36 protein-coding genes (1 of these 36 running past the window's edge) are annotated in these 52,492 nt (G+C 68.8%); 25 read left to right on the top strand and 11 right to left on the bottom strand.

From position 1 onward, the window contains the following. Nucleotides 1–101: 101 nt before the first annotated feature. Complete coding sequence (locus tag LLH23_11090; GenBank protein MCE5239026.1) at nt 102–1,088, bottom strand: hypothetical protein; 987 nt, start codon at nt 1,086–1,088, stop codon at nt 102–104. 1,071 nt (nt 1,089–2,159) lie between these two features. On the opposite strand from LLH23_11090, the gene LLH23_11085 reads away from it, so the two are divergent. The 9 genes from LLH23_11085 to LLH23_11045 all read left to right on the top strand — a co-directional run bounded on the left by LLH23_11085 (nt 2,160) and on the right by LLH23_11045 (nt 16,044). After that, nucleotides 2,160–2,891 (top strand): GntR family transcriptional regulator, encoded by a 732-nt coding sequence (locus LLH23_11085; protein MCE5239025.1) that lies wholly within the window; start codon nt 2,160–2,162, stop codon nt 2,889–2,891. After that, nucleotides 2,885–4,009: an SGNH/GDSL hydrolase family protein gene (locus LLH23_11080; protein MCE5239024.1), complete on the top strand. Its 1,125-nt coding sequence runs from the start codon at nt 2,885–2,887 to the stop codon at nt 4,007–4,009. Before LLH23_11085 ends, LLH23_11080 begins: the two co-directional genes overlap by 7 nt. Before the next feature lie 132 nt (nt 4,010–4,141). Next, on the top strand, nt 4,142–5,275 hold the full coding sequence (locus tag LLH23_11075) for a hypothetical protein (protein MCE5239023.1): 1,134 nt from the start codon (nt 4,142–4,144) through the stop codon (nt 5,273–5,275). Between the two features lie 175 nt (nt 5,276–5,450). Continuing rightward, nucleotides 5,451–6,704 carry a DegT/DnrJ/EryC1/StrS family aminotransferase gene (locus LLH23_11070; protein ID MCE5239022.1) on the top strand — a complete coding sequence of 418 codons (1,254 nt, stop codon included), beginning with the start codon at nt 5,451–5,453 and terminating at the stop codon, nt 6,702–6,704. A 35-nt stretch (nt 6,705–6,739) separates the two neighbouring features. Then, nucleotides 6,740–9,430: a right-handed parallel beta-helix repeat-containing protein gene (locus LLH23_11065; protein ID MCE5239021.1), complete on the top strand. Its 2,691-nt coding sequence runs from the start codon at nt 6,740–6,742 to the stop codon at nt 9,428–9,430. Nucleotides 9,431–9,467: 37 nt separating this feature from the next. Then, a complete protein-coding gene (locus LLH23_11060) occupies nt 9,468–11,606 on the top strand; it encodes a hypothetical protein (protein MCE5239020.1) in 2,139 nt (712 codons plus the stop codon). Nucleotides 11,607–11,703: 97 nt separating this feature from the next. Next, nucleotides 11,704–13,077, top strand: coding sequence for a TIR domain-containing protein (locus tag LLH23_11055; GenBank protein ID MCE5239019.1), 1,374 nt, complete (start codon nt 11,704–11,706; stop codon nt 13,075–13,077). Between the two features lie 30 nt (nt 13,078–13,107). Continuing rightward, a complete protein-coding gene (locus LLH23_11050; protein ID MCE5239018.1) occupies nt 13,108–15,258 on the top strand; it encodes a hypothetical protein in 2,151 nt (716 codons plus the stop codon). Nucleotides 15,259–15,291: 33 nt separating this feature from the next. Next, the gene (locus LLH23_11045) at nt 15,292–16,044 is read left to right on the top strand and encodes an SIMPL domain-containing protein (GenBank protein MCE5239017.1); all 753 of its coding nucleotides are present in this window, start codon (nt 15,292–15,294) and stop codon (nt 16,042–16,044) included. An 11-nt stretch (nt 16,045–16,055) separates the two neighbouring features. On the opposite strand, the gene LLH23_11040 is transcribed toward LLH23_11045, so the two are convergent. Further along, nucleotides 16,056–17,732, bottom strand: coding sequence for a CocE/NonD family hydrolase (locus LLH23_11040; protein MCE5239016.1), 1,677 nt, complete (start codon nt 17,730–17,732; stop codon nt 16,056–16,058). Nucleotides 17,733–17,856: 124 nt separating this feature from the next. Beyond that, on the bottom strand, nt 17,857–18,603 hold the full coding sequence (locus LLH23_11035) for a DUF1638 domain-containing protein (GenBank protein MCE5239015.1): 747 nt from the start codon (nt 18,601–18,603) through the stop codon (nt 17,857–17,859). A 135-nt stretch (nt 18,604–18,738) separates the two neighbouring features. Between LLH23_11035 and LLH23_11030 the strand changes: the two genes are divergently transcribed. After that, the gene (locus LLH23_11030; GenBank protein ID MCE5239014.1) at nt 18,739–20,346 is read left to right on the top strand and encodes a glycosyltransferase family 39 protein; all 1,608 of its coding nucleotides are present in this window, start codon (nt 18,739–18,741) and stop codon (nt 20,344–20,346) included. Nucleotides 20,347–20,468: 122 nt separating this feature from the next. Here the strand turns inward: LLH23_11030 and LLH23_11025 are convergent, their stop codons facing one another. Both LLH23_11025 and LLH23_11020 read right to left on the bottom strand, forming a co-directional pair. Continuing rightward, on the bottom strand, nt 20,469–21,890 hold the full coding sequence (locus LLH23_11025) for a DUF4349 domain-containing protein (protein MCE5239013.1): 1,422 nt from the start codon (nt 21,888–21,890) through the stop codon (nt 20,469–20,471). Next, nucleotides 21,883–22,392 (bottom strand): sigma-70 family RNA polymerase sigma factor, encoded by a 510-nt coding sequence (locus LLH23_11020; GenBank protein MCE5239012.1) that lies wholly within the window; start codon nt 22,390–22,392, stop codon nt 21,883–21,885. Before LLH23_11020 ends, LLH23_11025 begins: the two co-directional genes overlap by 8 nt. Before the next feature lie 570 nt (nt 22,393–22,962). On the opposite strand from LLH23_11020, the gene LLH23_11015 reads away from it, so the two are divergent. Next, complete coding sequence (locus LLH23_11015; protein MCE5239011.1) at nt 22,963–25,269, top strand: hypothetical protein; 2,307 nt, start codon at nt 22,963–22,965, stop codon at nt 25,267–25,269. Nucleotides 25,270–25,273: 4 nt separating this feature from the next. On the opposite strand, the gene LLH23_11010 is transcribed toward LLH23_11015, so the two are convergent. Next, nucleotides 25,274–26,314, bottom strand: a complete 1,041-nt coding sequence (locus LLH23_11010) for a dienelactone hydrolase (protein ID MCE5239010.1) — start codon at nt 26,312–26,314, stop codon at nt 25,274–25,276. A 113-nt stretch (nt 26,315–26,427) separates the two neighbouring features. On the opposite strand from LLH23_11010, the gene LLH23_11005 reads away from it, so the two are divergent. Further along, on the top strand, nt 26,428–27,831 hold the full coding sequence (locus tag LLH23_11005) for a trimethylamine methyltransferase family protein (protein ID MCE5239009.1): 1,404 nt from the start codon (nt 26,428–26,430) through the stop codon (nt 27,829–27,831). Between the two features lie 5 nt (nt 27,832–27,836). After that, nucleotides 27,837–28,367 (top strand): hypothetical protein, encoded by a 531-nt coding sequence (locus LLH23_11000; GenBank protein ID MCE5239008.1) that lies wholly within the window; start codon nt 27,837–27,839, stop codon nt 28,365–28,367. On the opposite strand, the gene LLH23_10995 is transcribed toward LLH23_11000, so the two are convergent. Next, nucleotides 28,364–29,332: an alpha-ketoacid dehydrogenase subunit beta gene (locus LLH23_10995; protein MCE5239007.1), complete on the bottom strand. Its 969-nt coding sequence runs from the start codon at nt 29,330–29,332 to the stop codon at nt 28,364–28,366. The two genes, LLH23_11000 and LLH23_10995, sit on opposite strands and share 4 nt — an antisense overlap. Nucleotides 29,333–29,481: 149 nt before the next feature. Between LLH23_10995 and LLH23_10990 the strand changes: the two genes are divergently transcribed. The 6 genes from LLH23_10990 (at nt 29,482) to LLH23_10965 (ending at nt 39,206) form a co-directional block, all read left to right on the top strand. Next, nucleotides 29,482–30,732, top strand: coding sequence for a hypothetical protein (locus LLH23_10990; protein ID MCE5239006.1), 1,251 nt, complete (start codon nt 29,482–29,484; stop codon nt 30,730–30,732). A 146-nt stretch (nt 30,733–30,878) separates the two neighbouring features. Beyond that, nucleotides 30,879–32,243, top strand: coding sequence for a hypothetical protein (locus LLH23_10985; GenBank protein ID MCE5239005.1), 1,365 nt, complete (start codon nt 30,879–30,881; stop codon nt 32,241–32,243). A 313-nt stretch (nt 32,244–32,556) separates the two neighbouring features. After that, a complete protein-coding gene (locus LLH23_10980) occupies nt 32,557–35,199 on the top strand; it encodes an SLBB domain-containing protein (GenBank protein MCE5239004.1) in 2,643 nt (880 codons plus the stop codon). 25 nt (nt 35,200–35,224) lie between these two features. Continuing rightward, the gene (locus tag LLH23_10975) at nt 35,225–36,622 is read left to right on the top strand and encodes a hypothetical protein (GenBank protein MCE5239003.1); all 1,398 of its coding nucleotides are present in this window, start codon (nt 35,225–35,227) and stop codon (nt 36,620–36,622) included. A gap of 111 nt (nt 36,623–36,733) precedes the next feature. After that, entirely contained in the window at nt 36,734–37,540 is an 807-nt protein-coding gene (locus tag LLH23_10970; protein MCE5239002.1) for a copper amine oxidase N-terminal domain-containing protein, read from the top strand. A 115-nt stretch (nt 37,541–37,655) separates the two neighbouring features. Then, nucleotides 37,656–39,206 (top strand): polysaccharide deacetylase family protein, encoded by a 1,551-nt coding sequence (locus tag LLH23_10965; GenBank protein ID MCE5239001.1) that lies wholly within the window; start codon nt 37,656–37,658, stop codon nt 39,204–39,206. Between the two features lie 63 nt (nt 39,207–39,269). On the opposite strand, the gene LLH23_10960 is transcribed toward LLH23_10965, so the two are convergent. Further along, on the bottom strand, nt 39,270–40,205 hold the full coding sequence (locus tag LLH23_10960) for a hypothetical protein (protein ID MCE5239000.1): 936 nt from the start codon (nt 40,203–40,205) through the stop codon (nt 39,270–39,272). A gap of 103 nt (nt 40,206–40,308) precedes the next feature. Between LLH23_10960 and LLH23_10955 the strand changes: the two genes are divergently transcribed. The 6 genes from LLH23_10955 to LLH23_10930 all read left to right on the top strand — a co-directional run bounded on the left by LLH23_10955 (nt 40,309) and on the right by LLH23_10930 (nt 49,693). Beyond that, nucleotides 40,309–40,899 (top strand): type II secretion system GspH family protein, encoded by a 591-nt coding sequence (locus LLH23_10955; protein MCE5238999.1) that lies wholly within the window; start codon nt 40,309–40,311, stop codon nt 40,897–40,899. Between the two features lie 18 nt (nt 40,900–40,917). Next, nucleotides 40,918–42,396 carry a hypothetical protein gene (locus LLH23_10950; protein ID MCE5238998.1) on the top strand — a complete coding sequence of 493 codons (1,479 nt, stop codon included), beginning with the start codon at nt 40,918–40,920 and terminating at the stop codon, nt 42,394–42,396. A 2-nt stretch (nt 42,397–42,398) separates the two neighbouring features. Then, nucleotides 42,399–42,815, top strand: a complete 417-nt coding sequence (locus tag LLH23_10945; GenBank protein ID MCE5238997.1) for an ASCH domain-containing protein — start codon at nt 42,399–42,401, stop codon at nt 42,813–42,815. A 31-nt stretch (nt 42,816–42,846) separates the two neighbouring features. Beyond that, the gene (locus tag LLH23_10940) at nt 42,847–44,748 is read left to right on the top strand and encodes a DUF4832 domain-containing protein (protein ID MCE5238996.1); all 1,902 of its coding nucleotides are present in this window, start codon (nt 42,847–42,849) and stop codon (nt 44,746–44,748) included. A 161-nt stretch (nt 44,749–44,909) separates the two neighbouring features. Next, entirely contained in the window at nt 44,910–48,299 is a 3,390-nt protein-coding gene (locus LLH23_10935; protein ID MCE5238995.1) for a LamG domain-containing protein, read from the top strand. A gap of 176 nt (nt 48,300–48,475) precedes the next feature. Beyond that, nucleotides 48,476–49,693 (top strand): glycosyltransferase, encoded by a 1,218-nt coding sequence (locus LLH23_10930; GenBank protein ID MCE5238994.1) that lies wholly within the window; start codon nt 48,476–48,478, stop codon nt 49,691–49,693. A gap of 21 nt (nt 49,694–49,714) precedes the next feature. On the opposite strand, the gene cysA is transcribed toward LLH23_10930, so the two are convergent. The 3 genes in view from cysA to cysT are tightly spaced (each overlapping or abutting the next) and all read right to left on the bottom strand, a layout consistent with a single transcriptional unit that may run on beyond the window. Beyond that, nucleotides 49,715–50,764, bottom strand: coding sequence for a sulfate ABC transporter ATP-binding protein (gene cysA, locus LLH23_10925; protein ID MCE5238993.1), 1,050 nt, complete (start codon nt 50,762–50,764; stop codon nt 49,715–49,717). Further along, a complete protein-coding gene (locus LLH23_10920) occupies nt 50,757–51,767 on the bottom strand; it encodes a sulfate ABC transporter permease subunit (GenBank protein MCE5238992.1) in 1,011 nt (336 codons plus the stop codon). Before LLH23_10920 ends, cysA begins: the two co-directional genes overlap by 8 nt. Further along, nucleotides 51,757–52,492: the 3' portion of a sulfate ABC transporter permease subunit CysT gene (cysT, locus tag LLH23_10915; protein ID MCE5238991.1), read on the bottom strand. Its footprint extends 113 nt past the window's final position; 736 of the gene's 849 nt are visible here — the last part of the coding sequence; its start codon lies beyond the right edge, outside the window; its stop codon occupies nt 51,757–51,759. The genes LLH23_10920 and cysT overlap by 11 nt, the downstream gene beginning before the upstream one ends.

The following is a 52,492-nucleotide window of genomic DNA, read 5'->3' as shown; positions in this document are numbered from 1 at the left end:
AACATCGTCCTACCCCCTACCCCCTCCCTGAAGGGAGGGGAGACGGCACACCCCTCCCCTGTGGGGAGGGGTCGCGCCGCAGGCGCGGGGGTGGGCCGCCGTTAGCCGTTCCCCTCCCGCGCCAGTGCCACGTACAGCGCCGCTGACCAGCCATAATCGCGGATCGTCCCCACGCCATAGCCCCCCGCGCTGCCGACGCCGCCCTTGCGGTGCAGCAGCCCCGGCTCGGTGCGCGCGAAGTTGTCGTAGTACTCGTAGATCGCCCCGGTCTGCTCGTACCAGCGCTGGATCTCGCGCATGGTCCGCGCCCGCAGGTCGTCCGCCTCCGCCGTCAGCCCGTAGCGCCGCAGGCCCCGGCAGATCAGGAAGTTCGTGTTGATCCACGTCGGTCCCCGCCACATGTCATCGCTGAACGACGGCTCGTCCAGCGCCACCGTCGGCACCGGGAACTCACACGCGAACTCACGCGGGTCCAGCAGATGCTCTACCAGGCGCCCGGCCTGTGCCCCCGACGCGATCCCCGCCCACAGCGGCAGGAAGCCCACGACGGTCTTGAGCGGCAGCAGCGTCCCGTTCGCTCGCAGGTCGTAGTAGAAGCCGGTCTGCTCATCCCACATGCGCTCATTGATCAGGGCGGCGAGAGCCTGGGCTTGCTCCTGCCATTCCGCCGCCTCGTCGAAGCGGTCGGCAATGAGGGCGATGCGCGCCAGGACTTCCATCTCGTTGACCAGCATGCAGTTCAGGTCCACATGGTCGTCAATGCCGGGCTGGTCGAAGCGTGGGGAGTTGTCCAGCCCCGACTCGCCGCAATGGCACAGCGTGTTGTCCTCGTCCTTCCACCACTCGTAGAGCCCATTATGGTTGCGGTCGCGCTCGCGCTGGAACCAGCGGATGTAGCCGGCCAGGCCCTCATAGAGCCGCACGGCGAAGTCCACATCGCGGGCGGCCTGGTGTACTTCCCACACCGTCCAGGCCAGCAGCGGCGGCTGGGAGACCTGGTACGGATGGGGCGTGGGGGCCGAGCACAGGGGGATCATCCCGTCGGGATACGCCGCCTCGACCATCGCCTCCAGCGTATCCTGCGCCATCGCCGGGTCCAGGTGCAGCCAGCCCAGCGAATGGAAGGCGGAGTCCCACAGCCACATGTGCCGGTGCGGCCAGCGGTCCGGGGTCGTCCACCGCCGCCCGATGCTCCCCTCCGGCGACATGACGTTGACCTTCAGCACGCTGGCGGCCTTGCGGTAGGTACGTGGGTCAGCGGGGGCAGCCAGGCCGACGGCAGCCACGCCCTCGATGAAGGCCCGGCGTTGCCCAGCCACCTGCGCGACATCGAGGGCCAGGGCCGCCGTGGCGCGCGCGCGGGCCGCCTCGGCCGACGCCGGGTCATACGCCAGGGCCCACTTGCCGCTAGCGTCCCCGGCACGCACCAACGCGAAGTGCCCGCCCTTCGTCTCGATCTCATCGCCCGCCTCGTGGAGGCGCGCGCTCAACCCCGCGCCTATCTGCCCGACGACCGTGAAGCGGTCCGCCCAGGCCACGAGCACCGGCGCCCCGCCGAGCTTCAGGGAGAACACATCGCCCAGCACGACCTCCGGCACGATCTCCGCCGGGGCCGCGGGGACGATCTCGAGCACGACGGACGGGCTCTGGTGGAAGTCCACGCCCACGCGGTCGGGCAGCAGACTGCCCACGAGCGGATGCTCCCAGCTTGTGTCCCCCTCCAGGCCCGAGAACGCGAAGAGTTGGCCTCCGCCCCAGACGTTCGGCAGTTGGTCCATAGTCGTCTCCATGACAGTGCAAGTTGCCCGACCGCTTCGCCGCACCAGCAGGTGATTCCTCGGGTGGCGAGTGCGTCGCGCCGACGGGCCCCGCGGGGGATGGGGAGGAGGGGGTGCGGTGGACGGGCGCTGCCGCGCCCGCCTAGGTTGAGCCGCGCCTCCGGCGCTGACGGCGACAGCGTATCGGTGCAGGCGGCAGGCGGTAGGCGCATACGTGCCCCCCTGTCGGCCTCGGCGAGTGCCGTTGCCGTTGAGGCCCGGAGGGCCGACTCAGTCTAGGCGGGGGCGGAAGCCCCCGTCACGAGCCGCCCCCACCTCCCTTTTGCTCGGATGCCGTGGGGGGACTTGACGCCGCGTTGTGGATTGTATACAGTATGCAACATGCCAGCCGCGCCCCCGCCCATACCCCGCCTGTCTCTCACCGACCATGTCGCGGAGGCGCTCTTCCGCCGCCTGGTCGCCGGGGACTTGCGCCCCGGCGATCGCCTCACCGAAGTCCAACTCGCCGAGGAACTGCAGGTCAGTCGCACTCCGGTCCGCGAGGCCCTGCAGCGCCTCACGACCCTGCGCCTGCTGGAACATGACACCCATCGCGGCGCACGCGTGGCGGGGCCCTCGCTGGGTGAGCTGTGCCAGGTGTATGAGGTGCGCGAGTGCCTGGAGGGCATGGCCGCCCGGTTGTTCGCCCTGCGGGCCGGAGAGCAGGAGCGAGCCGCCCTGCGCGAGACCTGGCGCCAGGTCGAGCAGGCGCGGTCCCGGGGCGACGCCCTCGGCGTGCGGATGCTGGACTTCGACCTGCACCGGCAGATCATCCGGGGTGGCGGCAACGACTACCTGGGCGGGGCCGGCCACGCCGAGGCGTTGATGCTGCTGGCGTACCTCGTGCGGCGGTCGAGCGCCGCCGGTGACGATGCCCCCCCGCCGGCCCTCGCCCCCGCTCCCGCCGATCCCCATCTTGACATCATGGCCGCCATCGAGGTCCATGACGCCCCGGCCGCCGAAGCGGCCATGCGCGCCCACGTCCGCGGCACGCGCGAGAGCCTTGCGCAGGCGCTGGACCCCGCCGAGTACGGCCGTCTGTATCCCGACGGGCCGGAGCGTGTCCGATGCTGAGCCTGCTCCTGACGGCGCTGCTGGTGGCGCTGGTGTGGCAGACGGCGGTGGCCGCGCCCGCGGCCATCGAGTTGCCCCTCACCCCGGCGGAGCAGGCCGTCGCCCGGACGCCGCTGCTGCTGACCGTGCCCGACCTCAAGGGCTCGTACACGATCCCCTACATCCAGTCCTCGCGCGAACTGCGCGTGCGCGTAGTCTTCCCGGCCGACGCGCCGCCGATCCGCGTCCGCGTCCTGCTCCTGCACAACGACCGGCCCGTGGCCGAGCAACCCGCGACTCCTGCTGCGCCCGAGGTCGCGTTCCCTGCGCTCGCCCCCGGCGAGTACGCCCTGCGTCTGGGCGGGCTGGACGCCGCCGGCCGTGTCGTCTGCTCCGCCTCTTGGAGTCGTGTCGGCATCGGCACGGTCATCGGCGCTCTCGGCGACAGCATCACCGAGGGCTACCAGGGGCACGGCTTCTGGCGGGATGACCTGCACCTGACGGCGAGCATGTTCCCGCCCGACGCAGTCTCGCAGGACGGCCGCAACTTCCCGCAGTACTCGCCCACCACCGCCTGGCACCGCCCCGAGGTCAACTGCTTCCAGAGCTGGATGACCGACCTGAACAACCTCCTGACCGAGCGATGGCGGCAGCCTGTCTTCATCGCCAACGAGGGCGTCGGCGGCATCACGACGGGCGCGACCCTCAACACCATGCGCGGCGACCGCGGGTGGCAGGAGCGCATGCGGCTGCTACGCCCGCAGGTGTGGCTGATCCACCTGGGGGTCAACGACGAGCGCGCGCAGCTTCCGGCAGCGACTGTGGCGGCGAACCTCGACGCCATCGTCAGCCTGCTCATCACGGACTACGGCGCGCGGCCGGAGCGCATTCTCATCGCCCGCCCGTGCTATGACTACGCTGAGGGTGCGGCACCGATCCTGCAAAGCTACAGCGCCGAGATGGACGCGCTCGTCGCCCGGCGGGGTCTGCGGCCGGGTCCCGACTTCCTCGCCGCCTATGCCGTAGACAAGGCCAAGTGGTACGGCGCCGACCCCGTGCACCCCAACATCGCGGGGATGGAGTACATGGCGCGGCTGTGGGCGGAAGCGGTAGTCTCGGCACTGCCGGACGGGGCCTGACGGCCCTGCCGGTACGCCCGACACTCTTGTCGGGCCCGCCGTCCACCCGCCCGACAGGAGTGTCGGGCGTACCCGAGTACCACTGCCCGACAGGAGTGTCGGGCGCACCAGATCCTGTGAGAGGTACCTCGCATGCCCAGGGCCCAGATGACTGGCCGAGAACGCCTGCTGGCGACCGTGCGTCACGAAGAGCCAGACCGCGTGCCGATCTGCCCGCGCATCCAGTGGAAGTGGCTGGATCCGGACCAGACGCATGGCCTGGAGGAGACCTACTCTCCCGCCATTGACCCGATGGAGATCCTGTCCTCGCGCACGCCCAACTACCTCGTCTCCTACCCCGACACGTACAACCTGCCGCAGGTGCGGGTTGAGCAGGAGCGGCACGAGGACGGCGAGTACCAGGTCGTCGAGCGTACCTTCCACACCCCGGCCGGCAAGCTGTCGGACCGCACGAAGATCCCGCCCTCGGGCCGCGAGTACGGCATGGCCCCCAACCCCATCAAGACCGAGTACCTGCTCAAGGGCCCGGATGATCTCCCCGCCCTGCCGTACGTCCTCCCGCCGATCAGCGGCAACTATGACCACGTGCCGGCGCGCATGACGGAGTTGGGCGACCGCGGCGTCGTGATGGTCAATGTGCTGAGCGACCTGTGCCACCAGGCAGGCGATGCGCGCGGCATGGAGCAGCTCATGATGGACTTCTACCTGGACCGCCCCTTCTTCGACGCCCAGGTGGAGCTGTTCCAGGAGCGCACCATGGCCGAGGCCAAGGCCGTGCTCGAAGCCGGCGGCGAATGGATCTTCCTGAACTCCTACTACAACAGCGTCTCGGCGGGCTGGTCGCCGGCGATCTTCGCGGAGGTCTTCGTGCCCCACATCCGGGCGGTCGCGGACCTGGCCCACAGCTACGGCGGGTATGTGGACTACTACGATGACGGCAAGCTGGCCCAGACCATGGAGCTGATCGCCGACTGCGGCGTGGACGTGCTGGAGACGTGCACCCCGCCGCCGATCTGCGACTTCGACCTGCGGGAGGCCAAGCAGCGCATCGGGGCGAAGGTCACGCTGAAGGGCTATGTGGACCTGATCTACGTCGCGAAGCTGGGCACACCCGGACTGATGGAGCGCACCGTGGCCGAGGCCATGGAGATCGCCAAGCCCGGCGGCGGCTTCATCATCGGCAGCTCCGACAGCTTCCGCGAGGGCACCCCGCCCGAGAACATGCATGCGTACTTCCAGAGCTGTCTGAAGTACGGCAGGTATTAGGGATTGGGGGTTGGGGTTGGGTTCGGGACCCGGGGTTCGCGGTTCGGGTCGATAGGCAGACAACCAGGGCGGGGTGTCAGGCCGCAGGCCTGACGGGGACCCCGCCCTCATCGGATACCCAGGCGGGGTCTCGCCCGCAACGACACCCTCGCTCTGACCAATCTGGAGGCAGAACATGAGCAAGCTGGCCCTTGACGGGGGGAGCCCCGTCCGCACCACGCCGTTCCCGATGCGCGATCAGATTGATGAGCGCGAGATCGAGGCGATCAACCGGGTCGTCGAGCGCGCCCGGACCCAGGGCGGAGCGTTCGAGCGCTACGGTGGCGTCGAAGTGGACGCCTACGAGCAGGAGTTCGCCGCCCACATGGGCTGCAAGTTCGGCAACGCCGTCTCCCACGGCACCGGCTCGGTCCACACCGCCCTCGGGGCGCTGCGCCTGGACGCGGGCAGTGAAGTCATCTGCTCGCCCATCACCGACCCCGGCGCGATCATGCCCGTGCTGCTGCAGAACTGCATCCCCGTGTTCGCCGATGCCGACCCCGAGACCCAGAACATGGACCCGGCCTCGGTGCGCGAGCGCATCACCAGCCAGACGAAGGCCATCGTCTGCGGCCACATCGCCGGCCAGCCGTGCGACATGGATGCCATCATGGCCATTGCCCGCGAGCACAATCTATGGGTCATCGAGGACTGCGCCCAGGCCCACGACGCCGAGTACAAGGGCCAGAAGGCCGGCAGCATCGGCCACATGGGCTGCTACTCGCTGATGAGCGGCAAGCACTCCACCGCCGGCGGGCAGGGCGGCATGGTCGTCACCAACGACGAAGAGCTGTACTGGCAGGCCAAGCGCTTCGCCGACCGCGGCAAGCCCTTCAACTCCGACTCGCCGGGCAACATGTTCGTGGGCATCAACTACCGCATGACCGAGCTGGGCGCGGCCATCGGGCGCGTGCAGCTCCAGAAGCTGCCCGAGATCGTCGCCGTCCGCCGCCGCTGCGCGCAGATCATCGAGGAGACCCTCATCGAGCAGGGGACCGAAGGCGTGCAGATGGGCAAGGTCATCGAGGGCGCCAAGAGCGCCTACTGGTTCATCTTCCTGCGCTACCACGCCGACCGCATGAGCGTGGACAAGGCGAAGTTCTGTGAGGCCGTCGGGGCCGAGGGCGTCGGCGTCGCACCCAACTACGGCGCGCTGGCGATGCTGAACCCCTACACGCTGCAGCACAAGGCCTACGGCAACACGGACTGCCCGTGGTGCTGCCCGCTGTGGGAGAAGCAGGGGAATGTGGACTACGAGAACTGCTGCCCCAACGCCAAGCAGGCGGACCTGAACCTCATGCGCACCTCGGTGCACGAGAGCTTCACCGACGACGATGCCCGGGACGTGGGCCTGGCGATTGCGAAGGTGGAGGCGGCGTACCGGCTGTAGCGGGCACCACACCGCACGTTCGGGAGGCGATGACCGTGAAGTGGCTCGTCTACACGATTGTGGCGGCGCTGACGGTCACCGGGGCGCTGGCCGCCCCGGTGACGCTGTTTGTCTCGCCACGCGGCAACGACGCCTGGTCGGGGGCGCTGCCGGATGCGAACGCCGCCGGCACGGACGGGCCCTTCGCGACCCTCGCCCGGGCGCGCGATGAGGTGCGCCGGCTCAAGGCCAACGGTCCGGTGACCGTGTACGTGCGTGGCGGCCTGTACCCCCTGGCCGCCACGCTGTCCCTCACCGCCGAGGACTCCGGGAGCCGGCAGACCCCGGTGGTCTGGCGGGCTATCCCCGGCGAGCAGCCCATCCTCATCGGCGGCAAGACCATCGCTGGCTTCACGCCCTACCAGGGCAAGATCTTGAAGGCCGACATGGCCGCGCACGGCCTGCAGGGCGTCTACTTCAGGCAGCTCCTGTGCAACGGCAAGCGCATGGACCTGGCGCGCTACCCCAACCACGACTTCGATCATCCCGTGACGGGCGGCTGGGCGTACGCGGACGGCAAGCCTGTGCCCATGTACGTCAACATCGAGGGCGAGCCCAGGAACGTGCTCCACTACAAGGAAGCCGACGCGCGCACCTGGGCCCATCCCGAGGAGGGCGAGGTGATGGTGTTCCCGCGCTACAACTGGTGGAACAACATCATCCGCATCAAGTCCCTCGACCGCGAGCAGCGCACGCTCACGCTCACGTCCGACGCCTCCTATCCCATCCGGCCCGGCGACCGCTACTGGGTCCAGAACCTCTTCGAGGAGCTGGACGCCCCCGGTGAGTGGTACCTCGACAAGACCACTGGCACGCTGTACTTCTGGCCGCCCGACGGCGCGGACCCGACCACGATGACCGTCTGCGCCCCGGTGCTGCGCACCATCCTGGAGCTGAAGGACGGGGCCTCGTACGTGACGTTCCGCGGCTTCACCTTCGAGTGCGCCGAGGGCACGGCGGTCGCCATGCGTGACACCAACGACTGCCGCCTGGAGGCCAGCGTCATCCGCAATGTGGGCGACTACAACGGCTCGGGCGTCAGCATCAGCGGCGGCCACGGCAACAGCATCGTGGGCTGCGACATCCACGACGTGGGCCGCGACGCCATCAGCCTCAACGGTGGCAACCGCGACACGCTCGAACTCGCCGGGAACGTCGCCGACAACAACTACCTGCATCACACCGGGGTGTACTACAAGCAGGGCGTGGGCGTGTCGTGCAACGGCGTCGGCAACCGCGCCTCGCACAATCTCATCCACGACTGCCCGCGCTTCGGCATTGTGTGGGGCGGCAGCGACCACGTGCTGGAGTACAACGAGATCCGTCACTGCAACCTCGAGACCGCCGACTGTGGCGCCATCTACTCGTGGCAGGTGGACTGGAGCAAGCGCGGGACGGAGATCCGCTACAACTACCTGCACGACATCGTGGGCTTCGGCCAGGAGAACGGCCAGTGGGTCAGCCCGCACATGAACTGGGGCGTGTATCTCGATGACGGCACCTGCGGCGTCCACGTCTACGGCAATGTCATCGTCCGCACGATCCTCGGCGGCGTCCACGTTCACGGCGGGCGCGACAACGTCATCGAGAACAACATTCTTGTGGACGGCCGCGACAACGAGATGCAGTACAGCGGCTATGTGAAGGGCGGCCACCCGGTCCCCATGATGACCGAGGCGTGGAACAAGTTCCACGGCACCGCCGCGTATCTGAAGTACCCCGGCTACGAGGCCTTGACCAAGAGCCTGGATGACGCCTGGCAGATGGCCGGCAACAAGTTCGTGCGCAACATCGTGGCCTACCGCGGGCCGGCGGTCCGGCTGTACGCACACGCCAACCTGCCCTTCGACCAGACCGAGTCCGACTACAACCTCATCTGGAGCGAGGGCCAGCCGCTCCGCACCAGCGTGACGCGCACCCGGAGTGTGAGCGGCCCGAACCTCGCCCCCAGTCCCGATTTCGAGGCCGGCGAGCCGGGCAAGCTGCCCGAGGGCTGGCACTGGGGCGTGCGACCCAACAACTCGCAGGCAGGGCTCGACGTGACACAGCACCTGTCGGGCAAGCAGTCCCTGAAGATCGTGGGCGACGGCACCGTGACGGACGCCAGCGGGCAGAGGCTCGTCGTCAACTTCAACAGCCAGGACATCCCGATGAAGCCCGGCCAGACGTACCGCCTGGCCGCGAGCTTCCGCGCGGACGAGCCCACCTCGTGCGCGATCATGCCCCAGGCGTATGAAGCCGGGAAGTACTTCTGGGCCAGGCACACCGGCGTCAAGGCCCGGCCGGAGTGGCAGCGTGTGGAGTGCACCTTCCGCTTCCCCGCACCGGGCGACAGCGACTACCACGAAGGCATGAGCAAGATCTGCATCCGCCTTGACGTGTCGCAAGGGACGGGCACGATCTGGGTGGATGACGTGGAGCTGCGCGAGGCCGACGTGATGAGCGAATGGGAGGCATGGCAGGCGCTGGGCCTGGACACGCACTCGGTCATCGCCGACCCGCACTTCGTGGATCGCGCCGCGGACAACTACCGCCTCCACCCCGACTCCCCGGCCCTCAAGCTGGGCTTCAAGCCGATCCCCATGGACCAGATCGGGCCCTACCAGGATGAGCTGCGGGCCTCGTGGCCCATCCAGCAGGCCGTCGGGGCGCGGGAGCAGATGAAGCTGGACTGGGCGAAGCACTGACGGCGGGAATCGGGAACGACGGGATGGAGGGAAAGCGATGCGATGGCTCCTGGGCGCTGGGATGCTGTTGAGCGTCAACGCGGCGCTGGCTGCGCCCGTCATCTTCTGGGCCTCCTCTCCGGTCGGCCCGGATGAGACCTGCCTGCTGATGGGCGGGGGCTTCGGGAACAGCCCTGTGGTCGAAGTGGGCTGCGTCCAGAACAAGGCCGAGGGCGTGCGTGACACCGTCGAGCGCTGGACGCGCGTGCCGGCGCTGCAGGTTAGCGCCCACAACCTCAAGTTCGTCGTCCCCGCCGACTTCCCCAAAGGCATATACGCCTGCCGCGTCAGCAGCGACGGGCAGACCTCTGCCGCCCATTTCCTCAACGGTTGCGAGGTCTGGTGGTGGCAGGGCGATGGGGGAGAGACGGCCTCGCTCGGCGGCTGGCTCCGTTGCTTCGGCGTCTGCCTGAGCATGTCGGAGCGTTCCAGCATCGGCCTGCGGGCGCTGGGGGCGCAGGTGGGGCTGCCGGTGCGCAAGCTCGACCCCTGGACCGTTGCGGTGAAGCTGGACAGCAAGTTCCTGGCTGCGCGCGAGTACGAGGTCGTCCTCTACAACGGCTGGGGCGGCAAGGCAGGCACGTACTCGCTGGGCAAGATCACCCTCACCGCGCCCGAGCAGTGGAAGCCCGACATCTTCAACGTCCGCGACTTCGGTGACGACAGCGACGCCGCCGTACGCGCCGCCCTGGCCCAGGCCGAGGCGAACGGCGGCGGGGTCGTCTACTTCCCTCGCGGGCGCTACCAGATCAAGGGCGAGCTGAAGCTGCCGCCCGGCACCATCCTGCGCGGCGAGGACATGGCACTGGTCAACCTCTACTGGCCGGACCTCGACCAGCCGCCCCAAGCGCTCATCCACGGCCCGAAGTTCGGCCTGGAGAACCTGTCGCTGTACTGCCAGAACCACCGCAACGTGGTCGAGGATGAGGACACCTCGGTCGGCACGTTCCTCCGCCGCGTTCGCATTCGCGCCAACGTTTACTTCATGTTCGAGGAGCCCGGCATCCCGTACCGGGGCAAGCAGACGCCGGCCACCCACCGCAAGTGCGGGGCCGCGGTCCAGTTGCGTGGGCGCAACTTCTCCGTCACCGACTGCGACATCTATGCGAGCAACTATGCCTTCTCCGGCCTGCGGGCCAAGTACGGTGTCATCGCCCGCAACACGCTGCTGTACGGTGGGCGCGGCTACAGCATCGAGAACGCCGACCGGCTGATCTTCGAGGACAACCTCATCGCGGGCAACGACCTGCTGGCCATCGGCAACGATATCCACACCTTCTGGACCAACGCCTGCTGCCACATCTACTACGCGCGCAACCGCCTGCAGCACATGTACGGCGCCGACCGCGAGATGATGACGCTGGACGCTGGCGGCGGGGCGTACTTCGGCCAGGTCGCTGCCGTCTCGGGCACGCACCTGACGCTGGCGGCCGACCCCACCTTCAAGGACTACGCCCCGCCGGGCCGTCACACCGACTGGGCCGGCGCGGCCTGCGTCATCCTCGACGGCACCGGCGCCGGGCAGTGGCGCTGGGTGACCAGGAACGCGGGGCGCGAGTGGGACGTGGACCGGGCCTGGGACATCGCGCCCGATGACACGTCGCTGCTTTCCATCGTGCCGCACCGCGGGCGGAACCTGTTCATCGGCAACACCTTCGAGGACGGCGGGGCGTTCCAGCTCTACGGCTCGGGGCTCGACACCATCGTCGCCGGCAACAAGGGCGCGCGGATGGACGGCTTCTTCGCCTGGGGCCTCAACCCCCACGACTGGGGCTGGCAGCCGTGCCTCAATTGCCAGTTCCTGGACAACGAGATCCTCGAGGGCAACGGCTACGGAGGCCGCTCCGCCTTCATCGGGGCCTTCACCAGCAACAACAACGACAAGTATGCCGGGCCGCTGGCCCGGGCCATGGTATTCCGCCGCAACATCTGCCACAACAACGCCCGCCTGCGTCTGGGCGGCACGGTGGATGGCGCCGTGGTCGAGCACTGCACTGTGCGGCACAGCGAGCAGGGGGTCCTGATCGGCAAGGGCCCGACCAACGTGCTGCTGCGCGGCAACCAGTTCGAGGATGTAGCCAAGGCCTACGACGGCGAGGGCGTGGGCGAGGCGCTGATCCTCCCGCCGCCGCGCTAGCCGCCCCTCGGGCCTCCTCGTGGCTCGCCTCGGCCGGCAGGTGTACCTCGCCCTGGGGCGAACCTATACCCCCATCGCGCGTCCCGGAGGAACCGACATGGCCGAAGCACATGCCCCCTACCGCGTGTTCATCAGCTACTCCCACGACGACCGGGTGATTGCCGAGATCGTGGAGGAGCACCTCCGGGAGATTGGGGGCATCCCGATGTGGGACCCCCTGGTCCTCCCCGGCGCGTCCTTCTCCGATGAGCTGCGGGACATGATCTCCTTCGCGCACGTGTTCCTGCCGATCCTCACGCCGGGGTCGGACGGGCGCCCGTGGGTGCACCAGGAGATCGGCTATGCCATGGCCCTGGGCACTCCTGTGCTGCCCCTGTCCTTTGGCGCCCTGCCGCCCGGCATGGCGGATCGGCTGCAGGCGCTGACCATCTCCGAGGAGCCTGTGGCCCGCTGCGAGACTGCGGCCGACACGGCGGCCGCGGGGAGTGGGACAGCCCCCGCTCTGGCCTTGCCCGACGACCAGCGCGAGAAGCTGAGGTCCGCGCTGCAGGCCAAGCTGACGATGGCGGAAATCCAGGACGCCGTGGCGCTGTACCAGGGCACGCAGACCGCGCTGCCCGTCCTGTGCGCGCCGGAGCCCGAGGACCGCACGCTGATGCTCATCGAGCACCTTGTGGCCATTTTCCGGCACAACAAGAGCGCCGAGCAGCGCCAGGGGGCCCGGTGCGCGACGCAGGAGGGTGGTGTCGCCAGGGGTGTACGCATCCGGCACGAGGCGCCGTTTGGCACCCTCAGCCTCCCGAACGCCCCCAGCAGCGACAGGATCTGGCGCTGCCGCGACGGCTTGAGCCGACGTTCGTCCGACTGGCTCCGCGCGCGCTTCCGACGCGAGCGAGTCTGGACGGAGAAGCACGTGCACGAGGGGGGCTGCGACCTCATCCTCCACCCCGAGGCCCGGCACGGGTCCGCGCCGGTCTCCGCCAAGGACAGCGACCAGCGCCAGGGGACTCTGAAGGCCGAGGCGTTCAAGTGCAGTGAACGCACGCGCATCAAGGTGCTGATCGAGTTCGTCGTGCACATGAGACAGTTCGTGGCCAAGAACCCTGACCTCGGCAAGGACTTCTGTCGTGTCATCGTCTCGGACAAAATCTACCCGGGGAACACGCTGATCGCCGGCGACTGGTTCGTCGCCGAGACGGTCACGCCGTCCGAAGGCCGCGGCTTCCAGCACACCATCATCACGCGACACGCCCCCACGGTGTCCGAACGGGCGAAGCAGTTCGACGCGGACTTTGAGGCCCTGCTCGAGAAGCAGAAGCTCATCAAGCCCGGCGCCTCGCGGAAGCAGGCGCTGAAGGACCTCCGCAAGAGACTGGCGGGGCTGGGCCCGGCCCCGTGCGAGGCGCATGGTGTCTGCCCGCTGGAGGAGCTAGAGAGGCTGACGAAGGAGACCGCCCTCCTGCAGAGCTAGCGTCCACCCCGCCCAGACAGGAGTGACCCAGTGCGCCCCACACCCGCAGTCCTGCTGTTGTACCTCTGCCTGAGCACCCTCGCGTCCGCCAAGCCCGCCATCTTCTGGGCCTCCGACCCGGTCGGCCCGGACGAGACGGTGATGCTGCTCGGCGATGGCTTCGCCGACGGGGCCACCGTCGAAGCGGCCCGTCTCGACGACGCCCCGGCGCAGGCCCCACCGGCGTCCCGCCTCGCGGTCAGCAAGTGGACCCCCGTCAAGCCCCTGCAGGCAAGCCGGCAGTGCGTCAAGGCGGCCGTGCCGGCGGACTGGAAGGCCGGGGTGTACACCGTGCGCGTGCGCCAGGGCGCCGAGGTGTCGGAACCCTGGCTGGTGAATGCGCCGCAGCCGTGGTGGCTGCAGGGCGACGAGGGACAGCGCGCGACGCCGGGGGGCTGGCTGCGCGCCTTCGGCAAGTGCCTGGGGATGGCGCCCGGCGCGCAGCTTGTGCTCCAGGGCGCCGACGGCAAGGCGCTCGCGCTGAAGATCAGTGAGAACACGTGCTGGGCGGTGGGGGCCGCTGTCCCGGCGACCGTCAAGCCCGGCGCGTACGAGGTCTTCGTCCACAACGGCCGGGGCGGCCGCCTGGCATGGCAGTCGGCCGGCAAGATCAGCGTGATCCCACCGGTGGCCTGGAAGCAGGACGTCTTCCCGGTCAAGCTGGAGGGGGAGAAGCCGAACGTCGAACAGGCCCTCCGCGAGGCCCTCGCGCAGGCCCAGCAGAACGGTGGCGGTATCGTGCAACTGCCGCGCGGGACGCATGACCTCACCGCGCCGCTGGAGATTCCGCCGGGCACGGTCCTGCGCGGCGCGGGCATGGGCCTCACCACGCTCTACATCAAGAACACCGAGACGCCGCCGGAGTCGTGGATCAGCGGCACGGACTTCGGCGTCGAGGACCTCGCGATCTTCTGCTTCAACTACCGCCGCGTCATCAGCGACACGCCGGCTTCGGAGCGCCTGCGCCTGCGACGTGTGCTGATCCGGGCCGTGCCCGATGCCTCGCGCCACACCACCAAGAAGTCCACGAAGGAGCCGCTGGCGGCCATCCACCTGCAGGGCCGCAACTTCCGCGTGACCGACTGCGACCTCTACTGCCGCACAGCCGGCTTCGGCGAGGGGCGCGTGATCGTCACCGGCCCATGGGGCTTCGCCGCCGGGAAGGGTCCGTACTACGGCGTCATCAGCGACTGCCTGCTGCGCGGCCACATGTTCGGCTGCGAGAACCTGCTAGGCATGATCTTCGAGCGCAACCGCATCGAGGGCGTATGCTGCAGCTCCACGACCTACTGGAACAACTTCTCGCGCGATGTCTACGTGGCGCACAACAGCGTCCAGCATGTCTACGGTGGCGACCGGGAGATCATGACCTTCGACGCCGGCGGCGGGGCCTACTTCGGCAAAGCGACCGCCGACGGGACGAAGCTGACGCTGGCCGCCGACCCGGTCTTCAAGGACTATGCGCCTACGCCGCACACGGACTACCGCGGGGCGGCCGTCTACATCCTCGACGGCACAGGCGCGGGGCAGGTCCGCTTCGTCACGGCGAATGCGGGGCGCAGCTGGGAGGTGGACCGCCCGTGGATCGTGCCGCCCGATGACACGTCCGTCTTCTCCATCGTGCCCTACCGCGGGCGCAACCTCTTCGTCAGCAACACCTTCACCGATGGCGGGGCCATGCAGCTCTACGGGTCGGCGGCCGACGTGATCGTGGCCGGCAACAAGGGCGCGCGCATTGACGGCTTCTTCACCTGGGGCCTGAACCCGCACGGTTGGGGCTGGCAGCCGGCCTGGACCAGCCAGTTCCTCGACAACGAGCTGACCGAGGGCAGCGGCTACGGGGCGCGCATCTGGGGCCCGGCCTTTTTCGGCATCGCGACAAGCAACAGCAACGAGCAGTACCCCGGCCCGCTAGCGCGCGGCAATGTCTTCCGACGCAACGTGCTGCACAGCGACTCCTACATCCGCGTCGAGGGGAACACGGTGGACACGCTGGTGGAGGGCTGCACGATCAAGCACTCCGGCACGGGCATCCGCGTCGGCAAGACGGCGACCGGGACGGTGCTGCGCAAGAACGTGTTCGAGGACGTGGCCAAGCCGCTGGACGGGGACGGCAGTGGGGCAGCGGTCGTGGTGCCGTAGACCAGACCCACTCAGCCGACAGGAGGCACGCCGATGGACGTCTCACGCTATAGCCCGATCATTGTGGCCGGGGTCGTGGGGGTCGCCCTCGTTGCCTGCACGGTGGTGGTGACGCAGGGGATCGTGCGCATCAAGACGCGCGATGACAGCATCCGCATCACCGGGTCGGCCCGCAAGATCATTCGCTCCGACCTGATCACGTGGCACGCGCGCATCGCGGCGCGTGACGCCAAGATGGATCAGGCGTACAAGACGCTCCGCGCCGGGGTGCAGAAGACCCAGGAGTACCTGCTCAAGCACGGACTGAAGGCCGAGGAGGTAACGCTGTCGCCGACCGAGACGCAGACCTTCTATGCGCCGCTGCCCAAGGGACAGGCCGACTATGAGAACTCGGTCTACCGCCCGGTCACCGGCTACCGCCTGACGCAAGAAGTCGTCGTGCAGTCCCAGCAGGTCGAGTTGGTGGACAAGCTCGCTCGCAGCGCGACCGACCTGATGGGCGGTGGCGTGGAGATCGAGTCGCTGGCCCCGGAGTACCTGTACACGAAGCTGGGAGAGCTGAAGGTGGAGATGCTGGCCGAGGCGGCCAAGGATGCGCGGCAGCGCGCCGACCAGGTTGCCCGCAATAGCGGCTGCCGCGTGGCCGGGGTGCGCTATGCCCAGATGGGCGTCATGCGCATCATTCCGGCCTACACCACCTCCGAGAGCGCCGAGGGAACCTACGACACGAGCACGCTTGACAAGGAGATTGTGGCGGTGGTGACGGCGGGGTTCTCGATTCGGTAGACGCCACGCCGCTAGCGCGCGGGGAGTACCGGTAGCCTCACCCGCGACGGGCGCGTGGCGTTGTGGCAGACCGTCTGGTGCGCCACCTGCCACAGTGTCTCCGTCACTTGATCGCCGCCGGTGTTGAGGTTGCGGTCCCACAGCGGGAAGTTGCTGCTGGTGATGGCGAGACGGATGCGGTGGCCGGCCAGGAAGACGTTGCTCGTGGCATCGAGACCAATCGTGAACTCGACGACTGTCCCGGGTTCCATCAGACGCGGTGCGCCCCAGAGGTCCTCGCGGAAGCGCGCGCGGATCACGCCCTCGGTGATGTTGATCGAGCGGCCGTCGGGGTAGACGTCGCACAGTCGCGCCACGAAGTCCGTGTCCGGCGCCGATGACGCGGCGAACAGCGTCATCGTCACCGTTCCCGTGACCTCCAGGTCCTCCTCCAGCACCTCTGACGTGTAGGTCAGCACGTCCGCCCGCGCCTCAACGGCGCGCTGGTCGTACGGTCCCGGCGGCGCCATCTCGTACAGGCCGGGGTTGTACGGCCCGATCGAGTGGTTGCCGCCGCGCGTGGGCGCCGGGTCGGCGGGGTCATAGTCATACTCATCCGGCGGCTCGTCGCCGGGCGCCTCGCGCGTCAGTCGTCCACCGGCGCGCAGGTGCCAGTCCTGGACCCGCGTCCGCGCCATCGGCCATTCCCCTTCGTCGCGCCACTCGTTTCGGCCCATGACGAAGAGCCGGAGGGGGGCGGGCTGCACGTCCGCCGGCGACTTGCCGTGCAGCAGCCCTTCCAGCCAGCGTCTCGTCGCCTCGTTCTCCGTCAGCGCCGCCGGGCCGAAGTCCAACTCGCCGAGGGTCGTGACGCTGCTCACGCCATGCGTCCACGGACCGACGAGCACCCGGTGGCTGTCGCGCAGCTCCGGCGTCGGCGCGGCCGCGCGCAGGGCCGCGAAGTTGCGGAGCGTCTCCCCCGCGTAGTAGTCATACCAGCCACCAATGAGCAGCGTCGGCGCCCGCACGTTCGCGAAGTCCTGGCGGACATTCAGCGGCTCCCACTGCTCGTCATACCGCGTGTGACCCGCGTAGTCACGCCACCACGGTACGACGCCCGCGCCGCTGCGCTCGTCCAGGTCGAGCAGTGGCAGCGATTCGAGCAACCCCCGCACATCGTACAGAGGCATGAGCGCTGCCTCCGACGTGCGGGCGGAGCACTCGAAGGTGAGCCAGCTCCAGGTCAGGCCGAGGCTGAAGGCCCCGTCGCAGTAGTACGCGCGCTTGAAACAGTCGCCGGCCATGAAGCGGGGGGTGAGCGCCACCAGCGCGGGATGGCCGGTGTTGGCGGCGTAGAACTGCGTGGCCGCCAGGTACGAGTCGCCGAACATGCCCACCCGGCCGTTGCACCACGGCTGGGCCACCAGCCAGTTGAGCGTGTCCTCGCCGTCTTGCGCCTCGTGGATGAAGGGGTAGAAGTCCCCGCCCGAGCCATAGCGCCCGCGCACATCCTGCACGACGAAGGCCATCCCCCGCCGGGCGTACTCCACCCCCTGCATCGGCACGCGGTTGTAGGCCGTCCGTACGAGCACGGTCGGGTAAGCGCCCTCAGCCTCGGGCAGGTAGACGGTCGTGGCCAGGGCGACGCCGTCGCGCATCGGCACGGGGACATGGCGCAGCAACCGGCAGTCGCGGGCGAAACTGGCCATGGAGGACACCCCTCTGTAGGGCATAGAGATCGCTCGCGATCTCAGGGGGCTTGTACCCCGCCCATATGGCGCTACCCGAACGGATGGGCGGGGTACAAGCCCCCGCCCTACACGACGGCAGCGCCTACACCGGCTGACACCGGATGATCTCGTTCCAGTCGTAGACGCCGACCGTCTGGCGGTCCGGCGGGACGATGAGGAACTCGGCCTCGTCCCAGTCACCGGCCAGCAGCGCCTGGATCAGGTGCAGGCTGCCGGGCAGCTCGACGCAGGTCCGCCCAACCTCGGCGCACTTCTCCCGGAAGCGCTCGAGGTAGCCCAGGTGGGCGAACTCCGGGATCTCGATGAACACGGCGCGGTTCTCGTCGCCATGGCCGACCGGGTGCATCTGCTCCCAGATGTACTTCGCGTTCTCCTCACCATATTTCTCCACGTACTCGGCGTAGGCGTCGCCGTAGTGGATCTGCGCCTCGCCCTCCTCGACGCGCAGGAAGTACTCGCCGCGCTCCATGTAGCCGCTGGAGGAGAACGGTGTGCTGGGCGCGTCGCCGAAGTGCTCGCGGAAGACCTCGCGCGAGCCGAGCAGCACGGTGCAGCAGTCGTGCGCCCGGGGCATGACCAGCGGGATGGCGCGGGCCTGCAGGCCGACGCCGGCGTTGCCGCACAGGCCAAATAGCAGCAGGATGGCGTCATAGGGCCGCCCGCTGTCGCCCGCGCGGTCAATGGCTGCCTGGATCGTCTCGCGCAGCTTCTCGGGGTGGATGTGCTCGCCCAGCTCGACGAACTCGATGTCCAGGACATGGGGTGAGTGCGCCGCGCAGTGGCACACCTCGCGCTGGAACACGTTGCAGGAAATCAGCTTCAGGGTCATGTGGCCTCCGTACCCCCCTGAGGTCGCGTCGTTCGCCGCTGATGGGGCAACGACCTGCCGTTCGGCCCGCCGCCTATGGTATACTCCAGGGCGAGGCGACCGCCTCTCATCCCTGCCCAAGGACTGCCACCCTCGATGACCGACAGCCCGCCCCTGTCACCCCATGGAGACCCCCAGCCCCCGCCGGCCTGCGCCTGGGCGACGTGGCGGCTGACGCTGCTCATGGTCGCCCTGTGGCTGGTCTGGCGCCTGGTCAACCTGCGCTTCTTCCTGCAGGCGGACCTGCTGGGCGATGAGGCCAACTACTGGGAGTGCGCCCGGCGGCTACAGCTCTCGTATCACTACTCGGGGCCCGGCATCGCGGCGGTCGTGGCGGCGGCGCAGGCGCTGTTTGGCGATGTCGAGTGGGGCCTGCGCTTCCCGGCGCCCATCGCCATGGCGGTGACCGCCCTGCTGGTGGGGCGGATGGCCCTCCGCGTCTCGGGCGACGAGCGCGCCGGCTTCTTCTCGGCGGCCCTCTTCCTGCTGTTCCCGCTGACCGCCCTGTGGTCCGTGCTCATTACCTATGACCCCCTGTACATCGCCTGTTGGCTGGGGGCGACGTTCGCGCTGTGGCTGATCGTCCGCGCCCACCGGGCGGGCGGGTTCCCGCTGGGCTGGTGGGCAGTGCTCGGGCTGGCGCTGGGGCTGGGCTTCCTGCTCAAGTACACGATCGTCCTGCTGGTGCCAGGGCTGGTGCTGTACTCGCTCCTGCAGCGGCGCACGTTCCGGTGGGACGCCCGCCTGTGGGTGGGCCTGGCCCTGAGCATCATCATCTTCGTTGCGGCCATCGCCCCGATCTGGGTCTGGAACCAGCAGGAGGGCTGGCCCACGATCACCTACTTGCGCGGCCACATGAACACACCGACCGACACCGCGAAGCGTCAGTGGAGTCCCGAATGGCCGCTGAGCTACATCGGTGCGCAGATCGCGCTTGTCGGGCCCGCGGCGGCGGTGCTGATCGCCGCGGGTCTCGCCGCCGCGTGGCGTCGCCGCCGGCAGGACGCGGAGGCCTGGGACACGCACCTGCTTCTGCTGTGCAGCGCCGGTGTCATCATTCTCTTCTTCCTGGCGGCGACGGCCGCGACGCGCTCGGAGGGGAACTGGGCGCTGGCGGGCTATCCGCCCCTGGCGGTGCTAGCGGGGCTGTACACCGCGCAGGCCTGCCGCGCCGGGGCCTGGACGCCCCTCCTCCGGCGCGCCTGGAAGTGGAGCCTCGGGTTCGGCGTGTTCGCCTATCTCGTCACCTCCTGCCCGATCCAGATGGCGCAGCTCCCGGTGATCGGCCGGGCCATGCCCCTCGAGCGCTTCTGGGGGGCACACCAGATGGCGGCGCAGGTAGACCAACTGCGGCAGCAGGTCCGCGCCGAGACCGGCCGCGAGCCGCTCATCATCGCCAAGACCTACCTGACCGCCAGCCAGATGGCCTTCTATCTCCCGGACCATCCGAGCGTCTACTGCGCGGCCAGCTACCTGGGCTGGCGCCGCAACACGTACGACTTCTGGGCGGATACCGACATGACCGCCCCGACACTGCGGGGCCGGCCTGCCATTCTCCTGGGCGCCGACCCGGCCGCCTGGCGCCGCGCCATCGCCATCGGCGACATCCGCACCGTCACGCTGGAGCCGAAGCCCATCTTCATCGGGTATGACTACCAGGGGGTGCAACCGGCCGTCCAGGCGCATGGCGGAAGGATCAGGTGAAGAGGGAAGAGAGAAGACTGAAGAACGAAGACGGAAGAGGCAAGAGGCAGGAGTCGCGGGGTGTCCGCCGTAGCGCGCAGCGCGTAGGCGGACGGGGCCCCGCGACTCTGTCTGATGTGAAGCTACGACGCCCGACGCTTCCGCCAGACCCATACCACGACCACCACCGGCGTCAGGAACAGCCCGTACAGCCCCACCCACACCAGCACAACACCGACGTGCCCCGCCGTATGAACGAAGCTGCTCCAGGCCCGGCCGATCTGCCCGGCCGATACAGCCGCCTGCGGCCCGCGCTCGATGAGCGTCGCCGTGATCGTCGCCAGCGCCACCTCACGTTCCACGCCGAACAGCGCATCCTGCGCGGCCCCGAGTTGCTGCCGGACGGCGCGCGTCTGCTCCTGCAGCGCGGGCTTCTGGGCCGTCCGCGCCACCGCCTCGCGATGTTGCACCTGCCCCAGCTCCTCCTCGGTCTGCGTCACGGCCCGGCTCCCGGTCACATATTGGTCGGTCATGTCCGCCCCACTGATCTCGCGCCGCGCCACATAGCCCAGCGCCGCCAGCGCGTTGATCGTCGCTCCGACTTCGGCGGTCGGGACCTTGCCCTCGACGCGGGCCGAGCGGTGCAGCTCCTGCCCTGCGTTCACCCCGCCCTGCTCGAGCGCGGAGTGCAGCACGAAGCCCCCACGGTCGTAGAAGGTCTGCTCGGCGGCGACGACGGCGCTCTGCAGGCTCCTGACCCACACCTCACACGAGGCGTCATAGGCCAGCCTCACGCGCCGGCGCAGGCCGTAGTTGTTGTCCGGTGCGCCGGGGGCGATGGCCGTGATGGGCGCGACATCACTCGGCAGCTTCTTGATCCACTTCCCATGCCCGTCGGCGTAGCCGACGTTCATGCCCTCGTTGTGACGGTACGCGGGCTGGCCGTTCTCAGCCTCGTAGATGATGATCGTGTTGCCCGGGTCGGTGATGGACTTCAGCGGCATCCCACCCCAGCGCGACACCAGCGCGTAGCTGTCGCCCGTGCTGCCGATGGCGCTCGGGCAGTGCAGGATCTGCGTGTTGCCGTGGTAGCGCTGGATCAGCTCCGCCCAGTTCTCCGCCGGTGGCAGCACGTCATCGTAGTCGTGCGCATACTGCAGCGTCGCCAGCGCCAACTGCCTGACATTCGACAGGCAGCTTGGCTGCCGCGCCTTCTCGCGCGCCTTGGAGAACACCGGGAACAAGACCGCGGCCAGAACCCCGCAAATGCCCAGGACCACAAGCAGCTCCACCAGCCCGAACGACGGGCGGCGGCGCGGTACAGCGACTTCCTTCGGTTCCACAGACATCTCACTCACTCTCCTCATCACATCCTGAGAGATGTCTGCCTGGCGGCCCATGAGACTGCTGATGAATGATCGCCGGTCGGCCTCGACCTGCTCCGCCCACGCGCGGCAGGCCGGGCATGCGTCCAGATGAGCCTGCACCTCCTTCTCTTCCTGCGGGCTGCACTGCCCGTCCAACCAGGCCGAGATGGCCTCGCGCCACTGCTCGCAGTCAGCCATCGAGCCCACCTCCTTGCCCCGCCAGCGCCGCCCGCAACGCCTGCCGCGCACGGAAGCAGCGCACCCGCACGTTGTTCACGCTGATCCCCAGCATCCGGGCGATCTCCTCGTAGTCCAGCTCCTGCAGGTACCGCGCGGCCAGGATCTCCCGGTCCGCCAGCGGCAACGTCTGCAGCAGCGAGTCCATCTCGACGGTTCGGTCGGGCGGCGCGGCCGGCTCGGGCACCGGGTCCTGCTCCACCGACGCCATCGGCGGCGGCTGCTTGGCCAGATGCTTGCGGCACAGGTTGCGCACGATGCCATGCAGCCACGCGCCGAAGGCCGCCGGGTCATGCAGGTTGTGCAGCGACCGGTACGCCTGGACGAACGCCTCCTGGGCGATGTCCTGGGCCGTCTCGAAGTCTCCGCACAGGTGGTGGGCGCAGGCCAGGGCGCGTCCCTGGTGTGCTTCCACCAGGTCGGCATACGCGCTTCGGTTGCCGCGCAGCACTTGCCTGACCATGTTCGCATCCTGTGCCGAGTTGGGCATCAATGACCTGTGAATGCTGAAGGAAGATTGCCGAGCGTGGGCCGCCGAGGCAGAGCTTCTGTAGTAGAGTGCCCTGACAGCGGCGGTTCATTACAGATGAGGCAACGGATCGTTGAGTCGCCCCTCCGGGGCTCCCGCACCACGGGGAGGGGAGGACGCCGCTGTGACGGGGGCTTCCGCCCCCGCCTATGTTGAGTCGCGCCTCCGGCGCTGACGGCCCCCCCCGAACCGACCGCCACTCCGATGCCGATGGTCCCGCCGTCCTCACCAGATGGGGGACCCGCGAGGCCTCGGGGGCCGCTGTCGTTGAGGCCCGGAGGGCCGGCTCAGTCTAGGCGGGGGCGGAAGCCCCCGTCACACCGGCGGCCCCTTCCCTCCTCTTGGGGCCGTTCGGTCTGAGCGCCGGAGGCGCGACTCAACCTGTCGCACACTCGCCCTTGCCGCCTCTCCCTTCGGCATCTCCCCCGAACTCTCCTGTGGCGGCAGGGCGGCTCTGGGCGCCTGGCGAACTCCCCGCCCATCACGCCACACAGGATGCCTCGAATGGACCCGATCGGCCTCGACCACGCCGTCTGCACCGTAGACGGCCTGACGTCCCTCCCGCTCACCGTGGGCGAGACGATCTCCTTCTGCCTGGACGCCGCGCCCGGTCTCTACCTGTTCTCGGTCGTCATGGACGCCCGGGACTTCGACTGGGAGCAGCTCTACGAGACGCTGAGCAAGTACCACAACGAGCACGAGCGCACCGGGCCGTGGGACTTCTCGATCAACTTCGGCGCCATCCCGCTGGTGCCTGCCTACTGGGTCGCGCTCAATGGCCGCCGGATCGGCCTGTGGTTCTTCGAGCGCGTGTCGCTGGAAGACATCGCGCACCAGCGCTTCCGCGGCAAGTTCAGCTTCGTCGCCGACGGGCCGACCACCGTGGAACTCACGCCCTACCGCCCCGAGCAGTACGTGCAGCCCTCGCTGGAAGACCGGCAGAGCGCGAGCAATGCCCACGTCTTCCAGAACCCCGGGGCCCCGCCGGCCTACGACCGGTCGGGGCTGCGGTGGGTGTCGGCGGTGCTGGAGGTGGAGCCGGAGGACGCGCTGCTGCCCGAAGTCCCGCGTGGGCGCGCGTACACTCCCCCCGCCGCCGCATGGGCCAGACCTGAATACTGGGAACGCCTCAGGGCCGCTCTCGACACCACCCACGCTCTCTACCGCGAGCCCTTGCGCCGGACCTTTGAGTGGCTGTCGGCCCACCGCGGGCACGGGGCGGATGATCTGCTCATGTGGATCGCTGCCTGGCGTCTGGGGGCCATCCCCGACGCACTCGACGAGGCCCTCGCGACGGTGGACGAGATCATCGGCCGCCCGGCGTGGGGCAACCCCAACCCGGAGGGCTACAGCCACAATGGCGACATGGGGGCCATGAGCTGCCTGCGGGCGCTCGCCTGGGCGTACCATGCGCTGGGTGACGAACTGGGCGAGGAGCGGCGGGCGCGGCTGCTGGACAAGCTCCGCGTCCACGGGCAGATCTTCTTCGAGCTGGCGCTGCTGAACCGCGACTACTGGGGCGGCTCGATCAGCCAGGACCACGGCAAGAAGTCCCTCGCCGGCTTCGGCGTGGCGGCCCTGCATCTGCTGGGCGTGCTACCCGAAGCCGACCTGTGGTGCCGGTGGGTGCTGCCGCGCGTCGAGCGCTCGTGGGGCGCGATGCCCCGCGATGGCGTCATCCCCCTCAGCTCCCACTACCACCAGTACCTGTACCTGGAGGAGACGAGCCAGTACCGCGAGGCCCTGCTGGCGTTGACCGGCGAGGACGTGCTGGACCGGCCCCAGTTCCGGCCGATCATTGACTTCATGGTCAACCTGCTGAGCCCCTCGCGCCAGGTCCTGCGCTTCGGCAACGACCTGTCGCGCTTCATCGGGGCCGCGCACTTCCTCAACCAGGCGGCGAGCAAGTTCCGCGACGGGCGCGCGGCGTGGCTGCAGCAGCAACTCCTCCAGCTCGACACCGGGGAGTTCTACCACGGCACACAGCTCTACGCATACTACCAGAGCGCGGTGGCGGGTCTGATGAGCTATGACCCATCCGTGGCGGCCACGCCTCCCGCACCGCCGCCCCCACTGCAGACATATCCGGATTCGGGCCTGGTCCACTACCGCGACGACGCCCGCCGGGTGGCCCTAACTCTCCAGTGCGGGCCGGCCTCCGGCTGGAACTCCTACCTGGCCTCGCTCTGCGCCTGCGACCGTCTCGGCATCGCCCCCGCTTCCGGCCACTTCATGTTCTACCTCGATGATGTGCCCGTGCTGTGCAGCCCCGACGGCGGCTACAAGCTGCAGACGGCGCTGCGCTCGTGCCTGCTCATAGACGGCCAGGGCCAGGTCGGTGACATCGGCTACCCGATGTCCATCCCCTCGAAGCTGCACCGGGGCGAGCAGGTTCAGACCGTGCGGTGGGACGAGGTCACGCAGACAGGCTTCGTGCGGCTGTGGCTCACCCCTGGCTATCCGGATGAGTTGGGCCTGGCGCACTACACGCGCGACTTCCTGATCGCGCCAGAGCGGATCACGGTCCGCGATACGGTAGTGTTGGACGAGCCGCGGCGGCTCAGTTGGCTGTTCCAGGGCAAGGAGGAGTACGGGGTGGTGCTGGAGGGGCTGACCGGGGTGTTCGGGACCGAGCGCCAGGCGCGCGTCACGCCGCAGACGACCGACCTGCCCCTCGCCGCGCGGGTGGCGAAGACGCCGGTGGTGTGGTCGTATGCCAGCGGCAGCGGCTTCAAGCCGTTCCTGCACGTGCGCTATGACGCGACGGAGGCGGTGCGGCGGGTGGTGGCGGAGTTCGTGATCAGTTGGTAGGGGCTCACCTCGTCCCCAGGTGCGCCTCAAACCACCCGTACAGCGCCTCCTGCGCGGGCTCGGGCACCCAGTGGCCCGCATCGTGCAGGAACAGGCCCAGGTTCTGCGCCTGGCCATGCAGCGCGTACGCCGGGCGGGCTGCTTCCAGATAGCTCCAGTCCTGGACGAAGTCCGCAGCGCCGCGCCGGGCATCCGGGGCCGGTGGCTGGGCGCCTCCGCCCAGCACCAGCAGCGCCCGCGGCGCCGCCAACGCGAGCAGTTGGTGATGCTCCAGGTCCGACCGCTGCTTGACCCCCTCGCCCAGGTACCACGGCGCGGTCCAGTTCGTGAACGGCAGTCCGATGCCGCCCTCGCTGGATACCCCGGCCTTCATGCGCTCATCGAAGGCCATCGCGTACAGGACTTCCTTGGCCCCCAGCGAGTGCCCGACACAGCCGAGGCGCTCCGGGTCCACCCCCGGCAGCGTCAACAGATAGTCCGTCGCTCGCAGCCCGTCCCATAGCATCTTCCCCATGCCGGTCCAGTGCGGGTAGCGTGCCAGCAGCACGTCTTCGGTCAGGCGGGTGAAGACCCCGAAGTCGGGGTGGGCGCCGGGGCGGCCCCGGTAGTCCCAGAGGACGTTGCAGGGCGAAACGGTCACATAGCCCCGCTCGGCCAGGCGCAGGGCGAAGTGCTTCTCGGGTGGCTCGGCCAGCCCCACCGGCTGCAGGATCGTCTGATCGGTCGTGGGATGGAAGACAACCACCCCGGGGAAGGGCCCGTCGCCCTGGGGCCGCACCACGTAGGCATAGACGCGACAGCCCTCCTCGACCTGGTAGGTCACGAGAGTCCGGGTGATCGCGCCGAGGTCCTCGCTGTACTTGGTCACGGGGTCGAGGGGCACGACCTCCGGCCCGTGGCCGAGGTAGTCCAGCCACGTCTGCAGCAGCACCTGGCGCTGGGCCTGCCAGTCCTCGAGCGTCGGCCCGAGGGGCAGCGGCGGCAGCGGATGGCTGGCAAGGTCATAGTCGGCGGGCGGGGTGGTCAAGGCGCGCAAGTCGAGCATGTGTTGGTCTCCCTTCGTCCCCTCTATTCCCACCCCTCGCCCCGGGACCTTCCGCGCAGGAACCGCTTTGCACGCGGCGAAAGGGCCTGCATCTCATGCTCGGAGGCGCCGCCATGCTCCAGCAGTTCCTGATCCGCGATGAGGATGTCGAGCCCCTGGCCACGGCGGTGATGGCGACCCTCGAACGGGTCGGCATCCTGTGCCAGAATGACGAACTGCTGGGCCTGCTAGACCGCGCCGGGGCGCGGGTGGACTTCGCCGCCCAGCGCGTGCGCTTCCCGCAGCAGATGGTCGCCGAGTATGTGGCGCAGTTCCGTCGCGAGCGTCACGATCAGCTCGGCGGCCAGCCTTTCCGCGCCCCGGCGAAGCCCGGCCTGGGCACCCAGATCGCCCAGTTCTGCCTGGACCCACACACCGGCGACAGGCGCAGCGGCAACACGCGGGACTTCGTCGAGTGCATCCGGTTGGGCGAGGTCGTCCATGGCGACCAGGGCGTCGGCCATTGTCTGCTCTCGACCGATGTGCCGCCCCTGCTCGAGCCGCTCAACGCCGCGCTCCTGCTGGCCGAGTACGCCACCCACCCCCATGGCGTCTACCCCTGGAACGTGCGCCAGATTGACTACCTCATCGAGATGGCGGAGATCCTGGGCGTGGGCGACCTGTGGGTCTGGGGCGCGCTGTGCTTCGCTCACCCGCTGCGACTGGATCGGGACGTCGTGGACCGGCTGGTGCGGCAGGCCAAGGCCGGCGGCAGCATCGGCATCACGGCCATGCCTGTCGTCGGGGTCTCGACTCCCGTGACCGTGGAGGGCTTCATCACGGTGGCGGCGGCCGAGATCGTGTCGGTGTGGATCTGCGGGCGGGTCATCAACCCCGCGGTCAGCCTCGGGGGCTCCATGTGGGCCGGCACCGTGGACATGAAGACCGGCGACGTCAGCTACTCGACCTATGACGCGATGTACCACGCCTTCGCGGTCAATGAGTTCATCCGCCGCTGGACGGGCGTGAACTTCCCGCCCGGCAGCGGCGAGTACTGCGACGCCAAGGCTCCCGGCCTGGCCGCGCTCTTCGAGAAGCACTACAAGGCGATGACCGTCGCGGCCTTCACCGGTCGGCACCCCGGCGTTGGCGATGGCATGCTCGAATGCGGCAAGACGCTCTCGCTGGTGCAACTGGCGCTGGAGCGTGACTTTGTGGACGGCCTGCGCCAGTACGAGCGCCGGGTGGACCCCAGCGCGGCCAACATTGTTCTGGATGACATAGTCGCGGTGGACCTGGGAATGACGGACAGCTACCTGGAGACGATGCACACGGCCCGGCGCTTCCGCGAGTGCCTGTTCATGCCGCAGCTCATCGAGCGGCGAGGGTGGAACGGGGCCGCGGACGACGCCGCGATGGTCGCGAAGGCCCGGGCGCAGGTGGCGGAGTTGCAGGCGCAGTACGTCAAGCCCGACGGGCGGGAGGACAAGCTGGCAGCGATGCGGACGGTCATGGACCGGGCAGCGAAGGAGCTGTAGCCGACATGCGACGCTGGCCGACGTGGGCAATCGTGGGCGCCATGGTGCTGATCGCCCTGTGGGCGATCCCCCTCCAGCAGCGGCAGCAGGACATCGGCCGTACGCAGGTCTGTGTCGCCAATGTCCAGTTGCTGGGTATGGCCGTCCTGCAGTACGTCGCCGACCACGGCGACACCATGCCCCCCGTGTCGGCCCTCCCGGAGGGTCTCCTCGGCACTCCGCCGCTCACCCGGGCGAACCTGGTCTGCCCCGCCGACCCGCAGCGGGTGATGCCGGGCTATGCCTACTGCCCCGTATGGGCCGGGGTGAAGCACGACAGCATTGACGCGCCGAGTTGTGCGGTGATGACCTACGAGGCCAGCGGCGGCCAGCTCGCTTATCGCCACCGGTTGGGCTATCGTGGGGAACTGGGGCCGTGGGTCTCGGTCGGGTACTGTGACGGTCGCGTGGAGCAGGGCACCCCCGCCACCTTCAGCCAGAGGAACGTCGCGGCCGGGAGGGACGGCGACTACCTCGGCACCCACCCCGTACGCTAGACCATTGCCCGCACGGCCGCCTCGATGTCCGTTTCATCGGGGATCACGGCTCGCTCCAGCGGCGGGCTGAAGGGCATCGGCAGGTCGAGGCTCCCCAGCACCCGCGGCGGGGCTTTGAGCGCGGCGAAGGCCTGCTCCGTCACTCGCCGCACGATCTCGCTGCCGAACCCCCCGCACAGGCACGCCTCCTGCACCACCAGCAGCCGCCCCGTCTTGCGCGCCGAGTTCAGGATGGTCTCCTCATCCAGCGGGATGAGCGTGCGCGGGTCAATGACCTCGACGGATACATCATCCGCCACCCTCTCCGCCACCGCCAGCGCCTTGTGCACCATGTTTAGGGTCGCCACGACCGTCAGGTCGGTCCCCTCGCGCTTCACGTCCGCCTGCCCGAAGGGGATCGTGAACTCCCCTCTGGGCACTTCGCCCTTCATGTCGTACAACAGCCGGTGCTCCATGTAGTACACGGGGTTGTCATCGCGGATGGCGGTCTTGAGCAGCCCGTAGGCGTCATAGGGTGTGCTGGGGACGACGACCTTGAGGCCCGGGACATGGGCGAACCAGGCTTCGAGGCACTGGGAGTGCTGGGCGGCCTCGCAGGTTCCCCCGCCGCCGGGGGTGTGAACGACCAGCGGCACCCGGAGCTGCCCGCCGGACATGGTGCGCAGCTTGGCGGCCTGGTTGACCACCATGTCCATGCAGGTGGTGATGAAGTCGTTGTACATGATCTCAACGACAGGCCGCAGGCCGGTCATGGCCGCGCCGACGGCCAGGCCGGTGAAGCCACACTCGGAGATCGGCGTCTGCCGCACGCGCTTACGCCCGAACTGCTTGAGCAGCCCCTTCTGCACCCCCCACACGCCACCGACGTCGGCCACGTCCTCACCGATGACGAAGACGCGCTCATCGCGGGCCATCTCTTCATGCAGGGCACGGTTCATCGCGCGCAGGTAGGTGATGGTGGGCATGTCCGGATGCACCTTTGGCCACAGGAGGTGAACTGCTATCTGTTCTCCGGGCATGAGCACGCACCTGCCTGATCCGCCTTGCCGCCCTGCAGGTTGGCTGCGGCGGCGTAGCGAATGACGCGCCATTCGCTGGCCGCCCAGGAGCCCTCATGACCACCCCCACCGACCGCAACCGCGTCCGCACGCTGGCCACCGAGTATGCCGAGCTGGTCAACAGCGACGACATGGCTCGCCGCCGCGAGAAGTGGCGGCTGTCCAATCGACTCATCGAGCGGACCGTGCCCTTCCACATCGAGGACAACGGTACGTTCTTTGCCGACCTGACCCCGCCGACGGAGTGCGAGGGTGAGTTCGAGCGCGGCTGCGAGGCCCACTTCCTGCGCTGCCTGACCAACCTGCGTCTCATCCCCGATGACCGCGTGTTCCCGGCTGGCTTCTGGGTGCCCTGGGCCATCGGCCGCACCTCGGTGTGCCCCGAGTTGCAGATCCGCCGCGTGCCCGACCACCGGGGCCGCGACCTGGGCTATGAGACCAACACCCCGCTGGCCGATCTGGAGCCGGGCCTGAAGAAGCTGCGCCCCACGGAGTTCGGCGTCAACCGCGAGGCGACGTGGCAGCGGGCCGAGCAGGCGGAGGGGCTGTTTGGCGACCTGCTCCCGGTCGAGATCGTCAACGGCCACGCCTCGCTGGCCGCGGGCACCGGTATGGCCGGGCAGGCGGTGCACCTGATGGGCATGGACAACTTCTACATGAACATGCTCGACCAGCCCGACAACGTCCACGCCTTCTTCACCTTCCTGGCCGACGATGCCGAGCGCTACGCGACCTGGCAAGAGGCCGAGGGCCTGCTCACCCCCAACGGCCGCGAGTTGGACTGCGGGTCCGGGAGTTGCGTGTATTCGGACGAACTGCCCCGGCGAGAGATTGCGCCGGGGGAGCAGGTGCTGCTGTCCGACACCTGGGGGTTCATCGAGGCGCAGGAGGCGGTGGGGCTGTCGCCGCAGATGTACGCGGAGTTCATCCACCCCTACCAGCGGCGCGTCGGCGACCGCTACGGGCTCATCAACTACGGCTGCTGCGAGCCGGTGCACCACTTCTGGCCGACGCTGAAGCAGTTCCACAACCTGCGCAAGGTGACGGTGTCGCCCTGGTGTGATGTGGCAAGCATCGCGGCCTCGGCAGGCCGGAGTGTCGTGTTGTCACGCAAGCCGCACCCGATGAAGCTGTGCGGGCCGACCTTCGCCCCGGCCGACTTCGCGGCCACGATCCGCGAGAGCCTGGAACTGACACAGGGCAACTTTGTCGAGTTGATCTTCCGCGACACGGTGCCGCTGAACGGGGCTATGCAGGAGCGGCTGGTGGAGGCGTGCGGGGTCATCCGGCGGCTGATTAGGGAGTAGGGCGGCAGCGGCAGTGCGGGTGTCACGCGCAGCGTAACACCGCACCGCCTCCGGCGACACCCCGCTCTGATGCGGAACCAATCGTCCCGGCGGGTGTTGGTAGCAGCGTCGGCACGCCGCGAAGTAGCCCCCGGGAGGGTTCTGCCATGGCTCGGCCGCTGCTGCTCACCTCACTCCTGTTGTCCGCGGTCTCGTTCGTCACTGCGCAGGAACAGGTCACGCGGGAGATACCCCTGTGGCACCAGAGCGCCATCGAGATCGCCGCCCTGTTCGCCTCCGGCGGACCGCCTGCCCCTCCGCCTGCCCCCGAACCCCTCGAGCAGGTCGCCCTGCGCTACGCGATCCAAGCCGTTGCGGATGTGTCGCGTACGGCCTGGCACTGGCAGAGCTTCGTCGAGGTCAGCCCTGCGCCGCCGCCGTCCGCCGCCGGGGCAGGACTGGGCAAGATGCTGCCCACCGGCCTCGCCGGCCCACCGACGGCACTCCTGTGGCGCAATTCGCTGAAGGTCACCGGCACCGAGGAAGCCATCGGCAAGCTGCGGGAGATCATGGGCCTGCTCGACAAGCCGACCGTGCGACTGGGGCTGGAGGTGAGCGTTCTCTCACTCGAACCGGCGCGCGCCGCGAAGCTGCCGGGCGTGGACTGGAGCTGCCGCGCCGACGACCGGGAGGATGAGCGGCTGCGGCTCTACTTCGCCCACGGTGACAGCACGAAGCTGCTGGCCGACCCCGCAACCAACTCGGCCCCGCTGACGGCGTCCGTGACGGTCGGCAACAACGCCAGCACCGCCATGACGTTCGTCGAGGCCATGCCGTACTACGCGCGCCGCGCGGAGAACGGGCCACCTGACCTGCTCACGCGCGTCCGCGTCCTGCGTCTCACCCTCACCCCGCGCCGCAACGCGGACGATAGCCTCACGCTGCTGGGGCAGACGGCCTTCTACGCCGGGCGCGCCGTCGGAGACAGGCCCGACAAGATGGCGGAGGAGGGGCGGTGGCTCGCCGACCGGGAAACGCAAGTCCGCGTGGCGGCGGGCGAGAGCATGTTGCTGCGTGGCGTGGGCAACGATGTCCTGACCTTCAGCGCCGAGGGTGTCGAGTTCGGTCCACAGCGCTTGCTGGACCCGCTGGTCGTCGTGACGCCTCGTCCGCTCCCCGCGGAGGAAGCCTACCTGCGCGACGCCGGGCCGCTGGAGGGCGACGTCCGCGACCGCATGCTCAATACCATCTTTGGCAAGGCGCTGCGGGAAGGCGCAGATGGGGTCATGGCCGGGCTGGACGAGGAGGGCTACACGACGGTCTGGTACCAGAGGGGCCCGAACCAGTGGGAGCGTGTGATGAGGATGCCCCTGTTCATGCTGGGGCCGCTCACGCATATCCTGGCCGACCCGGCGGACGCGAACGGTGAGTACCGTCGCCAGGACCCCACCGGGGCGGTGCTGGACCTCACCGTCACTCGCCAGCAGGTCGGCGGGCAGCCGGGAGTGGTGCTCACGTGGCCCAAGCAGTAGGCCAGCCCGGGGCGGGCTGGAAGCCCGCACTACCCCTTTGTCGCTCTCTGAACGGTCCGTGGACACGTTCTGGTGTCCGCCCTGGTTGTACAACCGCGCCAAGACATGTATAATGCGCCGGTCGTCCAGCCGCTTGACAAGCCGACCCATCCATGCCCGCACGCCCGAGGCCTCCCGGCGGCGGGCTTTGCTTTTGTCGGTCCGCCACAAAAACAGCAGAAGGATTCGCACTCTGCCTGCCGAAGTTGCATATCAGGCCCAGGAGATGCATCCCATCCGGCGTGGTCGTGACAGCGTCGGGGAGCGTAGGCTTATGCCCAAGTTCATGTCGTGGCTCGTCCCCCTCCTGCTCGTCTGCACCGTCCTGCACGCCCAGCCCCCGGCGCCGGTCGAGCCGCCTCCGCCGCCGGTGGCCGCCGAGCCGGAACGGCCCGAGCAGGCCAAGTCTCCGCAGGTCCTGTTCGAGGGCTTGCCGCGCTTCGGCGCCAGTCTGTTCACTACGGTTACTGCTACCGACCAGGGCGTGGTGCCGGCCCCGCCGGCGGGGACCCCGCGGCAGGGCGCGATGAACCGCGCCGCCACCACGCCGGTCGCCAATCTTCCCGTTCCACCCAACTACCTGCTCGGCCCCGGCGACACGCTCGACCTGAGTGTGTGGGCGCGGGACTTCGAGCAGGTCAAGCAGACGGTGACCATCACCCCGGAAGGTTTCGTGATCCTGCCGCAGGTCGGGCGGGTCACGGCGTCCGGGCAGACGATCGAGCAACTCCGCCAGACCCTCGCCCAGCAGTACACCCGCTTCTTCACCGACCCGAAGGTGACGCTGGTTGTGTCCGAGCAGCGCACCATCGAGGTGTTCGTCACCGGCGACGCGACACGGCCGGGGAAGTACACACTGGCCGGCATGGCGACCGTGCTGTCGGCGCTGTACGCCGCCGGCGGGCCGTCGGAGATCGGCTCGTACCGCAAGATCCGCCTGAACCGCGTGGGCCGCGCCGCTGTGGAGATTGACCTGTACGACTACCTGCTGACCGGCCAGCGCGAGGCTGATGTCGTGCTGGCGCCCGGCGACAGCCTCTTCATCCCCCCCGTCAGCGCCGAGGTGGGCCTGATCGGCGAAGTGCGCCGCCCGGCCCGCTACGAAGTCAAGGACGCGCTGACCGTCGGCCAGGCGCTCGCACTGGCCGGAGGGATGAAGCCCAGCGCGTACGCGCCGCTGGTGCACCTGTGGCGCGGCGAGAAGCGCGCGGACTGGATCCTGAGCACGCTGGACTGCGGCGACCCCAACGGCGCCGCCCTGAAGCGGCCGCTGCAGGACGGCGATCTGCTGATCGTCAAGAGCATCCTCGCGCGCGGGGACAACACGATTGAGCTGATGGGCGCCGTCAAGCGGCCGGGCTACTACCCGTGGACGCCCGATGCGACCGTCTCCAGCTTGCTGCGGTCGGCCGAGGGCCTGGCGTGGAATGCCCACATGGCCACCGGTCTGCTGCGCCGCATGGACTACGACCGCCACTACACGCTCATCCCGTTCAATGTCTCCGAGCAGATGTATGGCGACAACCCAACCCCGATCCCGCTGCAGCCCAAGGACGAGGTCGAGATCCTGGCCCAGCAGGCCGTCGAGCCGGCGCAGGAGATCAAGATTGACGGGGCGGTGGCCCACCCGGGCACCTATCCCTTCGCCATCAAGATGCGGGTCAGCCAACTGGTGCTACTGGCGGGTGACGTGCTCCCTGAAGCCTACCTGGGCCGGGCGGACCTGCTGCGCCTGACCCCGGACCAGTCCTACCAGATCATCGCCGTGGACCTGAAGGCGGCGTTGCAGGGCGACGGGGCCAGGGACCTGGAGTTGGCGCGCGGGGACATCCTGAAGATCGCCACCCAGGCCGATGCGCTGCCCGCTCCCGAAGTGCAGATCACCGGCTATGTGCGTCGCCCGGGTAAGTACCCCCGCCGCGAGGGCATGAAGGTCAGCGACCTGATCTTTGCCGCCGGGGGCCTCAAGCCGGGCGCCGGGCCGGACGTCGAGGTGATTCCCGGACGCTTCGAGGGCATGCCCCAGCCCGTACGCCTGGCGCTGACGGGCACCCCCGACGCCTTCCGGATCGAGCCGGACATGGCGCTGGGCGAAGGCGACAGCGTCTCGATCATCGGTCGTGGCGAGTTCCAGGGGCAGGCCGACGTGGTGGTGCTGCAAGGGCGCGTGGAACACCCCGGCAGCTTCGCCCTGCGCCGCGACCGCGACCACGCCTACACCGTGATGGACCTGCTGCGCGATAGCGGCGGTCTGCTGCCCGATGCCAACCCCAATGGCATGGTCATCTACCGCCATCGCGATCTGACCACCGACCCGGCGCAGATCGAGGACCTCAGCCGCATTCTGGCGGCCACCAACCGCGAGTCCGGTCAGGCGCCGATGCAGGTAGGCCAGGGCACGCAGGCGGCGGCCATGAGCACCTCCATCGCCCAGAACCTGTCCACACTCATCTCCCCCGGCGCGGCCAGCATCGTGCTGCCCCCGCGGCCGGTGCGGTCCGAGGACATGGTGACGGCGATCCCGGTGGCGGGCAAGGAGTTGCTGGCCAGCAACGGCAAGGCCGGCAACATTGAGCTCGAGGCGGGCGACAACCTGGTCGTCCCGCGGCGCATGAACACCGTCACCGTGCTGGGCGCGGTGCCGCGCTCCGGCGCAGTGCCCTACGTCGAGGCGTACCGGTGCCGCCAGTACATCGCCGAGGCCGGTGGGCTGCGCGAAGACGCCGCCCAGAAGCGTCTCGTGGTCATCCACCCCAACGGCGCGGCGGCCCCCATCGGGCTCAAGGACGCCATCGAGCCCGGCGACGTCATCGTGGTGCCGACCACGTACATCGTGCGGACCGTGCACACCGAAAACTCGTGGCAGCAGTGGCTGCGCAGCATCATCACCATCGCGACGGCCGCTCTGGTCTTCTAAGGCGCGAAAACGAGGCATCATTACCGTGGCGTGGGCCAACCGTAGCAAGAGCTTCAACGTGTTCTCCTGGTGGGGCGTGCTGACCGTCAGCATCGCCGCCGGGCTGCTGGCCGGCGGCCTCGTGGCGTTGCTGTGGCCGAGCACCTACAGCGCCACCAGCTCGTTCTTCGTGAGCGACCCCGCCGAGCTGCTGTCCACGATGCTGCGCAGTTCCGCGGCCATCCCCGGCGAGACCGAGACGAGCAAGCTCAAGCCCACCCAGGAGCGCCTGCAGGCCATCCTGTCCAGCCGCCTGATGCGGGCCAAGCTGGTCGGGAAAGAGCAGCTCGGCCAGCGCCTCCGCATCCCGGACATCGAGGCTGAAGAGGTCCTGGCGCGCATGGCCAAGATCGCCGCCATCGGCACCGAGGGTTTCAGCGTCACCGTCACCTGTCGCGGCTATACGAGGCTGCGCGCCAGCGTGAGTCGCGTGCTCAAGCGCGAGGAGGCACGGCAACTGTGCGCCGCCCTCGCCAATGACTACCTGATCGAGCTGCAGCAATACGTGACGGAGACGAGCGTTAGCGAGGCGCGCAAGAAGCGCGAGTTCATTGAGAGTGCCGAGCGGCATGTCCTGGGGCAACTGGCCCAGGCCGAGACAGGCATCGAGCGGCTGCAGCGGGGCCACGCACTGCTGGACCCGGACTCCAAGGCCGCCATGGTGACGGATCGCATCAAGGCCCTGGAGCAGGGCGAGGCCGAGGCTCGCGCCAAGATCGCCGAGGCCCAGAGCTCGCTAGCCAAGGCCCGGGGGCAGCTCCGCGGCGTGGATAGCATGCGCGTCTCCAGCGTCGTCGAGATGCGCAACCCGATCATCGCGCAGGTCGAGCAGAAGATCGCCGACCTGCGGATCGAGCTGGCCACGCAGGAGGCGCAGGGCAAGACGCGCCAGAACCGTGACGTCGTCCAGATCAGCACCGCCCTGGAGTCCTGCGAGCGGCAGCTTGCCCAGCTCAAGGAAGATGTGCACAAGGAAGTGGCTCAGGGCGCCAATCCCACGTACGAGAAGGTCGTGGGGCAGGTTGTGGACCTGGAGGTCACGCTGGCCGGGGCCCGCGCCCGCGGTTCTCGCCTCGCGTCCCTCCTGGGCGTCGCCCGGGGCGAGCTGGCTGCTCTGCCGCCGGTCGCGCGCAACTTCGCGGTCCTCAAGCAGGACGAGGAGGTCCAGTTCCAGGCGCTGGCCGCCCTCAAGCAGTCCCTGGCGGTGGCGCTCGTCCAGGAGCAGCAGAGCAAGCGCGTCGGCGAGTTCCTGGTTCTCGACGAGGCCGTGGCCCCGCCCGACCTGCACGGGCCGCCGATCCTGCTGAGCATGGTGCTGACCGCTGCCGTGCTCCTGGCCGCGCTGGGCCTCATCGGCCTGAACCGGATGATCTTCGGGCGCTAGGGCGCCACAACCGTCTTTTGACTTCGCGCTGTCGCCTATGATATATTGCCAGCGTCGCAGCGAGTTGGCGGTAATGTCCTGCGGCGTCGCCCGCCGCGAGAGGTCACGATCATGCGGCAACGTCACGTCTGTCTCTGCCTCATCCTCGTGTCGTGCGGGTTGGGCACGGCCTGGGCCGGCACCTGCGTGCTCGGCGGGGCGGGCGCCCTGGCCCTCCAGGTCACCAGTGTCGCTCCCCTGATGAGGACCCCTGAGGGCGCGGTCGTACAGGGCAGTATCACCCTGTCCCCCGCCGAAGCCCTGACCGCCGGCCTCAGCTCCACCTACTATCTTGACGACAAGCCCCTCACCGTCAGCTTCGATGCCCGGCCCGAGGTGACCGTGGATACCACGAAGCTCTCTGACGGTACACACGCCGTCCGCCTGGAGGCTCTCGACGGCACGAGGCTGGCCTTCAGTAGCGGCAACTTGCCGCTGCACGTGGCCAATGACGCCACAGCCAACATCATCCTGCAGCAGAGCAAAAGCGACCAGGCAGCCTTCACCAAGGTCCGCCGCAAGGTCATGCTGCGCGAAGTCGTCTTCTTCAACAACCGTGAGGCGGATCTGGAGAAGCACGGGTTCATGAGTGGTGGCCGTGTCTACATCACACTCACCGACCTGATGCGCCACATCGGCGGCAGCATGGTCTGGGGCCCGACGGCCAGCTACCTGACGGTGGAGCGTAACGGGGTCAAGGTGCGGGTCGTCCCCGGCAGCGCCCGCGTCTACGTCAACGGCGAGAAGCGCAGCCTCGGCCGCGCCAGCTACCGCATCGACAATCGCACCTTCGTGCCCATCAGGCCCATGCTGGACATCTTCGGTGTGAAGACTGACTGGAACCGGCCGCAACATCGCGCCTTCGTCAACACCAAGTAGCCGGGCGGACCGGATGCCGAGCAAGGCAGCCCTCGAACACAGCATACCGTCGCTCCCGACCACCTTCGCCGTGTCCCGATCTCGACGACGCCTTCGCCGCCTTGAAGGCGTCGTTTTGGCGTTCGCCGGCTATCTGCTGGTACTCGCGCTCCTGACGGTCGTCGCCCGGCCCATCCGGCTGAGTGTCGGGGACGCCTCGTGCCGTGTGGGCCGGGGGGCGACAGCGGCCCAGGCTCTCCGCGCCGGCGGCGTGCGCCCGGAGCCCGGCGACCTGCTCCACCTGCGGGGTGGCCTGCTCCACCAGGGCGGCGGCCTGCCCCCGCGGGTGCTGCGGGGCGGACAGCCCCTGGCGCTCGACGCCGCGGTGAGTCGCGGCGACTCGCTCTGTGTGGCTCCGGCCGCCAACGTGTACGAACCGGTGCGCGAGCAGACTCGGCTTCTGTCGCCGCCGGGGACCAGCGGCACCCTTCCCCCCGCCGTCGTGGGCTCGCAGCGGCTGCAGGTGGGGCTGCTCAGCGGCCAGGCCCTGCTGGAGACAGCGACGGCCGTGCCCACCGTGCCGGCGGCGACCCCACCCCAGACGCCCCGGATGCTGGCTCTCACCTTCGATGACGGCCCCTGGCCTACCGCCACGGCGCAGATACTCGACATTCTCGCCAAACACGGGGCGCACGCCACCTTCTTCGTAGTCGGGGCCCAGGCTCACGGGCGGCCGGAACTGATCCGGCGCACGGTGGCCGAGAGCAACGAGGTGGCGGTCCACACCTGGGCCCACGCCAACCTGGCGCGTACGTCCTCCGGGGCCACCATCGCCGATCTGAACCGCTGCCGCAGCGCGCTGGAGGGCCTGACCGACCAAAGGGTCCGCCTGATGCGCCCACCCTACGGCGCGCTCAACGCCCGCGCCCGTTCCGCCATCGCCCAGACCGGGCTACGCGCCGTGCTGTGGACCGCCGATACCAACGACTGGCGGCGGCCCGGCGCCGACACCATCTACGCGCGCATCATGTCCGGAGCCCGCCCCGGCGCCATCATCCTGTGCCACGACGGCGGCGGCCCGCGCTCCCATACCGTGGCCGCGGTCCGCCGCGCTGTGCCGGCTCTGCAGGCGCGCGGCTACCAGCTTGTGACGGTCTCACAGCTTCTGGGGCTGCAGCCGCGGCCCGAGGGCGGGGCGATCATCCTGGCCGACGGCCGGCGCCTGGAAGTCAAGCCGCTCCAGCCGCCGATCAAGCTGGTCGTGGACGGCAAGCCCGCCGTGCTGCCCGAGGACCCGGTGGAGATGGAAGGGCAGCTCCTGGTCCCGGTGCGGCCGCTGCTGGAGCCGCTGCGCGTCAAGTGGGTGTGGAGCCAGCAGGCCCAGAAGCTCACGATGACCGGAGCCTTCGAGCAACTGGTGCTGCGCCTCAACAGCCTGAAGGTGGAGACGGGGCCGGGGCTGACGGAGGACATGATAGCGCCGCCCATCCTGTACCGGGAGGCGCTGATGGTCCCGCTGTGGGCGGTCATGCGCGTGGCCCAGGCTCGCGCGCTCTACGACCCGGCCACGCACACGTTGCGGCTGGTCAGCTTCAGCCAGGAGATGCAGACGGTCGGCGAGGGGAACGTCGCGCCCGCGGAGTGGGGGAGAGGCTTGAACTGGCGGGAGTACCTGGGGGCGAGGTAGGGGCGCGATTCATCGCGCCCGTTGCCCATATCCCCCGAGCGTTGGGCGCGATAAATCGCGCCCCTACAGCATCTCGTTCGCCACTTCCAGCAGCGCCAGCACGTTCGCGATGGGCACATCGTCCTGGATGCTCTGGGACGGCGAGAAGACGTAGCCCTCCGGCCCGAGCGTATCCCGCACCCGCCGCGCCTCTGCCCGCACCTGCTCCGGCGTCCCGTACGGCAGCGTCTGCTGGGTGCTGATCCCGCCCCAGAAGGCCAGGCGGTCTCCATAGGCTGCCTTGAGCCGGGCGAGGTCCATGCACTCGGGCTGCACCGGGTTGAGCACCTGCAGGCCCATCTCGATCAACGTGGGAATGAGCCGCTCGATGTTGCCGCACGAGTGGACCCACACGTCCTTGCCGTAGGACTTCACGAGATCGAACATCGCCTGCTCGCCGGGGCGGATGAGATCGTTCCATGTGTCCGGCGACATCAGCAGCCCGCACTGCGAGCCCCAATCACTCCCCAGCAGCACCCCGTCTATCTCCGGCAGGGCCAGGAAGTTCTCCATCATCACCAGGTTCTTGCCGATGATCCAGCGCAGCAGGTCGCGGGCCCAGTCCTTCGCCCCGCCCAGGTCGGCCATGAAGTTCTCGAACCCCCGCGCGAAGTAGCCCTTCTCGAAGTGAATGCCGTACAGCCGCACCAGGAAGTACTTGTCGCTCTCCTGGCGCCAGGCCTTGAGGTTGTCGGCGAGGCCCTCGTAGTTGCCACGGCCCAGCACCTGCGGGCGGGACGTCGGTGGCTGTAGCCCACCCCAGTCCGGCCCCAGCTCATGCCAGTGCCACCAGGGCACAGGGATGTCCCGGACGTCGTTGCCGACAAAGTCGGCGACAGGCAGATCGCCCAGGTGCTCCTGCAGCTTCGTATGGGCGTCACCGGTGAAGTCAATGATGTGCGGGGGGTGGTCTACAGGCTGGTGCGCGATGGCTGCCACAACGCGTTCGCGAGAGGTCATGGGGGGGCTCTTCCCTGGGCGGGCCGGCGCTTCCTGCCCCCCGCGCAGGCATTCGCTGTCCGCCGGCGAAATGAGCGGCCAACCTACCGCACGGGGGAGTGCCATGTCCAGGCGTCCCGGCTTCACGCTTGTCGAAATGCTGGTCGTGATTGGCATCATCGCCGTCCTGGCAGCCATCCTGTTCCCGGTCCTCACCTCGGCCACCCGGGCCGCCCGCAAGGCCAAGTGCGCCAGCAACCTGCGGCAGCTCGTCATGGCTCACAAGATCTACTCCGACGATTGCGACCGCACGCTCGTGCCGGCCCGCGCCGGGAGCTTCACCTGGTGCGCCATCCTCGAGCCGAACATGAAGAGCAAGGAGCTGGTGCTGTGCCCCGAGGACCACAGCCCGCAGCAGGTCAGCGGCACGACCGACCTCCCGCACGGCTATGGCATTAACTACGGCCTGACCTACAACACCGCCAGCCAGCCGTTTGTCTACAGCATGTCCTCGATCAGCCGCACCGCCGACCTGCTCCTGTTCTTTGACATGAAGCCCTCGGCCAGAGCGATGGGCTCCAGCTACTACTCGCACCGGCTCACACGCCTGGACGCGCGCCACAGCCACCGCTGCGGCTGCGCCTTCCTCGACGGCCACGCCAAGATGCTGCTGCCCAACGACACGATCAGGCCGGTGAACATGTGGATTCCGTAGAGGGGACGGAATGGCGGCATGAAGTTCCTGCTCGACACGAACATCCTCATCCCGCTGGACCCCACGAACCTGGACGAACTCAGAGCGGGTCGTCCAGAGGTGACCGAATTCTGCCGGCTGGTCCAGCAGTCTGGCCACCACGTCTACGTCCACCCAGCGGTGCGCCAGGACTTGGCGCGTGACGCCGATGGGCAACGCCGGGCACTTCGCGAGCGCCTAGTCAGCAAGTATCCCACGCTGGGTTCCCCGCCGGTCGTGGGCCCCAATCTGGCGTGCACCATAGGATCGCCGCCGTCTGGGTCGAATGACTGGGTTGACGACCAGCACTTGGCCGCTGTCGTTGCCGACGCGGTTGACTACCTAGTCACGAATGACGGCGGCATTCACGGGAAGGCAGCGCGCATAGGTCTGGCCGATCGCGTTCTGCGGTCGACTGAAGCACTTGAGTTCGTAGCCCGTCTATTCGACCGCGCGCCACTTCCGCCGCCAGCCGTGGCGAGTCTCAAAGCCTTCAGCATCAACGATGCCGACCCGATCTTTGGCAGCTTCCGGTCTGACTATCCTGAGTTCGACGCGTGGTTACGGAAGGTCAAGCTCCAGCACCGGCAGGCATGGGTAATACAGGCTCGAGACGCAGACGCATACGCTGCGGTCTGCATCGTCAACCAGGAGAAGGCCGACGAGCGGTTCCGGGCGCGGAAGACGCTCAAGATCTGCAGCTTCAAGGTCTCCGATGACTGGTCCGGCCTGGCGTACGGTGAGTTGCTGCTAAGGACTGTGTTCGACTACGCCCATGAGAACGGCTACGAGTGCCTATTCGTCACCGCATTCCCAAGACACGAGGCTCTGATAGGGTTCCTGCTACAGTTCGGCTTTGAGCGCATCGCCACCAGCGCGAGGACAGGCGAGGACGAGTTCACGAAGGATCTGGTCCCACACCTGGGTCGCACGCCCTCAGATCCCTTCGAGTATCACGTTAGGTACGGCCCCTTCGCCGTGGCCTGGGACTCCGCTGCCATATGGGTAATACCGATCCAGCCCCGCTATCACAGGGCCCTATTCCCGGGCACCGGACCAGAGCGACCGCTTCTGGCGGGTGGGGACAGCTATGGCAACAGCATCCGCAAGGCCTATCTGTCGAGGGCGACCCGCCGCGACATCAGGCCAGGCGACATCCTGCTGTTCTACCGGTCACAAGACCAGCAAGCACTGACGGTTGTCGGGGTCGCAGAGCGGACTCTGGTCTCGACCAGCCCAGAGGAGGTAGCCGCGTTCGTTGGCAAGCGAACGGTCTACAGCTATGCCGAGATCGGCAGCATGTGCATGGCGTCGAGGGCGGTCACTGCTATCCTCTTTCGTCACGCACACGACATCCGTCGGCCCATCCGGTGCGAGCAGTTGGTTGAACACGGGCTAGTGGGCGCCCCCCCTCAGTCCATACAGCAGATCAAGAGCGGTGACACACGATGGCTTCGCACTCACGCACAGGCGCAGTAATATTGCTGTCGATACACCCGAGGTACGCCGACGCCATCTTCCAAGGCCAGAAGAAGGTCGAGTTCCGGAGACGCGGCTTTGGGAGGGACGTCTCCCATGTGGTCGTATACAGCACCAAGCCCGTGGAGGGCATCACTGGCGTGTTCACCGTTGAGACGATCGAGTACGCCTCCCCTGTCCATCTGTGGCGGCGCTATCGTGCCGTCAGCGGCCTCTCGGCCAGCCGCTTCTTCGAGTACTACGCCGGGGCGTGTGAGGGCGTAGCCATCAAAGTGGCGCGTGCGGCGCGGCTGAGCAAGCCGGTCCGCTTGGCCGAGGTTGGCGCACGTCTGACGCCGCCCCAGAGCTTCAGGTACCTGTCGCAGGACGATCTTGCCAGAATAATGTCACTCTCCGCGGCCGACCAAGGCGGACGCTGAATAACCCCGTCGCAGGAAGGAGACATGAGGAATGCCTGCTCTCCTGGTTGTAGCAGTCCTGGTGTCGTCTGTCGCCGCTCTGGCCCAGGACACCCCGCCGGGCCCGGTTGAGCTCAAGCCTCCGGCCTCCGACGAGGTCATCTTCAATCCCGGCATGGGCCTGTATCTGCAGTACCCCCCACTCGACGCCAAGCCCGACGAGTGGTTCATGCAGCTTTGCGACATCGCCTACTACCGGCTGGACTGGTCCGAGGTCAACCCGGAGGAGGGCGTCTACAAGTTCGACGACTACTTCGGCCCCCGGTTCGACTTCTGGGTCAAGCAGTGCGGCAAACGCGTCGCTTTCCGGGTGATGTGCCAGTCCATGCACTCGCGCGGGCAGGTGACGCCGCCGTGGGTCTTCGCCAAAGGCGTGCCGGGGGTCAAGCACATCGCCCTCAACGGCCAGGAGCAGACCGACCCGGTCTTCTGGGATGACCGCTACCTGGACGTGCAGTGCGAGTTCATCCGCAAGCTCGGCGAGTACCTCGACGGCCGACCGGGCCTGGAGTTCGTGGACATCGGCTCCATCGGCGAGTGGGGCGAGATGCACCTGATGCGCTGGACGCCCCAGCAACTGGCCGAGACCGGCTACACCGAGGCGAGGTACGTCGCCGCCTACCGCCGCGTCATTGACGCGCACGTGCAGGCCTTCCCCCACACGCGCATCTTCCTCAACGTCGGCGGGCGGAACCACCTGACCATCAACGACTACGCCGCGATCCACGGGGTGAACTTCCGCCAGGACGGTCTCAACCCCGCCGGCGCCAGCTACGACTGCGGCGAGTGGCTCTACAATCCCTACGCACGCCGGGGCGTCATCTGCAACTTCGAGTTCCACAGCGGCTATGACGAGATGCTCAAGAAGCAGTGGGATGTGAAGACGACCATCGAGAAGGGCCTGTCGGCGCCGATCAGCTACCTGAACACGAACCTGTTCGGCGGCGCGGGCTACCGCAAGGCCCCGCCCGAGGCCCAGGAGTTGCTGCGCGACGCCGCCCGCCGCATCGGCTACCGCTTCGTGCTCGTTTCCCTCAAGCACCCCGCGCAGTTGCGCCTGTACGCCACCCAGCCCTCGCGCCTCCCGCTGTTCGCCACCTGGCGCAATGACGGTGTGGCGCCGTGCTACGCCAGCTACGCCGTGCAGTGGTCGCTCGTGGGCCCGGACGGCAAGGTAGCCTGCGAGCAACTGGACTACCCGCCGACCCCGACGACACTGTGGTGGCCCGGCGAGGAGCAGCAGGTGGGCACGGTGCTGCGCCTGCCGGCCGGGCTGCCGGCGGGCCAGTACCGCCTCCGCGTCGCGATGCTGGACCCAGAGGCGAAACAGATGATCCGGCTGGCGCTGACCGGGCGAGATGACAGCGGCGCCTACCGGCTGGTGGAGCTGACCGGCGTGGCCTCGGCCGCGACCAACGCCACGGTCCATGAGAATGGCTTTGAGCAGGAGCCGACGAGCTGGAACCCGGTGGAGGGCATAAAGCTGTCGCTGTCGACCGAGGGCCCCCACTCGGGCGCCTCGTGCCTACTGGCTGAAGGCACTGCCGGGCGCGTCTGGAACTACGCCCAGACCCGCCTGCAGGCCGCCGCCGTCCCGTACGGGCTCTATCGTCTGTCGGCATGGATGCTCGTGGAGACGACTGACAATCCGCGCAAGGCGCCTTACCTGAAGCTCGCGACCAACGCCGCCGACGGCAAGTGGATCACGAACTACAGCACCAATCCGTACGATCTGCGGCAGTTGGGCACCTGGCAGCGCCTGGAGACGACAGCAGAGCTGCCGGCCAACGCCGCCGCCCTCGACATCGCCATCGAGAAAGGTGACAACACGACCCCCATCGCGCTGCGGCTGCGCCTCGATGACGTGAAGGTGGAGCTGCTCGAGGCGCCGTGAGGGGGTCGTTGGGAGTGGGGAACCGGGAATCGGGGCCGTTCGCCCCGAAGGGGCCGTCGTGTGTAGCCACGGGCGTGAGCCCGTGGACCCGGGGCGCCTCCCTTCCCTCCTCCCACCGCGGATGGCGGCGACCTGACACGCGCCGTGTCGGAGGCATGACGATGCGAACCACGCTACTGCTGGGACTGATCCTCATGGCAACCGCCGCCCTGGCCGGGCAGATCGAGTTGCGCCGCAGCGCCCCCGGGCAGTCGGGTGTCCGCCTGGCGCCCGTCTCCGTCGGCGTGCCCTTCGCCATGGGCGCGCTCAAGGACGACAGGCAAGTCTGGCTGGCCGATGCCAAAGGCCGACCCGTGCCCCTGCAGACACTCGTCACGAGCCGCTGGTGGGCGCGCGGCAACAGCGTCCAGACACTCCTGTGTACGTGGCTGGCCGACCCGCAGCAGGAGCGGTACGCGCTGCACTTCGCCGAGCCGCCGAAGCAGCCTGCGCAGGCCGCGCAGGTCACCGTCAAGCAGGAGGGCCAGACGGCCACAGTGAACACCGGCCCCCTGCGGGCGGTCGTGGGGGGCGACAGTGGCTTCCTCCAACTGCTCGTCCTCCAACCGGACCAGATGCTCATCAGCCCCGCCCGGCCCGCGGCCCTGCGCTGCGGCGACTTCTCCTCAGCGGGAGGCCTGGAGCAGGTGACCGTCGAGGAGAGTGGCCCGGTTCGTGCCGTCATTCGCTTGCAGGGCCACCACCGCAAGCCCGATGGCAGCAAGTCGGTCGCCTTCGATGTGCGCCTGCGGTTCTACGTCGGACAGCAGTTCATCGAGCTGGACCACACCTTCGTCCAGGATACCGACGAGATCTTCCACGACCTGCCGTTCGTGTCGGTGGAGTTGCCCCTGATGCCAACAGACGGTGACGTCACCTTCGGCCTCGAGGGCGGCAAGACCGCCGAGGCGAAGGGCGATTGCTCGCTCCTGCAGGTCGGGCCCGACCAGAAGGAGGGCATCAGCACCGACAACAAGCGCGAGGAGTTCGTCAAGCTTCTCGACGAGCGCAAGCAGTGGTGGTCGGAGGACGAGAAGCGGCGCTGGAGCGGCGAGCAGGAGATCAAGGCCTGGGCGACGACGCTCACCCGTGCGGGCAAGGCCGAGCAAGTGGGCGAGCGGGCGCCGGGCTGGCTGACGCTCCGCCCCGCGGGCGATCGCTGGGCCCTCACCGTCGCCCTGCGCGACTTCTGGCAGCTCCACCCCAAGGCCTACGCCGTGCAGGGCGACACGCTCCGGTTGTTCCTCGTGCCGCAGATGCCCCGGCCGCTGCACATGCACATCGGCATGGGCAAGACGCACCGGTTGCTGCTGAGCTTCGACAGCCCGGAGACGGCTGCGGCGGCCCGGCGCGCGGCGTTCCTGCGTCCGCCCCTGTATCTGCCCGCACCCGAGGTGTACTGCGCCTCGAAGGTCTGGGGTGATGTCCTGCCCCGGCAACAGGGGCGCTACACGCTCTACGAGAGTGAGGTCGAGCGCGAGATCCGCAACGGCTACCTGGGACGCGCCGAGGGCGCCAACGCCTACGGGATGCTCAACTGGGGCGACATCGGCGGCGGCAACTCGTATATGAACCTGGAGACGGCCTACGACCACGGGATGGCCGTGCAGTTCATTCGCACCGGCGACCGCGACCTGTGGGACGGCCTGGACCGCGCCGTCAATCACTTCCGCGATGTGGATGTGCAGCAGGCGAAGATCCCCGGCCCGTGGGACTGGGGCCTGTGGGTCATGCCCGGCTACATGCCCGAGAAGCTGGCGCAGGCCTGCGCGACCGATGACAAGCTGCGCGACTCGATCTTCTACTGGACCGGCACCCAGCCCCCCGAGATCGGCGGGGTGCACCGTCACTCATACATGCACTTCGCCAACGCCGCCTTCACGCCCGTGCCGTCCGACAGCCGCTACCCCGAGAAGCGTATGAAGCAGTACTCGGGGAGCTGTGACGTCGGGGGGCACGGCTGGGTCGTCGGTCTGGTGGACCACTACCTGCTCACCGGCGACCGGCGCTCGCTGGAGGTGGCCGAACTGGCCGGGCAGTGGGTACTCAAGCACGGTGGGACCGGCTGGGGCCGGGACAACTGGAAGTACATTGACCTGGCGTGGCTGTACAGGGCCACGGGGAAGCGCGAGTACCTCGACCGTCTCCTCCAGGGCCTGGAGGTGCTCTATGCCGACAAGGAGTCCACGGTCGAGCGCATCGCCGCCCAGGACAAGACGCTGATGTCGCCGTACTACACGATCCTGCAGTTCGTCAAGCACGTTCACCAGCTCACCGGCGATGAGGGCGTCCGAGCCAAGTTCCTGGACATGGTCACGCGCTGGATTGACAACGTGCCCTCCGCCGACACCAGCATGGGCCCGGTCTTCCAGTACATCCGCGAGTACAAGGACAGCCGCTGCCACACCGACTTCGCCGACCTGGCCTATGCCTACAACCTCACCGGCGACCGCAAGTACCTGGACAAGGCTCTGAACACGCTGGACTTCTACCTGCACTTCGCCTACCACTCCACGGCCTTCTTCTCCATACCGGAGTACCTCTACGCCCTGGACCAAGCGCAGATCGAGGCCTTTAGCGATCCCCCGCCGACCATCCGCCAGAGCAAGGCCTTCTGGGTGGACGAGCGCGACGAGCCGGTCAAGCTGGTCGTCTACCAGCAGAGCGGCTACCGCGTGGGCTCGCAGGAGGTCAAGGGGCAGATCACAATCACCTCGCCCTCGGGCAAGCAGACGGTGACCCCGATCACCCGCAGCAGCCTGGATGTCTTCCGGCTGACCATCCCGCCGGAGGGCGAGCAGGGCATCTACAAGATCGAGGCTCAGGCGCCGGGGTGCTGGTATTGGTATGGCGCGTCGGTCCCACTCACTGCCGGCCCGCCGCCGGTACTGGCCGCGGGCAAGCTCGGCCAGGGCGTGCGCCTGGCCGACGGGGCGAAGCTGCTCATCCCCGCCGCCGGCCACCTCAACATGGACGAAGGCACCGTGGAGATGTGGTTCCAGCCGGGCTGGAACGCCCCGAGCGGGCGCACCACCGCCGTTCCGTATCACTACCACCAGCTCTTCGACAGCCGCAACAGTGAGTACGACTACGGCTTCGTGCTGTACCTGTACGACGGGGGCGAGGTGAACGCCGGCAAGAGCCTCATGGCCGCCTGGGCCGACAAGGACAAGTCCGATGGTGTCGCCCTGGGCGTGCAGTGGAAGCAGGGCGAGTGGCATCATCTGTGCTTTGCCTGGAAGAAGACGGGCGAGGCGACCGGCATGCTGCGACTGTACGTGGACGGCAAGCTCGTGGCGGAGAAGAAGGACGCGGCCAACGCGCCCCGCCGCCCGAGCGAGACGATCGCCCTGGGTATGAATCCCACGGACAGCCCGAACACCCCTGCCAACGGTGTGGTGGACGAGCTGCGCATCTCGAAGACCATGCGCGAGCCGACGCTCGGCCCGCTGACGCAGGACGCGGACACACTGCTGCTGAAGCACTTCGATACAGAGATGGAACTGCGCTAGGGTCGGGCAGGCGAGGCCGCCTGCCCTACTGGGGTCGTCGTGTTGCCTATCCTGTGCGTCACGATGTCAGTAGCGCGGGCGGCCAGGCTCGTGCGTTGCAGCACCAGTAGCGCGGGCGGCTTCGCCCGCGCGCCGTCTCCGGAACCACACTTCTCGCGTGGATGTTGGCCTAGACAATGCCCGAACCGCTCCGCCTGCTCCAACTGCTCGGCCCCGACGAGGCGCTGATGTACCCGGCGGCGCTGGCGGTCGGGCGCCGATGCCTGCGACAGGGCGGGCACGCCGTCATCGCCGGCCCGCTGCTGCGCCACCAGCAGGAGCAGATCCACTTCATCGAGGCCCGGTGGGTAAATCTGCCGCTCAAGCCCTATGCGGACGAGAGCGCCGTGGCGGCGGAGCGGACGCAGGTGGCGCGGCTGGTGCGCGACTTCCGGCCGGATGTGGTCCACGCCTACGGCCTGGCCGCCCTGCGCGCCGCCGGCGGCGTCGCGCCGCTGGTCGTCACCCTCTCCGACCTTACGCAGTACCACCCGCAGGGCTGGGGACGCTGGCGCCTGCGGCGGCTGCTGGGCCGTTGCAGCGCCCTCATCGTGAGCTCGGCCAGCGACCACGAGGCCCTGGCGCGTGTGCATCGCAGCCTGGCGGGGCGGGCGATGCTCCTGCCTCCGGCGGCCGAGGTGCGGCCCGTCACGGCGGACTTCGACCTGGCGCGCAAGCGGCTGACGCTGGGGTTGCGCTCGGAGACGGCAGCCGTCGGCGTCATCAGTCCCGCGGTCTCGGGCCTGGGGCTGGAGACCGTCCTGGAAGCCGCCGTGGCCATCACCCGCGACTTCCCCAATGTCGAGTTCCTCTTCGTCGGCGATGGGCCCGACCAGGAGAAGCTGATGCTGGCGGCCCACCACATGGGCATCGGCGGGGCCGTCGTCTTCCGGGGGACGCGGGCGGATGTGCCCGAGATCATCGCCTCGCTCAACACCCTCATCATCCCCCGCGAGGTGTCCGGCAGCGTCGGCTACGCGCTGCAGGCCGTGGCCATGGAGGTGCCGGTGCTGGCCGTGCGCACCCCGGCTCTGGCCGAGGTGCTGGAGCGAGTGGACCCCGAGGCCTTCGTTCCGGCCGACGACGCGACGGCCTTGGCGCAGGTGCTGTCCCGGCGGCTGGAGATACTCCCCCCGCCGGACGACGATGCGTACGCCGAGTTCGGTGGCTTCAGCACCGGCGAGATGTTGGTGTCCAACCTGGGGTTCGATCTGGACGGCATCGGCCTGGAGGCGCAGTGGCGGGGGGACGAGTCGGAGCGACGGCTGGCGGTGCGCCGCGCCCAAGAGCGTTTCAGCATCAGCGCCGTGGTGCGCGAGACCCTCGGGGTCTACGACGAACTGCGGCAGGGGTAGTCGCGCTCCAACGACACCTGCCTATCGCCCCGCTTCGACCGGATACGCCCAGGCGCGCTCGGCGCACAGCCCCACTGCTTGCCCCGGCTCCAGCCGGCGGGCCTGGCCGTTGCGCAGATGCGCGTGGAGGGTCTGCCCGTCGGCCAGTTCCACTTCCACCCGCGTCAGGCTCCCGATGCGCAGGCAGCGGCGGACGGTCGCGCTGGCGCCGCTGCCCGCCGGCCCGATGAGGACATCGGTGGGCCGCACCATGTACACGGCCGGCTGCGTGCCGTCGCTCGCCCAGGGCGCGGGGGCGGTCAGGGCGCCCACGTGGGCCACGCCCGCCGCCGCTTGGCCCTGGAGCTGGTTGATCGGCCCGACGAAGCTGGTCACGAAGGGTGTGGCCGGCTGCTCGTAGACCTCCGCCGGGCTGCCGATCTGCTCCACCCGGCCGCGATGTAGCACCACCAGCCGGTCCGACAGCTCCAGCGCCTCGTCCTGATCGTGCGTCACGAACACCGAGGTCACGTGGAAGTCATCGTGCAGGTGGCGCAGCCATTCGCGCAGCTCGACCCGCACCTTGGCGTCCACGGCGCCGAAGGGCTCGTCCAGCAGCAACACCCGCGGCTCGGGCGCCAGGGCCCGCGCCAGCGCCACCCGCTGCCGCTCGCCGCCCGAGAGCTGGTCCGGCCGCTGGCGTTCCTTCCCTTGTAGTTGCACCATCTGCAGCAGCTCGGCCACGCGCGCCGCCACCCGGTCGCGCTTCCACTTGCGCACGCGCAGGCCGAAGGCCACGTTCTCGAACACCGTCATGTGCCGGAATAGCGCGTACTGCTGGAAGACGAAGCCCACGTTGCGGCGCTGCGGCGGCACGTCAGTCGCGTCGGAGCCGCCGATGCGGACCATGCCGGTCGAGGGCCGCAGCAGCCCGGCGATCAGGCGGAGAATGGTGCTCTTGCCGCTGCCGCTCGGGCCCAGCAGCGTCACCAGCTCGCCGTGACGGACGTCGAAGCTCACGCGGTCCACTGCCGGCAGGTCGCCGAAGTGGTAGCTCAGGTCACTGATCTGCAGTTCGAGGTCATCAGTCATGGTGGGTAGAGGGCGTCCCCTCGTCAGGGCCGCTTCCGGTATCGGTATGAGGGCCCGTAGCGGGCCGAGTGTCGCCAGTAGGGCAGGCGGCCTCGCCTGCCCGTCCCCGGCGCGCGGGCGAGGCCGCCCGCGCTACTGATGTGGAGGCGCCGCTCTCGCCGGCGACCTCGGCGCGCGTGCGGATGATCTCGGACGCGATCAGCACCAGGAACGAGACCAGCGCCAGCACCGCGGCCGCGGCGAAGGCGGCGTTCGGGTCGAAGTCCACGCAGGCCTGGTGGATGAGCAGCGTGGCAGTCTGCGTCCGGCCGATGATGTTGCCTGAGATGACCAGCACCGCGCCGAACTCGCCGATGGCGCGGGCGATGGTCAGTGTGACGCCATACAGCAACCCCCACTTGATCGAGGGCAGCGTGATGCGCCAGAAGGTGTACAGCCGCCCGGCGCCGAGCGTGTAGGCGGCCTCGTCCTGCTCGCGCCCCACCGCCGCCAGCACCGGCCCCACCTCGCGGATCACGAACGGCAGCGTCACGAACACTGTCGCCAGGAGCATCCCCGGCAGCGCGAAGGCCACCTTCAGGCCGAGACGCTCGACGCCCGGGGCCAGCCAGCCGCCCTGCCCGAAAAGCAGGATCAGCATGTACCCGGCGATGACCGGCGAGAGGGCGAAGGGCAGGTCCACCAGGGCGTTGAGCAGGCTGCGGCCCCGGAACCGCTGGCGCACCAGCACGACCGCCACCACCACCCCGAAGCAGGTGTTCAGCACCACCGCCCCGATGGTCAGCAGGGCCGTGAGCCCGAAGGCGTGCAGGGCCTCGGGGCGGCTCAGTTGCCGCAGGAAGAGCGCGGGGCCCTGGGCTGCCGCCTCCTTGAGCATCCAGACCACGGGCAGCAAGATCAGGAGGGCGAAGTACAGCCACGTGCCCCCGATGAGGGGGCCGCGCGCCCGGTCTCGGCCGCTGCCGGGGCCGCCCCGGAGCACCGTGATGGCTTCAGCGCTCATGGCGCCTCACCCGCCGCCGCTGCAGCAAGTCCGCCGCCACGAGGAACGCCAGCGAGGCCAGGAGCAGCACCAGCGACATGGCGGTCGCCGCCTCCGGCTGCCAGCTCTCCACCTGGCCGTACACATACACCGAGGCCACCTGCGTCTTGAGCGGGATGTTGCCCGAGACGATGACAATGGAGCCGAACTCGCCCAGGGCGCGGGCAAACGTCAGCGTCACGCCCGTGGCCAGCGCCGGCATGATGGTCGGCAATGTGATCCGCCGGAAGATGAGCCACCCGCCGGCTCCCAGCGTCTGAGCCGCCTCCTCGGTCTCCAGGTCCATCTCCTGCAACACCGGCTGCACGGCACGGACGACAAAGGGGAAGGTCACGAACAGCAGGGCCAGCACGATGCCCGGCCGGGCGTACATGATCTGGACGCCGTGCGCCCCCAGGAAGCCGCCGAGCAGGCTCTGCGGGCCGTACAGCACGACCAGCATCAGACCCGTCACGACTGTGGGGATGGCGAAGGGGAGGTCAATGAGCGAGTTGAGCAGGGACTTGCCGGGGAAGCGGTACCGCACCAGCACGTACGCGATGGCGGTGCCGGTGACCAGGCTCAGCCCCGCCACCAGCAGCGCGGCGGCCACGGTAAGCGCCAGGGCGTGCAGCGCCTCCGGCTCCGTCAGGTGGCGCCAGAGCTGAGGCAGCGGCATGCGGCCCGCCGCCGCGACAACCGCCAGC

The sequence above is a fragment of the bacterium genome, assembly GCA_021372615.1.
In the GTDB taxonomy this organism is placed as follows: Bacteria; Armatimonadota; Zipacnadia; order Zipacnadales; family UBA11051; genus JAJFUB01.
Note: the sequence above shows the minus strand (reverse complement) of the source record. Positions and strands in the feature narration are given on the sequence as shown.

Coding starts and splice junctions, on each gene's coding strand:
- LLH23_11090 (MCE5239026.1), bottom strand. CDS start 1,088: ATGGCGCAGGATACGCTGGAGGCGATGGTCGAGGCGGCGTATCCCGAC.
- LLH23_11085 (MCE5239025.1), top strand. CDS start 2,160: ATGCCAGCCGCGCCCCCGCCCATACCCCGCCTGTCTCTCACCGACCAT.
- LLH23_11080 (MCE5239024.1), top strand. CDS start 2,885: ATGCTGAGCCTGCTCCTGACGGCGCTGCTGGTGGCGCTGGTGTGGCAG.
- LLH23_11075 (MCE5239023.1), top strand. CDS start 4,142: ATGCCCAGGGCCCAGATGACTGGCCGAGAACGCCTGCTGGCGACCGTG.
- LLH23_11070 (MCE5239022.1), top strand. CDS start 5,451: ATGAGCAAGCTGGCCCTTGACGGGGGGAGCCCCGTCCGCACCACGCCG.
- LLH23_11060 (MCE5239020.1), top strand. CDS start 9,468: ATGCGATGGCTCCTGGGCGCTGGGATGCTGTTGAGCGTCAACGCGGCG.
- LLH23_11055 (MCE5239019.1), top strand. CDS start 11,704: ATGGCCGAAGCACATGCCCCCTACCGCGTGTTCATCAGCTACTCCCAC.
- LLH23_11045 (MCE5239017.1), top strand. CDS start 15,292: ATGGACGTCTCACGCTATAGCCCGATCATTGTGGCCGGGGTCGTGGGG.
- LLH23_11040 (MCE5239016.1), bottom strand. CDS start 17,732: ATGGCCAGTTTCGCCCGCGACTGCCGGTTGCTGCGCCATGTCCCCGTG.
- LLH23_11035 (MCE5239015.1), bottom strand. CDS start 18,603: ATGACCCTGAAGCTGATTTCCTGCAACGTGTTCCAGCGCGAGGTGTGC.
- LLH23_11030 (MCE5239014.1), top strand. CDS start 18,739: ATGACCGACAGCCCGCCCCTGTCACCCCATGGAGACCCCCAGCCCCCG.
- LLH23_11025 (MCE5239013.1), bottom strand. CDS start 21,890: ATGGCTGACTGCGAGCAGTGGCGCGAGGCCATCTCGGCCTGGTTGGAC.
- LLH23_11020 (MCE5239012.1), bottom strand. CDS start 22,392: ATGGTCAGGCAAGTGCTGCGCGGCAACCGAAGCGCGTATGCCGACCTG.
- LLH23_11015 (MCE5239011.1), top strand. CDS start 22,963: ATGGACCCGATCGGCCTCGACCACGCCGTCTGCACCGTAGACGGCCTG.
- LLH23_11010 (MCE5239010.1), bottom strand. CDS start 26,314: ATGCTCGACTTGCGCGCCTTGACCACCCCGCCCGCCGACTATGACCTT.
- LLH23_11005 (MCE5239009.1), top strand. CDS start 26,428: ATGCTCCAGCAGTTCCTGATCCGCGATGAGGATGTCGAGCCCCTGGCC.
- LLH23_11000 (MCE5239008.1), top strand. CDS start 27,837: ATGCGACGCTGGCCGACGTGGGCAATCGTGGGCGCCATGGTGCTGATC.
- LLH23_10995 (MCE5239007.1), bottom strand. CDS start 29,332: ATGCCCACCATCACCTACCTGCGCGCGATGAACCGTGCCCTGCATGAA.
- LLH23_10990 (MCE5239006.1), top strand. CDS start 29,482: ATGACCACCCCCACCGACCGCAACCGCGTCCGCACGCTGGCCACCGAG.
- LLH23_10985 (MCE5239005.1), top strand. CDS start 30,879: ATGGCTCGGCCGCTGCTGCTCACCTCACTCCTGTTGTCCGCGGTCTCG.
- LLH23_10980 (MCE5239004.1), top strand. CDS start 32,557: ATGCCCAAGTTCATGTCGTGGCTCGTCCCCCTCCTGCTCGTCTGCACC.
- LLH23_10970 (MCE5239002.1), top strand. CDS start 36,734: ATGCGGCAACGTCACGTCTGTCTCTGCCTCATCCTCGTGTCGTGCGGG.
- LLH23_10960 (MCE5239000.1), bottom strand. CDS start 40,205: ATGACCTCTCGCGAACGCGTTGTGGCAGCCATCGCGCACCAGCCTGTA.
- LLH23_10955 (MCE5238999.1), top strand. CDS start 40,309: ATGTCCAGGCGTCCCGGCTTCACGCTTGTCGAAATGCTGGTCGTGATT.
- LLH23_10950 (MCE5238998.1), top strand. CDS start 40,918: ATGAAGTTCCTGCTCGACACGAACATCCTCATCCCGCTGGACCCCACG.
- LLH23_10940 (MCE5238996.1), top strand. CDS start 42,847: ATGCCTGCTCTCCTGGTTGTAGCAGTCCTGGTGTCGTCTGTCGCCGCT.
- LLH23_10935 (MCE5238995.1), top strand. CDS start 44,910: ATGCGAACCACGCTACTGCTGGGACTGATCCTCATGGCAACCGCCGCC.
- LLH23_10930 (MCE5238994.1), top strand. CDS start 48,476: ATGCCCGAACCGCTCCGCCTGCTCCAACTGCTCGGCCCCGACGAGGCG.
- cysA (MCE5238993.1), bottom strand. CDS start 50,764: ATGACTGATGACCTCGAACTGCAGATCAGTGACCTGAGCTACCACTTC.
- LLH23_10920 (MCE5238992.1), bottom strand. CDS start 51,767: ATGAGCGCTGAAGCCATCACGGTGCTCCGGGGCGGCCCCGGCAGCGGC.